This window comes from Afipia sp. MLSD5-FHT05B12, from assembly GCF_058793355.1.
In genome coordinates this window covers 467,158-524,828 of the sequence record NZ_JBXAFS010000001.1, presented here as the reverse complement: position 1 = coordinate 524,828, position 57,671 = coordinate 467,158, and the positions used below count along the sequence as shown (strand labels likewise).

Annotated in this window: 46 protein-coding genes (2 of these 46 only partly in view); 20 read left to right on the top strand and 26 right to left on the bottom strand. The window is 61.9% G+C overall.

Annotated elements, in window-relative coordinates:
- The 3 genes from ppc to AC1Q6J_RS02250 all read right to left on the bottom strand — a co-directional run.
- Positions 1-2,773, bottom strand: the 5' portion of a protein-coding gene (ppc, locus tag AC1Q6J_RS02260; RefSeq protein WP_492277695.1) for a phosphoenolpyruvate carboxylase. 41 nt of this gene lie to the left of the window's left edge; only the first 2,773 of its 2,814 coding nucleotides appear in the window; it begins with the start codon at positions 2,771-2,773; the stop codon falls past the left edge of the window.
- A gap of 165 nt (positions 2,774-2,938) precedes the next feature.
- On the bottom strand, positions 2,939-4,483 hold the full coding sequence (locus AC1Q6J_RS02255) for an acyl-CoA synthetase (RefSeq protein WP_492277694.1): 1,545 nt from the start codon (positions 4,481-4,483) through the stop codon (positions 2,939-2,941).
- An 11-nt stretch (positions 4,484-4,494) separates the two neighbouring features.
- A complete protein-coding gene (locus AC1Q6J_RS02250; RefSeq protein ID WP_492277693.1) occupies positions 4,495-5,307 on the bottom strand; it encodes a crotonase/enoyl-CoA hydratase family protein in 813 nt (270 codons plus the stop codon).
- A 106-nt stretch (positions 5,308-5,413) separates the two neighbouring features.
- On the opposite strand from AC1Q6J_RS02250, the gene AC1Q6J_RS02245 reads away from it, so the two are divergent.
- From AC1Q6J_RS02245 to AC1Q6J_RS02225, 5 genes are all read left to right on the top strand, one after another.
- Positions 5,414-6,286 carry an SDR family oxidoreductase gene (locus tag AC1Q6J_RS02245; RefSeq protein WP_492277692.1) on the top strand — a complete coding sequence of 291 codons (873 nt, stop codon included), beginning with the start codon at positions 5,414-5,416 and terminating at the stop codon, positions 6,284-6,286.
- Between the two features lie 45 nt (positions 6,287-6,331).
- A complete protein-coding gene (locus AC1Q6J_RS02240; RefSeq protein WP_492277691.1) occupies positions 6,332-7,558 on the top strand; it encodes an ABC transporter substrate-binding protein in 1,227 nt (408 codons plus the stop codon).
- Between the two features lie 137 nt (positions 7,559-7,695).
- Positions 7,696-9,117, top strand: a complete 1,422-nt coding sequence (locus AC1Q6J_RS02235) for an amidase (RefSeq protein WP_492277690.1) — start codon at positions 7,696-7,698, stop codon at positions 9,115-9,117.
- Positions 9,118-9,185: 68 nt separating this feature from the next.
- Entirely contained in the window at positions 9,186-10,481 is a 1,296-nt protein-coding gene (locus tag AC1Q6J_RS02230) for an O-acetylhomoserine aminocarboxypropyltransferase (RefSeq protein ID WP_492277689.1), read from the top strand.
- Positions 10,482-10,484: 3 nt separating this feature from the next.
- Complete coding sequence (locus tag AC1Q6J_RS02225; protein ID WP_492277688.1) at positions 10,485-11,276, top strand: alpha/beta fold hydrolase; 792 nt, start codon at positions 10,485-10,487, stop codon at positions 11,274-11,276.
- Here AC1Q6J_RS02225 and AC1Q6J_RS02220 read toward each other — a convergent pair.
- From AC1Q6J_RS02220 to AC1Q6J_RS02195, 6 genes are all read right to left on the bottom strand, one after another.
- Positions 11,265-11,972: an ABC transporter ATP-binding protein gene (locus AC1Q6J_RS02220; protein ID WP_492277687.1), complete on the bottom strand. Its 708-nt coding sequence runs from the start codon at positions 11,970-11,972 to the stop codon at positions 11,265-11,267. The two genes, AC1Q6J_RS02225 and AC1Q6J_RS02220, sit on opposite strands and share 12 nt — an antisense overlap.
- Positions 11,962-12,696, bottom strand: a complete 735-nt coding sequence (locus tag AC1Q6J_RS02215) for an ABC transporter ATP-binding protein (protein WP_492277686.1) — start codon at positions 12,694-12,696, stop codon at positions 11,962-11,964. The genes AC1Q6J_RS02220 and AC1Q6J_RS02215 overlap by 11 nt, the downstream gene beginning before the upstream one ends.
- Positions 12,693-13,700, bottom strand: a complete 1,008-nt coding sequence (locus AC1Q6J_RS02210; protein WP_492277685.1) for a branched-chain amino acid ABC transporter permease — start codon at positions 13,698-13,700, stop codon at positions 12,693-12,695. Before AC1Q6J_RS02210 ends, AC1Q6J_RS02215 begins: the two co-directional genes overlap by 4 nt.
- Positions 13,700-14,578, bottom strand: coding sequence for a branched-chain amino acid ABC transporter permease (locus tag AC1Q6J_RS02205; RefSeq protein WP_492277684.1), 879 nt, complete (start codon positions 14,576-14,578; stop codon positions 13,700-13,702). Before AC1Q6J_RS02205 ends, AC1Q6J_RS02210 begins: the two co-directional genes overlap by 1 nt.
- A gap of 109 nt (positions 14,579-14,687) precedes the next feature.
- The gene (locus AC1Q6J_RS02200) at positions 14,688-15,935 is read right to left on the bottom strand and encodes an ABC transporter substrate-binding protein (protein WP_492277683.1); all 1,248 of its coding nucleotides are present in this window, start codon (positions 15,933-15,935) and stop codon (positions 14,688-14,690) included.
- A 68-nt stretch (positions 15,936-16,003) separates the two neighbouring features.
- Entirely contained in the window at positions 16,004-16,828 is an 825-nt protein-coding gene (locus tag AC1Q6J_RS02195; protein ID WP_492277682.1) for a putative hydro-lyase, read from the bottom strand.
- 114 nt (positions 16,829-16,942) lie between these two features.
- Between AC1Q6J_RS02195 and AC1Q6J_RS02190 the strand changes: the two genes are divergently transcribed.
- Complete coding sequence (locus tag AC1Q6J_RS02190) at positions 16,943-17,899, top strand: LysR family transcriptional regulator (protein ID WP_492277681.1); 957 nt, start codon at positions 16,943-16,945, stop codon at positions 17,897-17,899.
- On the opposite strand, the gene AC1Q6J_RS02185 is transcribed toward AC1Q6J_RS02190, so the two are convergent.
- On the bottom strand, positions 17,853-18,107 hold the full coding sequence (locus AC1Q6J_RS02185) for a DUF6894 family protein (protein ID WP_492277680.1): 255 nt from the start codon (positions 18,105-18,107) through the stop codon (positions 17,853-17,855). The two genes, AC1Q6J_RS02190 and AC1Q6J_RS02185, sit on opposite strands and share 47 nt — an antisense overlap.
- Positions 18,108-18,230: 123 nt before the next feature.
- Between AC1Q6J_RS02185 and AC1Q6J_RS02180 the strand changes: the two genes are divergently transcribed.
- Complete coding sequence (locus AC1Q6J_RS02180; protein WP_492277679.1) at positions 18,231-18,989, top strand: sulfite exporter TauE/SafE family protein; 759 nt, start codon at positions 18,231-18,233, stop codon at positions 18,987-18,989.
- Here AC1Q6J_RS02180 and AC1Q6J_RS02175 read toward each other — a convergent pair.
- From AC1Q6J_RS02175 to AC1Q6J_RS02145, 7 genes are read right to left on the bottom strand one after another with little or no spacing between them, the layout of a single operon-like run.
- A complete protein-coding gene (locus AC1Q6J_RS02175; RefSeq protein ID WP_492277678.1) occupies positions 18,986-19,825 on the bottom strand; it encodes an aldo/keto reductase in 840 nt (279 codons plus the stop codon). The two genes, AC1Q6J_RS02180 and AC1Q6J_RS02175, sit on opposite strands and share 4 nt — an antisense overlap.
- Before the next feature lie 13 nt (positions 19,826-19,838).
- Entirely contained in the window at positions 19,839-20,927 is a 1,089-nt protein-coding gene (locus AC1Q6J_RS02170; protein ID WP_492277677.1) for a lipocalin-like domain-containing protein, read from the bottom strand.
- Positions 20,917-23,379: an ABC transporter permease gene (locus tag AC1Q6J_RS02165; RefSeq protein ID WP_492277676.1), complete on the bottom strand. Its 2,463-nt coding sequence runs from the start codon at positions 23,377-23,379 to the stop codon at positions 20,917-20,919. The genes AC1Q6J_RS02170 and AC1Q6J_RS02165 overlap by 11 nt, the downstream gene beginning before the upstream one ends.
- Positions 23,376-24,044 carry an ABC transporter ATP-binding protein gene (locus AC1Q6J_RS02160; protein ID WP_492277675.1) on the bottom strand — a complete coding sequence of 223 codons (669 nt, stop codon included), beginning with the start codon at positions 24,042-24,044 and terminating at the stop codon, positions 23,376-23,378. Before AC1Q6J_RS02160 ends, AC1Q6J_RS02165 begins: the two co-directional genes overlap by 4 nt.
- A 49-nt stretch (positions 24,045-24,093) precedes the next feature.
- Complete coding sequence (locus tag AC1Q6J_RS02155; RefSeq protein ID WP_492277674.1) at positions 24,094-27,177, bottom strand: MexW/MexI family multidrug efflux RND transporter permease subunit; 3,084 nt, start codon at positions 27,175-27,177, stop codon at positions 24,094-24,096.
- Positions 27,178-27,198: 21 nt separating this feature from the next.
- Positions 27,199-28,392, bottom strand: coding sequence for an efflux RND transporter periplasmic adaptor subunit (locus tag AC1Q6J_RS02150; protein ID WP_492277673.1), 1,194 nt, complete (start codon positions 28,390-28,392; stop codon positions 27,199-27,201).
- Positions 28,393-28,394: 2 nt separating this feature from the next.
- The gene (locus AC1Q6J_RS02145) at positions 28,395-29,096 is read right to left on the bottom strand and encodes a TetR/AcrR family transcriptional regulator (protein WP_492277672.1); all 702 of its coding nucleotides are present in this window, start codon (positions 29,094-29,096) and stop codon (positions 28,395-28,397) included.
- 369 nt (positions 29,097-29,465) lie between these two features.
- On the opposite strand from AC1Q6J_RS02145, the gene AC1Q6J_RS02140 reads away from it, so the two are divergent.
- Both AC1Q6J_RS02140 and AC1Q6J_RS02135 read left to right on the top strand, forming a co-directional pair.
- Positions 29,466-31,481 carry a TRAP transporter permease gene (locus AC1Q6J_RS02140; RefSeq protein WP_492277671.1) on the top strand — a complete coding sequence of 672 codons (2,016 nt, stop codon included), beginning with the start codon at positions 29,466-29,468 and terminating at the stop codon, positions 31,479-31,481.
- 26 nt (positions 31,482-31,507) lie between these two features.
- Positions 31,508-32,473, top strand: coding sequence for a TAXI family TRAP transporter solute-binding subunit (locus tag AC1Q6J_RS02135; RefSeq protein ID WP_492277670.1), 966 nt, complete (start codon positions 31,508-31,510; stop codon positions 32,471-32,473).
- Positions 32,474-32,528: 55 nt separating this feature from the next.
- Here the strand turns inward: AC1Q6J_RS02135 and AC1Q6J_RS02130 are convergent, their stop codons facing one another.
- The 4 genes from AC1Q6J_RS02130 to AC1Q6J_RS02115 form a co-directional block, all read right to left on the bottom strand.
- The gene (locus AC1Q6J_RS02130) at positions 32,529-33,779 is read right to left on the bottom strand and encodes an NAD(P)/FAD-dependent oxidoreductase (protein WP_492277669.1); all 1,251 of its coding nucleotides are present in this window, start codon (positions 33,777-33,779) and stop codon (positions 32,529-32,531) included.
- Positions 33,780-33,876: 97 nt separating this feature from the next.
- Entirely contained in the window at positions 33,877-35,385 is a 1,509-nt protein-coding gene (locus AC1Q6J_RS02125) for a tripartite tricarboxylate transporter permease (RefSeq protein ID WP_492277668.1), read from the bottom strand.
- Between the two features lie 12 nt (positions 35,386-35,397).
- Positions 35,398-35,883 (bottom strand): tripartite tricarboxylate transporter TctB family protein, encoded by a 486-nt coding sequence (locus AC1Q6J_RS02120; RefSeq protein WP_492277667.1) that lies wholly within the window; start codon positions 35,881-35,883, stop codon positions 35,398-35,400.
- Positions 35,884-35,948: 65 nt separating this feature from the next.
- Positions 35,949-36,923, bottom strand: a complete 975-nt coding sequence (locus AC1Q6J_RS02115) for a Bug family tripartite tricarboxylate transporter substrate binding protein (protein ID WP_492277666.1) — start codon at positions 36,921-36,923, stop codon at positions 35,949-35,951.
- 336 nt (positions 36,924-37,259) lie between these two features.
- On the opposite strand from AC1Q6J_RS02115, the gene nikR reads away from it, so the two are divergent.
- From nikR to AC1Q6J_RS02095, 4 genes are all read left to right on the top strand, one after another.
- Positions 37,260-37,715: a nickel-responsive transcriptional regulator NikR gene (gene nikR, locus AC1Q6J_RS02110; RefSeq protein WP_492277665.1), complete on the top strand. Its 456-nt coding sequence runs from the start codon at positions 37,260-37,262 to the stop codon at positions 37,713-37,715.
- Between the two features lie 52 nt (positions 37,716-37,767).
- Positions 37,768-39,036, top strand: a complete 1,269-nt coding sequence (locus AC1Q6J_RS02105; RefSeq protein ID WP_492277664.1) for a Zn-dependent hydrolase — start codon at positions 37,768-37,770, stop codon at positions 39,034-39,036.
- Positions 39,037-39,066: 30 nt separating this feature from the next.
- Complete coding sequence (locus AC1Q6J_RS02100; protein ID WP_492277663.1) at positions 39,067-41,172, top strand: S9 family peptidase; 2,106 nt, start codon at positions 39,067-39,069, stop codon at positions 41,170-41,172.
- A 312-nt stretch (positions 41,173-41,484) separates the two neighbouring features.
- Entirely contained in the window at positions 41,485-42,780 is a 1,296-nt protein-coding gene (locus AC1Q6J_RS02095; protein WP_492277662.1) for an MFS transporter, read from the top strand.
- Here the strand turns inward: AC1Q6J_RS02095 and AC1Q6J_RS02090 are convergent.
- Positions 42,777-43,382 carry a hypothetical protein gene (locus tag AC1Q6J_RS02090; protein ID WP_492277661.1) on the bottom strand — a complete coding sequence of 202 codons (606 nt, stop codon included), beginning with the start codon at positions 43,380-43,382 and terminating at the stop codon, positions 42,777-42,779. The two genes, AC1Q6J_RS02095 and AC1Q6J_RS02090, sit on opposite strands and share 4 nt — an antisense overlap.
- A 16-nt stretch (positions 43,383-43,398) precedes the next feature.
- Positions 43,399-44,388 (bottom strand): hydroxyacid dehydrogenase, encoded by a 990-nt coding sequence (locus tag AC1Q6J_RS02085; RefSeq protein ID WP_492277660.1) that lies wholly within the window; start codon positions 44,386-44,388, stop codon positions 43,399-43,401.
- A 351-nt stretch (positions 44,389-44,739) separates the two neighbouring features.
- On the opposite strand from AC1Q6J_RS02085, the gene AC1Q6J_RS02080 reads away from it, so the two are divergent.
- Together AC1Q6J_RS02080 and AC1Q6J_RS02075 are read left to right on the top strand one after the other, a co-directional pair.
- Entirely contained in the window at positions 44,740-45,453 is a 714-nt protein-coding gene (locus tag AC1Q6J_RS02080) for an RraA family protein (RefSeq protein ID WP_492277659.1), read from the top strand.
- Positions 45,454-45,624: 171 nt separating this feature from the next.
- Positions 45,625-47,043, top strand: a complete 1,419-nt coding sequence (locus AC1Q6J_RS02075; protein ID WP_492277658.1) for a protein adenylyltransferase SelO — start codon at positions 45,625-45,627, stop codon at positions 47,041-47,043.
- A 132-nt stretch (positions 47,044-47,175) separates the two neighbouring features.
- On the opposite strand, the gene AC1Q6J_RS02070 is transcribed toward AC1Q6J_RS02075, so the two are convergent.
- Positions 47,176-48,189 carry an NAD(P)H-dependent flavin oxidoreductase gene (locus tag AC1Q6J_RS02070; RefSeq protein ID WP_492277657.1) on the bottom strand — a complete coding sequence of 338 codons (1,014 nt, stop codon included), beginning with the start codon at positions 48,187-48,189 and terminating at the stop codon, positions 47,176-47,178.
- A 275-nt stretch (positions 48,190-48,464) separates the two neighbouring features.
- Here AC1Q6J_RS02070 and hemE point away from each other — a divergent pair, with 275 nt between their 5' ends.
- On the top strand, positions 48,465-49,511 hold the full coding sequence (hemE, locus tag AC1Q6J_RS02065; RefSeq protein WP_492277656.1) for a uroporphyrinogen decarboxylase: 1,047 nt from the start codon (positions 48,465-48,467) through the stop codon (positions 49,509-49,511).
- Positions 49,512-49,934: 423 nt separating this feature from the next.
- Here hemE and hemC read toward each other — a convergent pair whose 3' ends face one another.
- Positions 49,935-50,903, bottom strand: a complete 969-nt coding sequence (hemC, locus tag AC1Q6J_RS02060) for a hydroxymethylbilane synthase (protein WP_492277730.1) — start codon at positions 50,901-50,903, stop codon at positions 49,935-49,937.
- A 152-nt stretch (positions 50,904-51,055) separates the two neighbouring features.
- Here hemC and AC1Q6J_RS02055 point away from each other — a divergent pair, with 152 nt between their 5' ends.
- Positions 51,056-52,555, top strand: coding sequence for an FAD/NAD(P)-binding protein (locus AC1Q6J_RS02055; RefSeq protein WP_492277655.1), 1,500 nt, complete (start codon positions 51,056-51,058; stop codon positions 52,553-52,555).
- Positions 52,556-52,613: 58 nt separating this feature from the next.
- On the top strand, positions 52,614-53,429 hold the full coding sequence (locus AC1Q6J_RS02050; protein WP_492277654.1) for an HpcH/HpaI aldolase/citrate lyase family protein: 816 nt from the start codon (positions 52,614-52,616) through the stop codon (positions 53,427-53,429).
- 23 nt (positions 53,430-53,452) lie between these two features.
- Here the strand turns inward: AC1Q6J_RS02050 and AC1Q6J_RS02045 are convergent, their stop codons facing one another.
- Positions 53,453-54,049, bottom strand: coding sequence for a TetR/AcrR family transcriptional regulator (locus AC1Q6J_RS02045; protein WP_492277653.1), 597 nt, complete (start codon positions 54,047-54,049; stop codon positions 53,453-53,455).
- Between the two features lie 225 nt (positions 54,050-54,274).
- Between AC1Q6J_RS02045 and AC1Q6J_RS02040 the strand changes: the two genes are divergently transcribed.
- Positions 54,275-55,453, top strand: a complete 1,179-nt coding sequence (locus AC1Q6J_RS02040) for an efflux RND transporter periplasmic adaptor subunit (protein ID WP_492277652.1) — start codon at positions 54,275-54,277, stop codon at positions 55,451-55,453.
- Between the two features lie 185 nt (positions 55,454-55,638).
- Positions 55,639-57,671: the 5' portion of an efflux RND transporter permease subunit gene (locus AC1Q6J_RS02035; RefSeq protein WP_492277651.1), read on the top strand. The gene runs 1,183 nt beyond the window's last position; the window shows 2,033 of its 3,216 coding nt (coding positions 1-2,033); its start codon is at positions 55,639-55,641; the stop codon falls past the right edge of the window.

Below are 57,671 nucleotides of genomic sequence, written 5' to 3'. Positions count from 1 at the left end.
TCAGTTGAATGCCACGCAACACCTGCTCGTCCTTGCTTTGCGACCGGTGCGCCTGAAGCAATTCGACCTGCACATGGTTGAGCGGGTCTAGATAAGGAAAGCGATTGCGGATCGAGCGTTCGAGCAGGGGGTTCTCCTGCAGCAGCCGGTCGTGCCCCATGATGGTCAACAGCGTCTCGATCGAACCATGCCACTCGGTACGAATGCGGCCGAAAATGGTGGCGCGCAGCTTCTCGTCCGGCACCAGGTCAGCATAGCGAGATGCGATGGCGATGCTGCTCTTTGACAGCACCATGTCCATGTTGGACAGCAGCGTCTGGAAAAACGGCCACTCCCGGTACAGTTCCTGAAGAAACGCGATGCCCTTGTCGGGATGCTGCTTGACCCACGCATCGACCGCGCTGCCGAAGCCATACCAGCCAGGCAGCATCAGCCGGCATTGCGCCCAACTGAACACCCAGGGGATCGCGCGAAGGTCCTCGATCTTGCGCGTCTTGCTGCGCGAGGCCGGACGACTGCCGATGTTCAGCGTCGAGATTTCCGAGATCACCGTGGACGCCCAGAAGTAATCCTCGAAGCCTTCGGTTTCATAGACAAGATTGCGATAGGCCGCATAAGCGAGGTTGGAGAGTTCCTCCATCGCGGCGATGTATTCGTCGCGTGGCGCGGAGTGCTTCGGCTGCAAGAGACTTGCTTCCAGCGTCGCCGCGGCAAGGATTTCGAGATTGTGGCGTCCGACATCAGCGTTCGAGTACTTGCTCGAGATGATTTCGCCCTGCTCAGTGATGCGGATTTGTCCGTTCACCGCCCCGCCCGGCTGCGCCAAAATTGCATCGTAGCTCGGCCCGCCGCCGCGGCCGACCGAACCGCCGCGCCCGTGAAACAGCCGCAGGCGCACGCCATGACGCTCGAAGACTTCCACGAGACTGATCTCGGCCTTGTAGAGCTCCCAGCCCGAGGTGACGAAGCCACCGTCCTTGTTGCTGTCTGAATAGCCGAGCATAACTTCCTGAATACCGCCGCGGCTGTCGGCGAGGCGGCGATATTCCGGCAGCGAGAACAGGCTGTCCATGATCTGCGCGCACTGCCGCAGATCATCGATCGTCTCGAACAGCGGCACGATGTTAAGGCGACTGGCACCGGCCGGCGAAACCAGACCCGCTTCCTTCAGGAGAACGGCAACTTCAAGCAGGTCCGACACGCCCTCCGTCATCGAGATGATGCATTGGGGAATGACAGCAGCGCCAAACGTCGCATGCGCCTCCGCCGCCGCGCGCAGCACGGCCAGCTCCTTGACCGTCTCCTCGCCGTAAGCGACGAACGGCGAAGCCAGCGGACGTGCGGTGTTCAACTCGCGCGACAGCAAAGCGATGCGCGCCTCTTCCGGCATCTCCCGGTAGTTGGTGCCTGGTGCTGCTGCTTCAAACAGTTCAGCGATGGTTCGTTCATGCACGGCGGAATTCTGCCGCATGTCGAGCGCCGCGAGGTGAAAGCCGAAACAATCCACCGCGCGGCGCAGATGCCGCAAACGGCCCCGCGCGATCACCAGCGAATTGTTGGCGACCAGCGACGCATGCAGCACGTCAAGATCTCGCGCTAGTTCACCCGGATCGGCATAGGCCATCGCGGCGCCGACCGGCGGCCGGCTGGTTTCGATTTTCAGCTTCAGCGCGGTTGCCGCCAGCCGCGCGTAGATGCCGGAGACCGCAAGCCGGTAAGGTTCTCCGCTGCGGTGGGGCGACGGGTCCGGGGACTGTTCCGCCAGTGCGCGCAGTTCAGGCGACACATCCGCAAGATGGGCTGCGAGCGACAGCTCCGCACCCAATTCGTGAAGTTCGGCAAGATAAAAGCGGAGTATGCGCGTGGCGTGCAGATTAAGAGCGCCGCACATGACCTCCGCTGTGACGAACGGATTGCCATCCCGATCGCCGCCGATCCAGCTTCCCATTTTCAGGAATGTCGCAAGCTCCGGCACATCGTGCGCATCGGCGGCCATGCCGCCCTCCTCTGCTAACCGGTCTTCGAGGGAACAGTGCAGCCGAGGCACCTCACGCAGGAACGTATAATCGTAGAACGACAGACCATTGGAGACTTCGTCCAGCACCGTCAGCTTGGTGCGCCTCAAAAGATTGGTCTGCCACAGCGTTACCACGGCACGGCGCAACTGCTCGTCGCTCGCCGCGACCTCGTCCGCCGTCATCTGCGTGCGGTCGCGAATGTTGAGTACGGACGCGATCTCCATTTCGCGGTCGATCGTGCTCTTGCGGCGGACTTCTGTCGGATGCGCGGTGAGGACCGGGCTGACTTGCGCCTTGGCAAAGAACGCCCGCAACGCATCGGCATCGATGCCCGCATCTTGCGCGCGCATAAGTGCCCGCGTCAGCGTGCCAGGGCGCGCGGCGGTGCCCGCCATGTCCTGTGCGCGGCGCTGGCGAATGTTGTTTTGATCTTCGGCGATATTGGCCAGATGCGAGAAATAGCTGAACGCGCGAACGATGCGTACAGTGTCGGCGATCGACATGCCGTCCAGAATAGCCTCAAGCTCGCGGCGCGCCGGTTTGTCGTCGTCACGGTGGAAGCGGATCGAGGTCTGCCGGATACGCTCGACCAGATCGAAGACATCCGCCCCTTCCTGATCGCGGACGGTGTCGCCGAGAATGCGCCCCAGCCGCCGGATATCGGCGCGGAGCAGCGCATCGTCGTCGGAAACGGCCGGATCGCCGCCGCGAAACGTCACGTCCCGAGTGTCGGACTGTTTCGCTTCGTATGACATGACGCGGTCCTGTGAGCGGAATTCCCGGCTCTCTCAAGTCGCAATTTTTAGCCATGGACGCAAGCGCCGGATTGCTCATGTCCGGCGCATTCCGCGCAACGATTTTGCGCCGCGCCTATGATTTGTCGCGTTTGCTTCACGCGACCGGCACTCGCCTGAAAAGGCCTAGATCTTGCGCCCGGCCCGCTCCCAATACGGATCTCGCAGCAGCCGCTTGAAAATCTTGCCGGAATCCTCACGTGGAAGGTTCTGCTGAATTTCGATGTGCTTGGGCACCTTGTAACCTGCCAGCGAAATCTTGAGCTGGTCACGGATCGCCGCAACATCGAGCGCGGCACCCGGCTGCGGCTCGATCGCCGCCATCAGTGCCTCGCCGAACTCGATATCTGGAATGCCGAACACAGCGCAATCGTGAACGCCGGGAATTCCGTGCAGCACTGCTTCGATTTCCGCCGGATAGATGTTGACCCCGCCGGAAATCACCATGTCGCGTTTGCGGTCACAGATGAAAACGTAGCCATCCGCGTCGATATAGCCGACGTCGCCGCTTGTGATGAAGCCGTCGCGATCGATCTCGGATCGCTTCTCGGGCCGGTTGTGATAGGTGAAGTCCGGGTTCGCGGCAATGCGTGAGTAAATCTCGCCGATCTCGCCCTGCGGCAGGATCCGGCCATCCTCGCCGAGGAAGCGCAATTCGGTCCCGGGGGAAATCTTGCCCACCGTGCCCGGCTTCTTCAACGCGTCTTCCGAGCTTGCGAACGTCACCGCACCAGATTCCGTGCTGCCGTAGAACTCGTAGATCACCGGACCGAACCATTCGATCATCGCGCGTTTGACATCGGCCGGGCATGGCGCCGCGGCATGGATGACGTGACGCAGCGACGAGACATCATAGGATTTGCGGACCTGCTCGGGCAGCTTCAGCAGCCGGCTGAACATCGTCGGCACCATGAAGACGTTGTCGATCTTCTGCTCGTCGATGATCCGCAGAAACTCCTCGGCTTCAAACCGCGGCATCAGGATCGTCACATCGCCGAGCCGCCCGGCGCGCAGGCCGAATGCATTCGGTGCCGAATGATACAACGGCCCCGGCAGCAAGGCGCGCACGCCCGGCTTCAATCCGTAGATCAGCGCGCGCATTGCTTCCATCGATGCACTTTGCTCGGGCGTCGGGGCAAAGCGCTTGACACCCTTGGGATGTCCTGTGGTGCCGGACGTGTAAATCATGTTCTGTGGCTGCGGCAGCGCGGGACCATTGTAAGATGTCTGCTTCGCGAGCCAGGTGTCAAAATCGAGCGTTCCGCGCGCTGCCATGCACAACGCCGGATCGATCCGATAGGCCGCAATGATTTCCGGCGGCAGCGGCAGGCTGAGCATCGTAACGCCTGCGGGAACCACACCGGTGAGCCCGTGCAGCAGGTCGGCGTGGCCGATCAGAACGCACGCGCCGGAATCGCTCATGACGTAAGCGATCTCATCCGCCTTGAAATGCCAATTGATCGGTACGGCATAAGCACCGAGCGTCATCACCGCATAGGCTGTCTCAAGGAACGCGATGTCGTTGCGCATCAGGACGCCGACGCTGTCACCCTGCCTGACGCCAAGCCGCTCAAGCCCGCCCGCGATCAAGCGGGCTCGCTCATTAACCTCGTCACGGGACTTGCGGCGACCGCCGCTGACGATGCCCGTCGCTAATGCCGACGCTGACATGCCGCGCCCGTTCAGTTCGAGCCGTCGGCGAACTTCGGCGCGCGCTTTTCGATATTGGCCCGCACCGCCTCGGTCTGGTTGGGCGATCCCATCAGCTTCATCTGCTCGACGGACTCCGCGAGCAATGCCGGGCCGGGATTGGCGGTCGACAGATTGTTCAGCATCCGCTTGATGGCGCGGATGGCGTCAGGACTCTTGCCGGCAATCTCGCGCGCGACCTCAAGCGCGGCCGCACGCGGATCGTCACAAAGTCGCGTTGCGAGGCCATAGCTCATTGCCTCCTGCGCGGAGAAAATCCGGCCCGTGAAGGTCAGATCGCGCAGGATGTCGTCGCGCACCAGACTGGCGAGAATGGGCGTTCCTGCCATGTCGGGCACCAGTCCCCACTTGATTTCCATGACCGACATGCGTGCGTCAGGCGCGAGGAAGCGCATGTCGGCGCCAAGCGCGAGCTGGAAGCCGCCGCCGAATGCAACGCCATGCACGGCAGTGATCACCGGAACCGGCAATTGCCGCCAGCCCCACACCGCCTGCTGCGAGTGATTGGTCAGACCGTGTGTGCGCTTGGCGAGATCGCGCAGATCGCTGGTGCCTTCGCCCATTGCGGCAAAACGCCCCATATCGAGGCCGGCGCAGAACGCACGCCCCTCTCCGGACAGCACCACCGCGCGCAGACCCTTCTCGGTCTTGAGCCGGGCCGCCGTATCCACCAGCGCGTTGAACATCGCCGCATCGAGTGCATTCATCTTGTCCTCACGGACCAGACGGACGTCGGCGACGCCCTCCGACATCGAAACCGTAATGCGATCGTTCGCGGCAGTCATGGCGTTCTCCCTGAGTTTTTGATCTCTTCTCTTTACAGGGTTAGCCTACCCTGTTTTAATTAATCAACTAACTAATCAACAGATTCACTCAAGGCAGGATTGCGCCATGTTCACAGATCGACTTCTCGCGGGCCGCAAGATTCTGGTGACCGGCGGCGGCACCGGCCTCGGCAAAGCCATGGCTGCGAAGTTCCTCAGCCTTGGCGCGGAAATCCACATTTGCGGACGCCGCAAGGGCGTTTGCGAGGAAACCGCCGCCGAACTGATGAAACTTCATGGCGGCAAGGTCACCGCCCACGGGGTGGACATTCGCGACGCCGCCGCCGTCGATGCCATGATCGAAAGCGCGTTCAAGGACGGCCCCCTCACCGACTTGATCAACAATGCCGCCGGCAATTTCATCTCACGCACCCAGGATCTGACACCGCGCGGCTTCGACGCGGTCGCCAATATCGTGATGCACGGAACGTTCTATGTCACCCATGCGGTCGGCAAGCGCTGGATCGCGGGCGGCCATCGCGGCAACGTCGTGTCGATTACGGTGACATGGGTGCGCAACGGCAGCCCGTATGTTGTGCCCTCGGCCATGAGCAAGTCCGCGATCCACGCCATGACCATGTCGCTCGCCACCGAATGGGGACGTTACGGCATTCGTCTCAACACCATTGCACCGGGCGAAATCCCGACCGAAGGCATGAGCAAGCGCATCAAGCCTGGCGACGAGGCCGGCGCGCGCACAATCGCGATGAACCCGATGGGCCGCGTCGGAACCATGGAAGAGCTGCAAAACCTCGCGACATTCCTGATTTCCGGCGGCTGCGACTGGATCAACGGCGAAACCATCGCGATGGACGGCGCACAGGCGCTGGCGATGGGCGGCAATTTCTACCAATTGCGCGACTGGAAGGATTCCGACTGGAGCGCAGCACGCGACGCCATCATGGCGCAAAACGAGAAGGACAAGGCGAAGCGCGCGTAGCCTTCGCCTCGTCCACCAACAAAAATCAAAGCAGGGAGAAACTGGATGCGTTTGATGAAACCGCTATGCGCTGCTGTTACCACAGGATTTCTGGTCGCTGCGACCGGAAGCGCCATGGCCCAGAAAAAATACGATACCGGGGCAACCGATACCGAGATCAAGATCGGCAACATCATTCCCTACAGTGGCCCCGCCTCGGCCTATGGCGTCGTAGGCAAGGCGATGGAAGGCTACTTCAAGAAGGTCAACGACGACGGCGGCATCAATGGCCGGAAGGTCAACTTCATTTCCTATGACGACGCCTACAGCCCGCCGAAAGCGGTCGAGCAGACCCGCAAGCTGGTCGAGAGCGACGAAGTGCTGCTGGTGTTCGGCGCACTCGGCACGCCGTCGAACTCCGCGATTCAGAAATACATGAATGCGAAAAAGACACCACACCTGTTCCTAGCGACCGGCGCCACCAAGTGGAACGATCCGAAGCACTTCCCGTGGACGATGGGCTGGCTGCCGAGCTACCAGAGCGAAGGCCGTATCTATGCGAAATTTCTGCTGAAGGAGAAGCCCGACGCCAAGATCGCCGTGCTTTACCAGAACGACGATTTCGGCAAGGATTACCTGAAGGGCATTCAGGACGGTCTTGGAGCAAAGAAATCCATGATCGCCGCTGAAGAAAGCTACGAGCTTTCAGAGCCGACCATCGACTCACACATCGTCAAGCTGAAGTCACTGAATCCCGACGTCCTCGTGATTTTCACGACGCCGAAGTTTGGCGCGCAGACCATCAAGAAGGTCGGCGAGCTCGGCTGGAAGCCCACGATGATCATCGCCAACGTCAGCGCCTCGACGGCGACCGTGATGAAGCCGGCGGGATTTGACAATGCGCAGGGCATTATTTCCGCCGCCTACGCCAAGGATACATCGGACCCGCAATGGAATGACGATCCCGGCATGAAAGAATACAAAGCGTTTCTTGCCAAGTACGTGCCCGAAGCCAATGTCGCGGACAGCTCTGCCCTCACAGGTTACAACATGGCGCAGACCTTGGCCGCGCTGCTGAAGCAATGCGGCGACGATCTGACCCGCGCCAACGTCATGAAGCAGGCTGCCAATATCAAGAATCTTCAGCAAGGCGGCCTGCTGCCCGGCATCAAGATCAACACCAGCCCGACGGACTTCTCCCCCATCGAGCAGTTGCAACTGATGCGGTTCAAGGGCGAGCGCTGGGAGCTGTTCGGCGGCGTCGTTGACGGCGAAGCTGGAGGCGAGCGGTAAGCGGCGCCGTAACCATGCGCGCCGCGCTGGCGTGACCTGAATAGAGCGAGGCGAAGATTGACCAATTTCGCCTCGCCATTACGATGCCTCCCGTTATATTGGCCACCCAAGAAGCCAAATAAACGGGAGGCGATTTCGTGGCATCGAGTGAACTCGTGCGGGCAACGGCCTGCGACATTGTCGGCCGGCTGCGACGCGACGAGATCACGCCGCACGATCTGCTGGATGCCCTGGAAGCGCGCATTGCCGAAGTCGACGGCCAGGTGAACGCGCTGCCGACGCTCTGTTTCGACCGCGCCCGGAGCCATGCCGACCAGCTGATGAAGAAGCCGGCTGGCGAACGCGGGCTGCTCGCCGGCATGCCCGTTCCAATCAAGGACCTGACCGATGTCGCCGGCGTGCGGACCACGCAAGGCTCGCCAATCTTCAAGGACAGCATCGCTGCCAAATCCAATATCGTCGTCGAAAATCTCGAGACGAATGGCGCGGTGATCTACGCCAAATCCAACACGCCTGAGTTCGGCGCGGGCGCGCAGACCTTCAACGAGGTGTTCGGCGCGACGCTCAATCCGTGGAACCTGTCCCGCTCCGCTTCGGGCTCATCGGGAGGCGCGGCAGCCGCGCTCGCAAGCGGCACCGCGTGGCTGGCGCATGGCACCGACGTCGGCGGCTCGCTGCGCAATCCCGCCAGCTTCTGCGGCGTTGTCGGTATGCGCCCAAGTATCGGCCGGGTCGCCCATTCGCAGGCCGCGAAGATCGACCGCACGCTCAGCGCCGACGGCCCGATGGCCCGCAACGTCGAAGACCTCGCGCTGATGCTGGACGCCATGTCCGGCGAAAATCCGGGCGATCCGTTGTCGCTCCCCCGGTTACCAACCTCCTTTCTCGCAGCCGCTCGCTCGGGCGCGAAGCCGAAGCGCATCGCCTACTCTGCTGATCTTGGAATCTCGCCGGTCGATCCGGAAGTTGCCGAGATCACGCGCAAGGCCGCGCAGCGCTTCGCGGAAGCCGGTGTCATCGTCGAGGAAGCCCATCCGGATTTCAGCGAGGCGGTCGCCTGCGCTCATGTGCTGCGCGCCTACGATTATGTGCTGACCAAGGGCAAGCTTCTCAAGTCGCACCGCGACCAGTTGAAGCCGGAAGTGATCTGGAACATCGAGGAAGGCCTCAAGCTGACGCTGGCGGATATCGAACGTGCCGAAGCCCAGCGCGTCACGCTGACGAACCGCGCCCTCTCCTTCTTCGAGACCTACGACTTGCTGCTGTGCCCGACCACCATCGTCGCGCCATTTCCGGTCGAGCAGCGCTATCTCGCCGAATGCAATGGCATGAAATTCGACAATTATGTCGGCTGGCTCGCCATCGTGTCGGCCATCACCATTGCCTGCTGCCCGGGGCTATCGATTCCCTGCGGGTTCACCCGCGAGAATCTGCCGGTGGGATTGCAGATCGTCGCGCCGCCGCGCGGCGAGGCCCGCGCGCTGGCGGGCGGCAAGATTCTGGAAAATATCCTCGGACTTGGCGCCATCACCCCGATTGATCCCCGGCCGGGCAAGTGATCCCGAGTCGGCCTTGCAATCGGCCGCTCTGCGTGAAAGATACGGCACCCGGCAACCAGAGAAGATAAATGGCAGCGCCAAAACCTCCTGCGTTCGAAACGCTCAGTCTGCATGCGGGCCAACATCCTGATCCGGTCACCGGCTCGCGCGCCGTGCCCATCTATCAGACGACGTCCTATGTGTTCCAGGATGCCGATCATGCCGCTGCGCTGTTCAACCTCGAACGCGCGGGCCACATCTATACCCGCATTTCCAATCCCACCATCGCGGTGCTGGAGGAACGTCTCGCGGCGCTTGAAAACGGCGTCGGCGCGGTCTGCACCGCCAGCGGCATGGCCGCGCTGCATCTGGCCATCGCGACGCTTCTCAACGCCGGCGATCACATCGTGGCGTCCGCCTCGCTCTATGGCGGAACGATCAACCTTCTGACCCACACGCTTCCCCGCTTCGGCATCACCACGACGTTCGTCAAGCCGCGTGACCTCGACGGCATCAAGGCTGCCATCAAGCCGAATACCAAGCTCGTGATCGGCGAGACCATCGGCAATCCCGGTCTTGAAGTGCTCGACATTCCCGCCGTCGCAAAGATCGCGCACGACGCCGGCATTCCGCTATTGATCGACAACACATTCGCGACGCCTTACCTCTCGCGCCCGATTGAGCTTGGCGCGGACATCGTGATGAACTCGATCACCAAGTGGATCGGCGGACACGGCATCGCCATCGGCGGCGTCATCGTCGACGGCGGCCATTTCGACTGGGAAAAATCCGGCAAGTTCCCGACGCTGACCACGCCTTATGCCGGGTATCATGGCATCGTCTTCAGCGAGGAATTCGGGCCCGCCGCCTTCATCATGCGCGCTCGCGCCGAAGGTCTGCGCGATTTCGGCGCGTGTCTTTCGCCGACCAACGCGTTCCAGATTTTGCAGGGCGTCGAAACGCTGCATGTCCGCATGCAGCGCCATGTGGAGAACGCCGTCGCCGTTCTGGAATTCCTGAAATCGAACAAGGCCGTCGAGTGGGTGCTGCATCCCGCGCTCGACAATCACCCCGACCATGAACTCGCAAAAAAGCTGCTGCCACGCGGCGCGGGGTCGATCATCACCTTCGGAATCAAGGGTGGGCGCGACGCGGGCCGCAAATTCATCGAGTCGCTGAAACTCGCCAGCCACCTGGCAAACGTCGGCGACGCCAAGACGCTGGTCATCCATCCTGCCAGCACCACGCATCAGCAAATGAACACCGAACAGTTGAAGGTCGCGGGCATCGGCGAGGAACTGATCCGCCTGTCCATCGGCATCGAAGCCGCCGAAGACATCATTGGCGACCTCGGCCAGGCGCTTCGCTTTTCGCAGAAGGCTTGAGACATGATTCTGACGGTGGACGGCGCCAAGGTTTTCGCGACGACAGGCGGCAAACCTTTCAATCCGGAACTGCCCCTGGTGATTTTCCTGCACGGCGCGGGTTTCGATCATTCGATGTGGGCGCTGTTCAGCCGGTGGTTCTCCCATCACGGCTACAGCGTGCTGGCGCCGGATCTGCCGGGGCACGGACGCTCCGAGGGGCAGCTCATCACATCGATCCCGGGCATGGCGGACTGGACGATCCGTCTGATCGAGGCTGCCGGTGCGAAAAAAGCCGGACTGGTCGGCCATTCGATGGGGTCGCTGATCGCTCTTGACGCGGCGGCGCGCCACCAGGACAAGGTCTCCTCTCTCTCGCTGATCGGCGTCGGCGGCGCGATGCCGGTATCCCCCGACCTGCTCAACGCTGCGAAGGACAACAATCACGACGCCATCGACATGGTGTCGATCTGGGGTTTCGGGTTCGCGGCAGGCCTTGGCGGCTCGCAGGCGCCGGGCCTGTGGATGATGGGCGGTGGCCAGCGCGTGCTGGAGTGCGACGCGCCCGGCGTGCTCCATAACGATCTCGCCGCCTGCAACGACTACAAGACCGCGCTGGAGTCAGCGGCGAAGGTGAATGTACCGACCACGCTCATTCTCGGCGAACGCGATATGATGACGCCGCTCAAGTCAGGCAAACAACTTGCCGCCGCCATTGCGGGATCGAAGCCGGTTGTGCTTTCGGGTGCCGGTCACATGCTGACAGCGGAACGGCCGGACGCGGTTTTGAAGGCGCTGATCGCGTCACATGCCTAGGTAGATGCGCCGCACTTCCGGATTGGACTTGATGTCGGCCGCCGGCCCGCTCATCACCACCTTCCCGGTTTGCAGCACGTAGGCCCGGTCGGAGATTTCGAGACTTTCCGACAGCCGCTGCTCGACCAGCAGGATGGTCACGCCGTTGTCGCGGATCTGCTGCACCGCCTGGAAAATCTCATCGACCAGTTTCGGCATGATGCCCTGCGATGGTTCGTCCAGCATCAGCAGGCGCGGCCGCGTCATCAACGCGCGGGCAATCGCCAGCATCTGCTGCTCGCCCCCGGACAGCGTCGCCGCACGCTGCGACAACCGCTCTTCGAGACGCGGAAACAGCTTGAATACGAACTCCAGAGGACTGTCGCGATCCGGGCTGCCGCGGTGCAGGTAACTGCCGAGCCGCAGATTGTCCGCAACACTAAGTCGTGGAAACAGCCGCTTGTTCTCCGGCACGAAGGCCAGTCCCCGCGCGGTGATCAGATGCGCCGGAATGGTGTCGATCCGTTCGCCGACAAAATTGACCGATCCCGATTTCGGCTTCTCCATTCCGGCGATGGATTTCAGCAATGTCGATTTGCCCGCGCCGTTCGCTCCCGCGACAGTGACGATCTCGCCGGAATCGACGTTGATCGAAATGTCCGAGATCGCGATCAGGCCGCGATAGGCCGTGGTGAGGTTCGCGACATCAAGCAACACGATGACGATCCCCCAGATAGGCCGCGATCACCTTCTCGTCGCGCACGACTTCCTTCGGCAACCCTTCCGCCAGGACCTTGCCAAGATGCAGCACCACAGCGCGGTCCACCAGCGGCATCACCACCTCCATGACATGCTCGACCATCACCACGGTGACACCGGTCTCCCTCACCTTGCGGATCAGGTCGACGCCCGCCGCCGCTTCACTCGGCGTCAGCCCGGTCAGCACTTCATCCAGCAGCAAGAGCTTCGGTTCGGTCGCCAGCGCGCGCGCAACTTCAAGCCGGCGCTTCTGCGGCGGCGTGAGGTCCGCAGCGGACGCATCGGCATGAGCCGCGAGGCCGACATAGTCGAGTACATCGAGCGCCTTGGCGCGGGCCTGAATTACACCCGGATAACGCACGAAAGCACCGACGGTGACGTTCTCGACCACCGACATGGAATCGAATGACCGGGGCACCTGATATGTCCGCGCGATTCCAAGATCGCAGCGATCGGCGGCAGGCAGCAGTGTAATGTCCCGTCCGTCGAATTCAATGACGCCGAAGGAGACCGGAAACGCACCCGCGATCAGATTGAACAACGTCGACTTGCCCGCCCCGTTCGGGCCGATCAGTCCGAGAATTTCGCCGCGCCTGACGTCGAGATCGATGGAGTCATTGGCAACGAGCCCATCGAAACGGCGCGTTACGCTGCGGCAGGTGATCAGCGGAGCCTCGGTCATGCCGTGGCCTCGCGTTTCACCGGCTTGATAATGCTGAGAATACCCTCTGGCCGCGTGAGCGACACGATCATGATGAGCCCGCCGTAAATCACGAGATCGAGGCCGGACCCTGAACCGCCCAGATAGGAGCGTGTCAGTTCGGCCAGCGGAATCAGGATCAGTGCGCCGACCGCCGGCCCCCACAGCGAGCCGACGCCGCCAAGCACAGCAGGCAACGCCATCAGCAGCGAGAAGCGGAAATGCATCACGCTGTCCGGGTCGATGTAGGAGACGAATGCAGCATAGAAACCGCCGCCGACGGCCGTAAAGAACGCCGAGATCGCGGCCGCGGCCATCTTGGAGCGGAAGATCGTGACGCCGAGGCTTTCCGCCGCCTCCGCGTTGTCCTTCACAGCGCGCCACCAATAACCCCACTTCGATTCAACGATAGCGAACGTGACCAGCCATGTGACCGCAAACAGCGCGAGCGCGAAATAGAAGTAAGGCGCCTTGTCCCGCGCGAACTGCAAGGTCCACCACGAGTCCGGCGTGAACGGCCACTGGATGCCGAGCGCCGCACCTGCGTAGTCCCAGTTGTGGAACAGAAGCAGACCGATTTCAGCGATGACAATGGTGGCGATCGAGAAATAATGGCCCTTGAGACGGAAGCACGGATAGCCAAGCGCCAGCGCAATCAGCGCGGCGATGATCCCGCCCGCGAGAAGCCCGCCCCAGGGCGTGACGCCGAACTTCACATAGAGGATGCTTGTCGCGTAGGCGCCGATCCCGAAATACAGCGCGTGTCCGAGCGACACTTGCCCGCAATAGCCGCCGAGCAGATTCCAGCTCTGCGACAGCGCAGCGAACAACAGCGTCAGGATCAGCACGTTCATCAAATAGACATCGGTGACCAGACGCGGCACCAGCGCGATCACCGCGAACACTGCAACCGCTGTCAGAAGCTGCCGCCGCCGACTCGCAACGAACAACGACATCGAGGATGTGGTGACGTTGTTCTGGGTCATCACAATCTCCCGAACAGGCCGCTCGGCCTGACGAACAGAACCAGCAGATAGAGCGAATAGACGCCGACCGATTTTAGCGATGCCGGAAGGATCAACGTCGTCAGCGCCTCGACCAATCCGACGATCACGCCCGCCACCAATGCTCCGAAGATGCTGCCGAAGCCGCCGAGCGCTACGGTGACGTAGGCGATCAGCGCGAAGGTGCCGCCGACCTGCGGATGGATGTAGTAAAAAATCGCCAGCACGGCGCCCGCGATCCCGACCAGCGCGGCTCCAAGCCCCCAGCCGAGTGCGAACACGCGGTTGCGGTCGATGCCGACCAGCGCCACCGCGCCCTGGTCTTCGCGAGTCGCTTCAAGCGCCTTGCCGAAGTCCGTGCGCGTAATCAGCCAATACAGTCCGGCGAACACCGCCAATGAGACCGCCCCACCGAAAATCTGCGGCCAGGGCAGAAACACGCCGCCGAGATTGAGCGTCTTGCCGCCGAGCCAGGTGTTGGCGATGTTGCGGTAGTCCGGCGTGAAGAAATACTGCGCCAGCCCCTGGATCAGCAGCGCGAGGCCGAAAGTCGCGAAAATCTGCACCATGCCGGGGTTGGCCTTGGCGCGCATCGCGTAACGAATAATACCGGCATAGACCGACACGCCCAGCACGAACATCAGCGCCACCACCAGCGGCGCCAGTACGACGGGATCGAGCGCCGTCATGAACACCAGCCCGAAGGCCGCGTACATCGCGAGCATCAGGAATTCGCCATGGGCGAAGTTGACCACGTCCATCAGACCGAAGATCAGCGACAAGCCGACCGCGATTAACGCGTAGATCAGCCCCATCAGAAGGCCGCTCGCGATCACTTGAAGAAAAGCCTGTGTTGTCACCGGAAGCAATCCATCGCGGAACAAGGTGCAAGGCGGCCCCGCCGCCGGGAACTACGGTCGCAGCATTCATGAAAAAGGCGCTGGCTTGAAGCCAGCGCCTTGTCGCACCTCAGCCGTTCATCGGCCATTTCGGCTCGGCGATCGCCGCCTGCGCCGGATATACGGTGATGAATTTTCCACCGAGATACTGCAGCAGCACAGGGTCGGCGTCGTCATTCTGGCCTTCAGCGGTGAACTTGATGCGCTTCCACGGCATGATCGTCTTCTCGCCGGGCGTATCGGTCGCGGCCAGCGCCGCGCGGATTTTCTCACCGTCGGTGGACTTGGCCCGGTCGATCGCGTCAGCAACCACCAGCAGCGCCGTGAGCTGCCGTGACGTATTGTCGTTGAGATCGCGGTTGGCGCGGGCCTTGAACATCTCGTTGACCTTGCCGACCGACGGGCGCTTGGCCGCGAGATCGAGTGAGAAGCTGGCGCGCGAGATCATGCCGTTGAGCTTGTCGCCCACCGCGTCGAAGGTCGCCTTGTCGGAGAAACCTGCCGCCTGGGCCAGGATGTTGTTCGGCTTGTAACCGAGTTCATCCATGGTCTTCATCAGGAGGATGGTGTCGGTGGTGTAGCTCGACGGCAGCAGCACGTCAGGATTGGCGCTCTTGATCTGCTGCACTTCAGCGGTCAGCGACGGCGAAGAGGCGCGATACTTGATATCGACGGCGACCTTGTAGCCGCGGTCGGCGGCGAGCTTGCGCTGCACGTTCGAGGAGTCGGTGCCGAAGATGGTGTCCTCGTAAAACAGCCCGACGCTGTCGATCTTCTTGCCCTTCTTCTTCAGCGCATCCATGAACTCGAACATGGCGAGCGAGAACATTTCGTCGTGGGCGGCTGGACGGAAGAAAAACTTCAATCCCCGGCGGTGCAGGCTTGGCGATGATGAGTCGGCTGCGACATAGGGGATGCCGTAGCGCTCGCAGGACGCGCTGACCGTCGCTGATACCGACGAATGGAACGCGCCGCAGATGGCGACCACCTTGTCCTGCGTGATCAGGCGCTCGGCTTCGGCGCGGCCCTTCTGCGGATCGCCCTGATGGTCGGCGAAGATCAGTTTGATCTTGGCGCCGCCGAGGCCGGCAAGGCCTGCGTTCTTCGCCATCGGCAGATCGAGATCGTGCGAGCCGTTGACGATGTCCATCGCGGTTTCCAGCGCATGGCGGGCATCGGCGCCAATCTGGGCGGTCGGCCCGGTCAGCGGCCAGATGCAACCGATCAGGATTTCACCGCCCTGCGCGAAGGCCCGCGTTCCGACAACACCGGCCAGGGACATGGCAACACCGGACAACAATACTTCGCGACGATTCATCGACAATACTCCTGTGTGTGACGAAGCCTTACTGTCAGGCAAAGGCTTTGCGGCTGGTTGAGCAAATTTCACTGAATCGAAAATTCCGAATTCCGAACGTCCGTCACCAGCATATGGCCCGGTGCGTGAGTGATCGCGAAGTCAGGCCGCGATTGCAGAATGACCGATTGCGGTGTCACTCCGCACGCCCAAAATACCGGCACTTCATCGGGCTGAATGCTCACTGCGTCGCCATAGTCAGGCTTGGAAATATCCTTGATGCCGATCATCTCCGGCTTGTCGAAATGCACCGGCGCACCATGCACAGCCGGGAAACGTGTGGTGATCTGAATTGCACGGATCGCCTCCGCAGGCTTGAACGGCCGCATCGAAACAACCAGTTGCCCCGCGAATGGACCTGCGGACGCGCACGGAACGTTGGTGCGGTACATCGGAACGTTCCGCTTCTCCTCGATGTGGCGAATTTTCAGCCCGTCGGCGATCAATGCTTCCTCGAATGAAAACGAGCAGCCGAGGACGAAGGCGACGAGATCGTCGCGCCAGTGCGCCATGATGTCGGTCGGCTCTTCGGCCAGCTTCCCGTCGCGCCAGATGCGGTAGCGCGGCAGATCGGTACGCAGGTCGAGATCGATGCCGAGCGCCGGAATGCGCGGATCGCCGACTTCGGACATGCCGATGATGGGGCACGGCTTGGGATTGAGCTGACAGAAACGGTGAAACGACGAGGCCAGCTTTTCCGGAAGGATGGCGAGGTTGCCCTGAACGAAGCCCGGCGCCACGCCGGCCGTCACCCCCACCTTGCCGGACCGATAGGCCAGCCGCGCGTCCCGGCTCGGGAGATCAGCGCCAGAGCGCTGACCGGCTGGAGACATCTGCTGGGCCGCCGAAAGCATAAGACCACTCCATTTCTCGCAGAAAAGAGTGGATCATTGCCATTCGATAAAGTCTAGTCGTGTTTTCTTATAAGAAACGATAAGCTGGATTAATAGGCGGCTGGATAAACAGGCATGATCGATTTCAAGTCAATCGAGACATTTCTTTGGGTGGTGACTCTCGGAAGCTTCGGCGGCGCCGCACGAAAGCTCAACACGACCCAACCTGCAATCTCGCAACGCATTGCCCAGCTTGAAAGCGAGATTGGCGCGAAGCTTCTGCAACGCGACAGCCGCACCGTCATACCGACGCCGAGCGGACGGCAAATGATGCAGTATGCGGAGAAACTGATCGCGCTGCGCTCCGAAATGCTTGCCGCAGTGATGGATCGTTCCGCGATGCGCGGCATCCTGCGTCTCGGTGTCTCCGAGACAATCGTTCATACCTGGCTGCCGCAACTTATCGAACGCGTCGCAAGCACACATCCCAATCTGTCGCTCGAAGTCGAAGTCGACATCACGCCCAATCTTCGCGCAAGGCTGCTGGCGCAGGAGATCGACCTCGCCTTTTGTCTTGGGCCGTTGTCATTTTCAAACGTGCGCAACCGTGTGCTGTGCGATTATCCGATTTCGTTCGTTGCCAGCCCCTCGCTCGGTCTCGGCAACCGCGTGTTGACGGTGCATGATCTGGCGCGGTTCGCGATCATCACATTCGCACGCAAAACACAGCCCTATGAGATTGTACGGTCGTTGTTCAACCGGCCCGACATACCGCACACCCGGCTTCACGCCAGTGCGTCACTGGGAACGGTGATCCGGATGGCAACCGACGGTCTGGGGGTCGCGGTGATCCCGACAGCGATCGTCGAACGCGAACTGGCGGAGGGCCGGCTCTGTCTCCTGTCCACTGATCTGCAGGTGCCGACGCTGACATTTTCCGCAAGCTGGCTGGCATCGCCCGACACGCTGGCCGCTGAACTGGTCGCCGATCTTGCCGCCAAGCTGGCGCAGGGCGAAGACGATCCGGCGACAGCCCAGCGCGGCGTCAGTGCCGCGACTGCGGCTCGTCCGGAATCTCAAGCGCTTCGGTAAAGGGAAATTCGAGTACGATCTCACCGGCCTCATCCGTGACTTCCAGCGAGGCGGACAGCAGGCTTGGCTCCTTGCCTTCTTCCTGGAGAATTTGCCGGATGGTCGCGCGCGCCACCCGCCATGCGTGATCCGGGTCGCGCAACTCCTCGCCCTCTGGGTCCGGAATGAACGTTTCGCCAATACGGGTGTTGAAGAAGTAGCGCGGCATGACCGAAATCTATTGTCGCCCCGGCAAACCTACAAGGGCGGCCTGCATTTCTGCGCGTCGATAGCAGTTGATCTGGACGGGCCTTCTGAGGCCTAACTGGAGAATATCCTGCGGAATCATGACGTGCATACCATCATCACCGAACCGTTATTCTATTTCGTAGCGGTTCCGGCGGTGATCCTGCTGGGACTGGCCAAAGGCGGCTTTTCGGGACTCGGCATCGCATCGACGCCGCTGCTGGCGCTTTATCTTCCGCCGCTGGAAGCCGCGGCCCTGATCCTGCCGATTTTGATCACGCAGGATATGATCTCAATTTATGTCTACCGGCGCGATTGGGATTCATGGAACCTGAAAGTCATGCTGCCCGGCGCGATCGCCGGCATGGCGCTTGGCTGGCTGCTGGCATCGCATCTGTCCGATGCTCTGGTTCGCATTATCATCGGCATCATCGGGCTCGCCTTTGTCGCCAACACCTGGCTGCGCCGCGCCCGGATCGAGCCGCATCCAGCAACTGCGGTCAGCGGCGTATTTTGGGGCGGCGTCTCGGGTTTTACATCCTTCATGACCCAAGGCGGCGGCCCGCCGTTTCAGGTACACGTTCTGCCGCAGCGGCTGCCGAAGCTGACGCTGGTCGGGACCACCACGATCTTCTTCGCGGTCGTCAATGTCCTGAAGATCGGCCCCTACTTCATGCTCGACCAGTTCACCGCAAAGAATTTCGCGACATCGCTATTGCTGCTGCCAATCGCGGTACTCGCGAACTTCGCGGGCATCTGGCTGGTCCGCAAGACGCCGACCGGACTGTTCTACAACATCGCCTATGTGCTGCTGTTCATCATATCGCTGCTGCTGCTCTGGCAAGGCGCTGCCGCCGTGATCTAAAGCATCGGCAGGCTGCGGGGCTCGCGGCCCAGCGGAAACGCCTTACCCAACACCGCAATATCGCTCTCCGTCAAAGTGATGTTTCCAGCTCCGGCATTTTCCGCCGCATGGCTTGACGACGATGCCTTGGGAATTGCGAACACCGACGGCCATCGCGTCAGGAAACTCAGCGCCACCTGACGCGGCGCTGCGTTGTGATCTGCTGCAATCTGCTGCAAGACCTTGCCGCTGGCCGATTGCGGATCAGGAAAGTCATCATGGCCGAACGGCGAGTACGCCACCACCGCGACGCCATGAGCCTCGCACCACGGGATCACCGGATGCTCGATGGCGCGTTCGTTCAGATGATAGAGTACCTGATTACAGGCGATACGTCCCTCGCCCGCGACATCGACCAACTCTGCAAGATCACCGGCGTCGAAATTGCTGACGCCCCATGAGCGGATCTTTCCCGCGCTCACCAGTTCTTCAAGCGCAGCGACCGTATCTTCCAGCGGATATGATCCGCGCCAGTGCAACAGGTAGCAATCCAGACGGTCGGTCTTGAGCCGCTTCAACGAACGGTCGCAGGCCTGAATCGTCCCCTTGCGCGAGGCGTTGCCGGGCAGCACTTTTGAGACCAGAAACACCTCGTCGCGCCGGCTATTGATCGCCTCCGAGACCACAAGCTCCGCATCACCGTACATCTCGGCTGTGTCGACATGCGTCATGCCAAGATCGAGGCCCTTGCACAGCGCGGCCACCGCCGACGCTCGATCACCATGATCGATATACCAGGTGCCCTGCCCGATGATGGAAGTCCGCTGTCCCGTCTGGCCGAATGGCTTTTGCTTCATTCCGTGTTCTTTCTCAGTAACCCGTCATTTCAAGATAGCCGACGCCCCCATGGCTGCCCTTGAAATTGATAGGCCCTTCCCAATAGGCGAAGCCCGTTCCCATCCAGCTTTTGGCATTGAGCGGCACGCTGTCGATCTTCAATCCGCGATCCGCGATCGCAACAGTCCATGACGTCGGCAACTTCCGGTTCTCGATAGCGGTGAAGCCGGCCGGTGTCATAGTGATCGAATCCGGCGCGAGCGGCACCGACCGTCCATCGCGCTCAATCCAGTTGCCGGCGAAATAATTCCGTCCGTCTTTCTGGCGCAGGCGAAACAGCATGACTTTCTCGCCTGAATCGAGATGCAGCGAGAACCAGTCCCAACCGGTCTGGTCGGACGCCAGCGGCTGGCTGCTCCATTCGCGGTCCATCCACGCGGCGCCGGTGACGGCGATCTGCTTTCCGCCAAGCGTGATCGCGCCGGATACATTGAAATACGGCTGGCTGAAATAATACGAGGCCTGCCCGCGTTCGGATTTTCTGCTGTAACCGTCGTCGCCCTGAAGCACCAGCGGACGATCGGCGGTGAGATTCAGGGCGTAGCTGAAATCCGCACCTGATGCCGAGACCGCAAGCGACGCTACGTTCTGCGCGTTGAAGCCATCAAGCCCGCGCATCTCCCATGAATCGATCCAGGCATGAAACGGCGATGCTTCCGCACTCGCCTGCCCGACGCCACCGCGTGCGAATTTCTCGGCATAGCGATGGATACCCGCACTGGTGACCGCCGCGTGTCCCATCCATATCTGCTGGTTGGCCCAGCCATCCTGCTGCGCACCCGGCGCCGTCGCCTGCCGGAACAACGTCCATTGCGCGCCCCACTGCGCGCCATTGGCGGCCTTCAGGTTTGCCGTGAGATACCACCACTCGATGCGGTAATCCGGATGCGGGCCGTGGTCGCGCGGAAACTCCAGCACCTTGCCGGGCACAACGGCTGCAAAGCCTTCGCTCTCGCCGCCCAGTCCGGCAAAGCCCTGCGCGCGCGCAAGCGTGCCGCCGAAGGTGGCGAGCAGGCCGCCGCCAAGGAAGGCGCGGCGGCTGGTGCGGGGATCAGCGCTCATTAGCGAATATCTTCGCAAGAGTTGCAGGTTGCAAGCGCATCAAACGCAGGATCGGCAGACACGTTGCGAGCAGCGCAGCCAGCATGGCGATGATGAGCAGTTGCGCCAGCTGCGCCGGGAAGACATGGAACGGCAATCGCCATCCGAATGCCTTGACGTTCACCACCGCGACCAGACACCACGCCACCAGCAAACCGAGCGGCAAAGCCAGGAGCGCCGTGATGAATGCGACCGACATGGTTTTCAGGAGTTCTATCCCCGCGAGCCGCCGCCGCGTCAGCCCGAGCGCCCACAGCGGCGCCAATTGAGGGAGCCGGCTGTTGCTCAACGTCAGCAAACTCGTCAGCAGCGCGACCCCGGCGACGCCGAGGGTGAACGCGTTCAGTGCGGTTGTAACCGAAAATGTTCGGTTGAAGATGCGGGTCGATTCGGCCTTGAGCGTCGTCTGATCCAGCAGCCGGCTGGTATCGAGACCGAATTCCTTGCGCAATGCCGCGACGAGTTCAGGCACTTTCGCGGGCATCACGCGCAGGCCGAACCGTGTCCGCGCGATGTCCGGCCAATGCGCCGCCAGCGCATCGATATCGATGCCGATTTGCCCTTTGGGATTGCCATAGTCGGGATAAATCCCTGCAATGACGACAGACCATGGTCCGGTTACTGCTGGAAGAATGATGTGATCGCCGAGACCGGCTTTCAGCCGCCGCGCGAGTTGCTCGCTGACCAGCGCGCCCCTGCCTGCCCGCACCTTGTCCCAAACACCTGGCATCGATTCCAGCAAAGGCCAGCGTTCGCGATAGGTCGCGTGGTCGGCAAAGCCAAGAACCTCCACCGGCAATGTGTCCAGTATCACATCGGCGCGCCAGGCCGGCAAAATCGCCTCGACCTCGGGCCTCTGGCGCAGCCACGTCACGATCTCCAATGCCTGCGCGTCGCTGTTTGCGTTCAGATAGACTTCCGCCGCAAGCCGGTTATCGAGCCAGTTGGTGAAGGTCCGCGAGAAGCTCTGCACCATGGTGCCGACCCCGACGTTGACCGCGAGTGCGAGTAGCAAGGCCATCAGCGCCAGCGACAGTCCGGGCAATTGCTGCCGGCTGTCGGCCCAGAACCATTTCACGACAGGCTGAACGGTGCCGCGCTGACCAAAGCTTAATACCGCCCCGAGCAACACTGGCAATGCCAGCGCCGCGGACAGCAATATCCCCGCAAGCACCAGAAATCCCGACGTGAGCGAGTCTCCAAAATAAAGACAGGCCGCCGCGAGAACCGCGACCGCGACCGCCATTGCGCCCTGCCGCATCAGCCATCGCTGCTGTGCCTGTTGCCAGGCATAGGGCTGGGCCGCGGCGAGAACCGGCAGACGATAAACACGATAGAGTCCGGCCGCGGCTGCAAGCAGTGCGCCAAGCACGCTCATGCCAAGGCCTGAAAGCCACCAGCTTGGGCGGAGTGACAAATGTCCGGGAATTTGCGCACCATAAAGCCCGCGCAGGCTGACGGCGACATCCGGCAGCAGAAACGCTGCAACGACATACCCGCAGATCAATCCGATAACACCGGACAGCAGCGCGAGCGACACCAGTTCGGCAATCAGTACAATGGTGAGCGCTCTCGCCGAGACGCCGCAGGCGCGCATGGTGCGCAGCATCGGCAGCCGCTGTTCGAACGCGAGCCCGATCGCGGAATGAACGATGAAAAGACCGACCACGAACGACAGCAATCCGAACGCGGTGAGATTCAGATGGAAGCTGCTGGTGAGGCGTTCGAGATCGCTTGGAGCACCCACCTCCACCAGCAACAATTTGTTGCCAACAACCTGTTCAAGTGGCGGACGTTTGCCGCTGCGCATGTCGCCGACCAGAAGCCGCGATATCTGGTCCGGCCTTTTGAGAACGCGCTGTGCAACACCGATGTCGACCACCAGTACGCCCGGCGCGAGGCTATCCTGCACTGCGAGGGGCGGCAACGAGACGCCGCTCATCTGCGGCGATGCGCCCTCGGGCAGTTTCAAGTCCGCCAAAGTTTCCGGCGCGGCCAGCGTTTGCCCGGGAGGCGCGATAAATCTCTGCAAGTGCGCCTGTCCGATATCCGGCGCCGAGCCTGCACCCGGAGGCAACGAGAGAGGCTCGATACCGAGCAGCCGGAACGAGTGTCCGCCGATTTGCACGCGGCCCTCGACAACCGGCGAAACCGGCCAGTTGGCGCGGCGCAGATCGACAAAGAGTTGCTGCGGAAAAACCGGGCTGTCGCGCCCGACCAGCATCGCGGTATTGCCGCCGCCGAACGTCGCCGCCGCGCGGTCATAACTGTTGCGCGCCTGCTGATTGAGCGCCTGCACGCCGCTCCAGAGCGCCGTGGCGGAGATCAATCCGACCAGCAAGGTCGCAAGCTGCATCCGGTGCCGTTTCCAGTGGCTCAACAGACCCACAAGAATCCAGAACGGACGCGTCATGTGATCCGTCCCGCGCTAAGATGCACCCGCCGGTCAAGCGTCGCGGCGAGCCGCTCGCTGTGCGTCACCATCAGAAAGCCGCAGCCGGTGCGCGCGACCAGATCGCGCGCCAGCGCAAGCACATCGTCGGCGGTGGCTTCGTCGAGATTTCCGGTCGGCTCATCGGCCAGCAGCACGAGCGGCTTGATCGCCAGCGCGCGCCCGATCGCGACGCGCTGTTGCTGCCCGCCGGACAGTTGCTCGGGATAGCGGTCGAGCAGCGTGCTCAAACCAAGCCGCTGCACCAGTTCATCCTGCCACGCGGCATCATGCCGGCCCGCGATACGCGCCTGAAACGCGAGGTTATCGCTGACCTGAAGGCTCGGAATGAGATTGAATTGCTGGAATACGAGGCCGAGCCTGTCGCGCCGCATGGCGGCCCGGTCGCTGTCGGACAGATCGGACACCAGCGCGCCGTCGAGCCAGACCTCGCCACTGTCCGCCCTGTCGAGGCCTGCGATCAGATGAAGAAGGGTGCTCTTGCCGCTGCCGGATTCTCCGGTGAGCGCCACGCTCTCGCCAGCCGCCAGCGCAAGGTCGACACCTCGCAAAACCGCAAGCTGCTCCTCCGAAGTCCGATAGGATTTTGTGAGATTGCGAACGGTCAACATGGTTGCGGCGATCATACACTCCCGCGAAGGGAGCGTACAATCGCCGCGACATCCATATCGGCGCTTACGTCAGACTGAGTTCGTACTTCTCAATGTCCTTGGCACGCTCGGAATCCGCCGCCGCCCGGTGATCGGTTGCGATCATGGTATAGACCGCGGGCAGCACGAACAGCGTGAACAGCGTGCCGATCGACATGCCGGCCACGACGACCAGGCCGATGGAGAAGCGGCTCGCAGCACCGGCGCCGCTGGCGGTAAGCAACGGCAGCAGGCCGGCGACCATCGCCGCGGTGGTCATCAGGATCGGCCGCAGCCGGACCCGCGCGGCGTGTTCGATCGCGGTCCTGCGATCCAGGCCTTCCTTCAACTGAAGCTCGTTGGCGAACTCCACCATCAGGATGCCGTGCTTGCTGATCAGTCCGATCAGCGTCACCAGACCGACCTGCGTGTAGATGTTGATCGTCGCAAGACCGAAGTATAGCGGGATCAACGCACCCGAGATCGCCATCGGCACCGAGATCAGGATGACCAGCGGGTCACGAAGGCTCTCGAATTGCGCCGCCAGCACCAGGAAGATGATGATGAGCGCGAACACGAAGGTCACCGCGAGCTGGTTGCCTTCCTGCACGTACTGCCGGGAGTCCGCGAGATAGTCGCGGCTGAAGCCTGCCGGTAATTGCTTGGCCTGCTCTTCGAGGAATTCAACCGCCCGGCCAACCGTGACACCCGGCATCGGCACCGCCTGGAAGGTTGCAGAGTTCAACTGGTTGAAATGCGTCAGCGCGTTCGGATTGGTCTTGGTTTCGATGCTGACAATGGTCGAGAGCGGAACCTGCCGGCCGCCGTTCGTCGCGACGTAGTACTTCTCCAGCGATTCCGGCGATATCCGCAGATCACGCGGCACCTGCGGGATCACCTGATAGGAACGCCCTTCCAGGTTGAACCGGTTGACGTAATTGCCGCCAAGCAGCGTCGCCAGCGTGGTGCCGACCGCGGCCATATTGATGCCAAGGTCGTTGGCTTTCGACCGGTCGATATTGACGCGCACCACCGGCTGGTTGAACGCCAGATCACTGTCGGCCACGATAAACAGACCGCTCTCGCGTGCCGCCTTCTTGAGCTTGTCCATCTGCTCGAACACCGCCTGGAATCCGCTGGTGGTGCTGATGACCATCTGGATCGGCAAGCCGCCCGGTCCGCCCGGCAGCGGCGGCAGGTTGAACGCGAACGCATTGACGCCTTCGATCTTGCTCAACTCATTCTGAACCAGCGGCTTCAGCGCAAGCGATGAACGTTTACGCTCGTCCCACGGCTTCAGGATCATGCCGGCAATGCCGTTGGCGGGGCCTGCCGTACCGTTGATAATGAAACGCAGGTCGGTTTCGGGGAAGCTTGCGAACGCCTTGTCGAGCTTTTTGCCGTAATAATTGCTGTAGTCGATATTGGCGTATTGCGGCGCCTTGGTCACCGAGAAAAGAATGCCTTGATCTTCTTCAGGCGCCAGTTCCTTGCTGGTGTTCATGTACATGAAGCCGACAAGGAACAGGATGGTCGCGGCGAAAAGCGCCGTGATCGGCCGGTAATCGAGCGAGCGGTCGAGCTTGCGTCCGTACCAGCGCGTCACCTTCCCGAACACGTTGTCGACAATGCTGGCGAAGCGGCCGTGATCGCCGCCGCTCTTCAGCAGCACCGAGCACATCATCGGCGACAGCGTCAAAGCCACGACGCCGGAAACGATCACCGAGCCGGCGAGTGTGAACGCGAATTCGCGGAACAACGCGCCGGTCAGGCCGCCAAGGAATCCGATCGGAGCATACACGGCGGCCAGCGTGATGGTCATGGAAATGACCGGGCCGACGATCTCGCGCGCGCCTATCAGCGATGCCTCAACGGGCGATTTGCCCTCCTCCAGATGCCGGTGGATGTTTTCGACCACCACAATCGCGTCGTCGACCACAAGTCCGATGGCGAGCACCATCGCCAGCAGCGTCAACAGATTGAGCGTGAAGCCCATCGACAGCATCAGGATGCAGGCGCCGACCAGCGACAGCGGAATCGTGACGACCGGAATGATGACCGAGCGCAACGAGGCCAAAAACAGGAAAATCACGACGACCACGATGATGACCGCCTCGACCAGGGTGTTGCGCACCTCATCGATCGACGACTGAATGAACTTGGTCGAGTCGTAAGCCACACGCATTTTTAGAGACGGCGGCAGGTTGCGCTCGATCTCCGGAAACAGCCCACGCACGCCCTTGACGATGTTCAGCGGGTTGCCCTGCGGCGTCGACTGAACGCCGATGAAGATCGCCTGCTGACCGCTGAGCGACACGCTGGAATCCGTGCTCTGTGCGCCAAGCTCGACGGTTGCGATATCCTCGAGCCGGACGAAACCGCCGTCCTTCGCCTTCACAGTCATCCGCTTGAACTGGTCGATACTTTGCAGGTCGGTATTTGTCGTCACGTTGGAGACGATAAAATACCCCTTGGACTGACCGGCGGCGGCCTGGAAGTTGTTCGCCCTGATTGCTGCTGCGACGTCGTCCGGCGACACATTGCGGCCGGCCATACGCGCCGGATCGAGCCAGATCCGGGTGGCGAGCGTCTGCGCGCCGAGAATATCGGCCGAGGCGACACCATCGACCGTTGACAGGATCGGCTGCACCACGCGGGCGAGATAGTCGGAAATCTGCGGCCCGCTCAACTCGTCACTGGCGAAGCCGAGATACATCACGGCCGTGGTCTGGCCAGTCGACTTTGTGATCACCGGGTCGTTGGATTCCCTCGGGATCAAATACCTGACCGAACTGACTTTCGAACTGACTTCCGTCAGCGCCGCATTCGGATCGACGTTGAGCTTGATGTAGACCGAGATCGTGCTGGTGCCCTGCACCGACGACGACGTGATGTAATCGACGCCTTCTGCCGACGCCACCGCCTGCTCGATCGGCTGCGTGATGAAGCCCTGCATCAAGTCAGGTGACGCACCCGGATAGGACGTCGTCACTGTGACAACCGTATTCGACAGCTTGGGATACTGACGAATTCCCAGATGTGTCGCAGCCTGGAATCCGATCAGCAGGATCAGAAGGCTGACGACGAGCGACAATACCGGCCGCTTGATGAAGATGTCTGTGAAGGCCATGAACGGCGCTCCGATCTGAGGTCAGTTACGCGGCGCTTGTGCCGGGATTGGCGGAGGCGGATCGGCCGAAATCGTGACGGCCGAACCGGACTGCAGCTTGAGCTGTCCAACGGCGACAACGCGGTCGCCCGGCTTTACGCCGCTTGCGATGACGACGCGCCCGTGAACGCGAGCCCCCGTCTTCACGAACGTCCGGTCCGTCTTCAGCGAGGACTTGCCATCCGCATCCTTGGTTTCCGTGATCAGCCAGACGGAATCGCCGTACAGCGTGTAATCCACTGCGGTCTCAGGCACGGTGACCACGGCCGGCTTCGGCGGCAGTTCGACCGTTGTGGTCGCGAACATGCCGGGTTGCAGGATGCGGTCCGGGTTCGCCAGCGTCGCCTGGATCCTGACGTTGCGAGTGTCGGCGCTGATCTGCGGCTCGATCGTGGTGATCTTGCCCTCGAAGGTACGGCCCGGATAAGCGTCCACGACAATACGGACAGTCTGGCCGACATTGAGAACCGCGCGATCTTTTTCAGTCGCCGTGAAGTTCAGGAACAGCTGCGACAGATCGGTCAACGAAACGATCTGCGTTCCGGCGCTCAGATACTGGCCAAGTTCAACCATACGCACACCGAGCACGCCGTCGAACGGCGCCTTGATCCGCTTTTGCGAGATGATCGCCTCGGTTTTCGCCACCGCGGCAGCACCCTGATCGTAAGTCGCCTGCGCCTGATCGACGGTCGCCTGCGGGCCGAAAGATCTGGCGAGCAGTGCCTTGGCGCGGTCGAGCGCGAGCGAGGCGGCCAGCGTCTGCGCCTTGAAGCTGGCAAGGTCACTCTGATCCGGCGCATCGAAGATTTGAAGCAACGGATCGCCCGCCTTCACTTCGGAGCCCGGCTTGAACAGAATTTCGGTGACGCGGCCGTTGACGTCGGTCGTGACATTCACCTGATGGACAGCGGCGAGATCGCCGACGCCGGTCAGCAGGTTCGGCAACACTTCCGACTTCGCTTCAACCGCGGAGACGTTGGTCGGCGGCGGCTTCATACCGGCGAAGAATTTCTTGATGCCTTCGCTGCGCAGGTGGTTGAAACCGACAATGACCACGAGCAACAGCGCGAGCGCGCCGCCGATGATGATCATCCAGCGCACCATGCGCACGGGCTTGTGCTGTGTCTTTTCGCCCGATGCAGGGGCTTGATGGGAAGGTGAGCTCTTGGCGTCCATGTTTATGCACTTTCCACAATCCGGACCGCCGCATGAGATGACGGTGGAACGGTATCCAAATAAGAAGCGATAGCCCGGCCGCTCATTCCGATCCCTCGAAGAATGAACTGGCAGATATGCCGCTCGAAGTCCGGCGCGCTTGGATAGTCCAGCGAGGGAGTCGCGGGAAGCCTTGTAAGGGCGATCATGTGAACAACTTGATGCGCGAACCAGAAAAGATTGAGCGGTTCACCTTCCACTCGCTCCGCGTCACCCGCCGCGATGGCGCTTTCGAGCGATGCATTGAAGATGGGACCGATCAGATCTCCGATTTTGTCATAGAGCAGTCTAGCGAATTCGCCGTCAGTGAGCTGGCTGGAGATCAGAAGTCTGACCCGCTGCGCATCTTCCTGATCCGGTTCGTCGGTCGCGCGCATGAAGTGCATGACCATTTCGCGGATAAGAATGACCAGCGTCTCCGTCGATGGCTTCAGTTCGCGCAACCGAAGCAATTCCGGATCAGCCTCGCAGGCTTCTGCGAGTATTTCTGCATAGAGTGCGGCTTTAGTAGGGAAATGCTTGAACAACAGTCCTTCTGAGATACCCGCAGCCTGCGCAACACTTCGCGTCGTTGTCCCCGCAAAACCGTAAAGGGCGAAACAACGTTTAGCCGCCTCCAGGATCCGCTCCCGGCGGAGATCGCTCGTGAGTCTGAGGGTACTCATGCGGTGTGAGTAAGCACTCACTTAACCCAAAGTCAACCGGGATTTGCTGCTTTGCAGCACGCAATTCAGCCACAATCACAGCATCCGACGCCGTCTCCTGCCGGCATGGGCCGGGACCCTGCCGCGCCCAGTATCGCGCGGCGGATGCAAGCTGACCGAGCGGATCGCATTACCGCTTCCGATTACGCGAGCTGTTCCGCACGCGCCCAAGGCGATGTTCACTCCGCCGGCTGTTGATCTCGCTTCCTGCCCAGAACGAAGTCTTGCCTAAATCAAGCAAACCCGCCTCAATGTGCAGCAACGAATGGCCCCCGCCTCAGCGGGAAGGCCGCTAAGGCCCGGAATAAATCAGGGTCAGGGGGAGGCAGCATGACGACGGTAAATACACCGCCGGGCAATGACCCGACGGTCATTTCCGACGAGGCTTTGCGCAAGGCCGAGGAATTCATCGAAGCGGAGGAAGGTGCGACCAACAGGCTTGGCGGGCTGGTCGGCCAGGCCGTCACCTACATCGCCATCGCGATGAGCTTGTTTCATCTCTATGCGGCCTACGCGATCGTCCCGACGCAGGAGCTTCGCTACACCCACGTCGCATTCACGCTGGTGCTGAGCTTCCTGCTGTTTCCGCTCGCCGCGCGTTTTCGCAACCGTGTGCGCTGGTGGGACGTGATCCCCGGTATCCTTGCCGTCGCGACCATCACCTATGCGCTGTGGGGCGGCGACGATTTCACCGACCGAGCCACAACCCCCGACCGCTGGGACGTCATCGTCGGCGTGATCTTCATTGTCCTCGTGCTTGAAGCAACGCGCCGCTCCACCGGAGCTATCATGCCAGTGGTCGCGGTCCTCTTCATTGCCTACGCGATGCTTGGCCCGTACTTCCCCGCGCCGTGGACTCATCGCGCCTACGATCTGCCGCGGCTGGTCGGCCACCTCTTCATCACGCTCGAAGGCATTTTCGGCGTCGCGGTCGATGTGTCGGCGACGCTGATTATCCTGTTCACCATCTTCGGGGCGTTTCTCCAGCAATCGGGTGCCGGAAAATTCTTTATCGATTTCTCGCTCGCAATGATGGGCGGCAAGCCCAACAGCGCAGGACGCACCGTGGTGCTGTCGTCGTTCCTGCTTGGTGGGCCGTCAGGATCGGGGGTCGCCACGACAGTGATGATCGGCACCGTCGCCTATCCGATGATGAAAAAGGCGGGGTTCGAGAAAAACGCTGCCGGCGGCCTCCTCGCCGCGGGCGGACTTGGCGCCATCCTGTCACCGCCAGTGCTGGGCGCCGCGGCGTTCCTGATCGCCGAGTTTCTCAAGATCAGCTATCTCGACGTGATCTGGATGGCCACCATCCCGACCTGTCTTTATTATCTCTCGCTGCTGATCATGGTCGAACTCGACGCTAAGCGTTTCGGCGCCCGTGACGTCAACTTCAAGCCGGAGATGTCGCTCGGCGCAATGACCATGCGCTATGGCTTCCACTTCATTTCGCTCGTCGCCGTCGTGGTCTTCATGGTGATCGGCTATTCGCCGGCGTTGTCGGTGTTCTATGCCATCGTGACCACGTTTGCCTTGAGCTTCCTGCGGAAGGACACCGCGCTGATGCCGCCGAAGCTGAAGCGCGCTCTGGCTGACGGCTCGATCGGCGCACTGAATGCCGCAACCACTTGCGCGTGCGCCGGTATCGTCGTTGGCATTGTGACGTTGACCGGCCTTGGCCTGAAGTTCTCGTCGATCGTGATCGCCTATGCCGGCGGCAGCCTGCTGTTGACGGCAATCTACACGTCACTGATCGTCTGGATCATCGGCCTCGCCGTCCCCGTCACCGCGTCCTACATCATTTGCGCGGTGATCGCGGCCCCTGCCCTGATCAAACTCGGCGTGCCCGACTACGCCGCGCACATGTTCATCTTCTATTACGCGGTACTTTCGGAAGTATCGCCGCCGACAGCGCTCTCGCCGTTCGCGGCAGCCGCCATCACCGGCGGCGATCCTTACAAAACCACGCTGCAATCGTGGAAATACACGCTGCCCGCCTTCCTGGTGCCATTCGTATTCGTACTCGATCCGCAGGGCGTCGGCTTGCTGCTCAACATCCCCAAGGGCGGTTCGTGGGTCGATGTCTTCGAAATCACCCTCAAGACCACCCTCGGACTGATGGCGCTGGCGGCGGCCGCGCAGGGTTGGGTTCTTCGGCACACCACGCTGATCGAACGCGGGCTGCTGATGCTGTCGGGGCTTCTGCTGGTCTTTCCAAGCCTGATCGAGGCGCTGATCGAAGCGGCGATTGGTCGCGACATTTCTTATACTTATGTACCCGGCGTCCTGATCGGATTGGGGGTACTGTTATGGCAGGCAAAGGGGCCGGCGGTTCAACGACCGGCCTGACAACTCAAATGGGAGGACGATTGATAATGAAGAGAACGACGAAAATGGCCGCGGTGCTGGCCCTCGCGTTATCCGCCGGCTTGATAACGGCCCATGCCCAGCAGAAGACCATGGCGATCGGAACAGGCGGCACCGGCGGCGTGTATTACCCGCTTGGCGGAGCCGTCGCGAACGTGCTGTCGAAGAACCTGCCGAACGTGCAGGCCACCGCCGAAGTCACCGGCGGTTCGGTCGACAACCTCAAGTTGATCGGCACAGGCCAGAGCGAGATGGGCTTTACCATGGCCGACGCCGCGCTCGATGCCTACAAAGGCGAAGACAAATTCAAGAGCGGAAAGATTCCACTGCAAGCGCTTCTCGTGGTTTATCCGAACCGCATGCATGTGGTGACTGTCGAAGGCTCCGGCATCGATAAAATGTCCGACATGAAGGGCAAGCGTATCTCGACAGGATCGCCGGGCAGCGCGACCGAAGTGATGGCTTTCCGCGTGATCGAGGCCGCGGGCCTCGACAAGGACAAGGACATGAAGCGCGAGCGTCTCGGCGTCGCTGAATCGGTCAACGCGATCAAGGACGGCAAGATCGACGCCTTCTTCTGGGTCGGCGGCATCCCGACCGCGGCCGTCACCGATCTCGCCGCCACTCCGGGCGTGAAAATGAAATTGGTCGATCACGGCGATGTCGTCGAAAAGATGAACGCGAAGTACGGCAAGCTCTACACGTCCAGCATCATCAAGGCAGGATCTTATCCAAACTACAACAAGGACAACAGCATCGCGGAAGTCTGGAACCTCATCGTCACCGGCAACAAGATGAGCGACGACGACGCCTACACCATCGTGAAGACATTGGTGGAAAGAAAAGCCGACATCGTGGCGGTCCACAAGGAAGCCTTGAGCTTCTCGCTGGACAATCAGGTTCAGGCGCGCTCGCCCATCCCCTTCCATCCTGGTGCATTGAAGTACTTCAAGGAAAAGGGCATCGGCGGCTGATCCGGCCCCTAACTTACCTGCAACGAAGCCCCGGCCGATGCGCCGGGGTTTTTTGTTATGACTGTGTCGCCTTCGGCACGTCTCGATCGATGGCGAAATCGTCGAACCACGGCTGATGATTCCCTGCAATCGACGCCGCGATAATCCGTGACGCGAGATAGCTGTAGGTGATGCCGTTGCCGCCATAGCCATAAGCCGCGTGAATGCGCGGATAACCGGGCACGCGCCCGATCAGCGGCAGGCCGTCGGTGGTCGTTCCGAATGCGCCCGACCAGACAAATTCCGCGACAGGTTCCGCATGCGACCAAAGCCCGTTGAGCCTGTGCAGCAGAGCCTCCGCCTTCGCCGGCATCAGCCGGTCTCGCGCTTCAGGTTCGATCGCCCGATCGTCGTCCTCGCCGCCCATGATGATCCGGTTGTCGTTCGTCGTTCGTGCGTAACTGTAATTCTCCGAGGCTTCCCAGATCAGCGCCCCATCGCGCCACAAACCGCCCGCCGGCTGCGGAGTCGTCGCAATGGCCCAGCTCGACGAAATCTTGTGCAGACTTGAGCTGACAAAATCCGGCATCACATAACCAGTCGCAAGAACGACCTGCTTTGCCTCGATGATATGACCGTTGTCGAGTTCGACAATGACTGCCTGCCCGCTGCTGTCGTAGTTTTCCGCGCTCGAATCGAAGATCTTGGCACCTTGCGTTGCTGCCGCAGCCAGCAACGCCTGACACAGCAATAACGGGTCGGCGTCCGCCGAACCGATCGAATGGAGCGCCGCCTCCCGGTAAAGACCGAACTCCTCCAGCAATGTCAGGTGATCCAGATACTCGCCGGGCAACCCGGCGCGCATGCGAAGATCGTGCTCTGCCTTCAATTCGCGTGCGCCGGTCTTTCCCGCCGCCAAATAGAGCGAGCGCTTGTGGCGCATGCCGCATACCAGCCTGTGCGCATTCACCAGTTCTGCCAATCCGCTGACCGCGCCGAAGCTGCGGCGATAGATGCCGGCGGCCCGCTCGAATCCGTACATCGCCGTGAGATCGTTCAGCGAGCGGTCGACCTCCCACAACAGCATCGCGGTGCTTGCCGCCGTGCTGCCGAAGCCGGGACGCTGCCGGTCGATAACACAAACCTCATGGCCCTGCGCAGCGAGATGTTCGGCCGCCAGCGAGCCGGTAACGCCCGCACCGACAACCAGAATCTCGCAGCGAAGATCCTGATCGACAGACGGCCTGCCAGGCAGCACGAGTCGTTGACTCCACGGCGATATGCCTCCGCGCAAGTCGTTTTGCCGGACTCTTTCAGGATCGAACATTATTGGCTTCTATCATGGCTGGGAACGGCCCCCGTACCGCAACCATGATGACGCCCGAGCGCCGCAAAAGTTCCCTGCGCTGGTGTCCCGAGCCTGGTCAGGCCCCCTCGTCCAGCGCGACCAGTTCGCGTTTCTTGCGCAGCGATGGGAGCAGCGGCCCGATCAACAGGATCGCGGCAATCACGAGACAAATCGCGGAGATCGGTCGCTGCACGAACGTCATCAGGTCGCCCTGCGACAGGATCAGCGACTTACGCAGATTGTTCTCGAGCAGAGGCCCGAGTACGAAGGCGAGCACCAGCGGCGCCGGCTCATACCCGAACTTGCGCATCAGATAGCCGATCACGCCGAACCCGACCATGACGTAGACGTCGAAGACGTTGTTGCTGCTGCAATAGACGCCGACGATGGTGAACAACAGGATCATCGGGAACAGCACGTTGTAGGGCAGCTTCAGCAACTGCACCCACATGCCGATCAGCGGCAGGTTCAGGATCAGCAGCATGATGTTGCCGATATACATGCTGGCGATGATGCCCCAGAATAATCCGGGATTCTGCGTGATCATCAGCGGCCCCGGCTGAAGACCGTGAATAACAAACGCGCCGAGCAGCAGCGCCATCACCACGTTCGGCGGAATGCCGAGCGTCATCAGCGGAATGAACGCACCGCCCGCAGCTGCGTTGTTGGCCGCTTCCGGTCCCGCGACACCTTCAATGGCGCCCTTGCCGAAACGCTCCGGCGTCTTCGACAGCCGCTTCTCCAGCGCGTAGGACGCAAAGGACGCGACCACGGCGCCACCGCCCGGCAGAATGCCTAAAAAGAATCCCAGCAGCGTGCCGCGTCCGACAGGTCCGGCGCTGGCTTTCCAGTCTTCCTTGTTGGGCAGAAGCTGTGTGATCTTGGCTTCGATCACGTCGCGCTTGATGACCTGCTCGATATTGATAAGCACTTCAGCGACACCGAACAGGCCCATCACCACCGGCACCAGACCAATGCCGTCGATCAGTTCGAGACGGCCGAACGTCAACCGCGGCTGCGCGGTGATGCTGTCGAGGCCGATCAGCCCAAGTACGACGCCGATACAGGCCATCAGCAGTGCCTTCGCCATCGAGCCCTGCGTCAGGAACGTCAACACCACAAGGCCGAGCACCATCAGGCTGAAATATTCCGCGGGGCCGAAAGCCACAGCAACACCCGCCAGCGATGGCGCGATCAGCATCAGCGCGACCAGCGCGAATGTACCCGCGATGAACGAGCCGAGCGCGGAGATGCCGAGCGCCGGGCCTGCACGTCCCTGCTTCGCCATCTGGTGACCGTCGAGACATGTCACCACCGACGCCGCCTCGCCCGGAATGTTGACAAGGATCGACGTGGTCGAGCCGCCGTACATCGATCCATAGTAGATGCCCGCCATCATGATAATGCCGGACTCCGGCGTGCCCGACAGCGTTACCGGCAGCAACAGCGACATCGCCGAGATCGGACCGATGCCGGGCAGAACGCCGACCAGCGTGCCGATAAATACGCCGATGAAACAGTACAGCAGGTTGACCGGCTGAAGAGCCACGCCGAGACCGTGCGAGACGTTGACGAGAACATCCATGAGCTTGTCCGATCAGCCGATGTTGAACATGCCCGTGGGCAACTGGATCAGCAGTGCGCGTTTCAGCACCCACCAGACGCCGATCGGTGCCAGCACCGCGAGCGGGATGGCCAGCGTCCAGCGCACCGGATCGATCACCCGCAGCAGCAGCAGCAACAGCGGAATCGACGCCAGCAGAAAGCCGAGCGGTTGAAGCAGGAGGGAAAATGCCGCGAGGCACGCAATGACAACCAGCGGCTTGATCCAGCGCGTTCCCGCCCATAGCGACGCAACGCTCGGGCCGCCTTCGGTGATCGCAGCAAAGATGATCGTGCAGGCGAACAGGCACATCAGAATGCCCGCATAGAACAGCACGAAGCCAGAACCTGGATCGTTGATGTTTCCGATCTTGAGCTTCTGGCCCGCCCAGATCACGAAGATGCCAAGCGCAAGGCCGACGAGTCCGCCCCACAGTTCGGAATTGCCCAGCAGGCTTCTTGAACTTTTCTCAACCGCCATCGCGCCCTCCCTCTTCAGGCCGGGGCCCGCGATAGGACGCGAGCCCTGCACGTACTGCGCAGATGTCAGTTGGTCTTCTTCGCCAGCCCGAGCGTATCGATCACCTTGCGTTCGGACTCGGTAACCTCGGTGACGAACTTCTTGTAGTCCTCGGTGTTCTTGTAGTTCGCCACCATATCGAACTTCGCCAGCGTCGCGGTCACAGCCGGATCCTCAAGCGCCTTCTTGAATGCGTCGTGAAGTTTGGCAACGACCTTCGGGTCCATGCCCTTCGGGCCGGCGATGCCGAACGGCGAATCATACACCATCGAATAGCCGAGCTCGTTGAGCGTCGGCACGTCGGGGAAATTCGGCGAACGCTTCGAGGTCCAGACCATCAGCAGGCGCAGCTTGCCTGCATCCACCAGCGGCCGCCATCCGGTGGAATCCGCCTGAAGCATGGTGTGGTTGCCGAGCACGGCGGCATTGGTTTCCGCGCCGCCCTTGAACGGCACCTGCGTCAGCTTGATGCCGGCTTTCCCCGCGATCTGCTCCATGCCGATATGCAGCGAGGTTCCGGCGCCCGGCGTCGCGTAGGTCACCTTGCCGGGATTGGCCTTGGCAAAATCAACCACGTCCTTCCAGGTCTTGAACTGCGACTCGGCATTGGTCGTTACGCCGAAAGTGTAGCCGGTCAGATGAACGATGTAGGTGAAATCCTTGTCGGCGTTCCACGACACGTCCTGCATCAGCGGCAAACGAAATACCGTGATGGGGATCTGTGAAATCGTATAGCCATCGGGCTTGGCCGTCGCAGCCATGGTTGCAGGTCCGACCGTGCCGGCGCCGCCGGCCTTGTTGTCCACAACAATCGGCTGGCCGAGAACCTTCGACGCGCTTTCAGCCATCGCGCGCATCGATATATCGGTCGAACCGCCAGCGGGCCACGGCACAATCAGCGTGATCGGTTTGGTCGGATAATCCTGAGCCATAGCGACACTGGACAACACGGCCAGCGTGGCCGCGGCCAAAACGGTTTTGAATCCGGATCGATAAGCCATTGAACATCTCTCCCCTTGGCAGCTCGTGACGATGTCCGAGCCTGTTTTGTTTATGACGCGATGATCCCCGAAATCGGCGCGAAAGAAAAGCAAGGAGACATGTGCGGGACCCAGTTATTGCGACGCATCGGGCCGATGCGTCATTAGGTCTCAAAATATGCAGCCTCGCGGTGGTCTTGCGTTCGCCCTGCGAAACAGCGAGTTGTAAGCGATCAGGCCCTGCCTGCACCCACCGGGAAATCTGCCTGTTTTGAACGCATCAAATCCGGCCCAACAGTCCAGACGGATCGGTTATGCTCGGGAACCATCAGCCGTTGCCGGACCGGAGCCCCCTCAATGCAGCGCGTGACCATCACCCTCGACGACGATCTCATGGCCGAACTGGATCGCATGATCGAGGAGCACGGCTACCAGAACCGCTCCGAGGCGATCCGGGATTTCGCCCGCGCCGGCATGCAGCAGGCGGCGCAGGATGCCGGAAAAAGCGGTGGCGATTGCGTCGCAGCACTGGTCTACGTCTACGACCACGCGGCGCGCGATCTCTCCAGCCGCCTTGTCAACAATTTCCACGATCACCACGACCTGTCGCTGGCGACGCTGCACGTCCATCTCGACAACGACAACTGCATGGAGATCACGGCGTTGAAGGGCCGCACGGCGGACGTGCAGCATCTGGCGGACCATGTGATCGCCGAGCGCGGCGTCCGTTACGGCCGCGTGGTGATGATCCCGACGGAAACCGGCGCCAAGCCCTCGAGCGCGCGCAAACGGCACGTCCACCGGCACACCTGATCCTCCATTTTACGGGGGTGCCCCGGATGCAATCCTGCGGTATCGGTCCATCATGACAAAAGCCAGATCCAATCTTCAGATCGATTCCACGCGCCTCTGGGGCGACATCCACGAAACCGCGAAATTCGGTGCGACGCCCAAGGGCGGCGTAAAGCGTCTCACCCTCGGTGCCGAGGACAAGCAGGTGCGCGACTGGTTCCGCACCGCCTGCGAAGCCGCAGGCTGCGAAGTGAGCGTCGATGCGCTGGGCACCATGTTCGCGATCCGCCGCGGCCGCGACATGTCGAAGCCGCCGATCGGCATCGGCTCCCATCTCGACACCCAGCCGACCGGTGGAAAGTACGACGGCATCCTCGGCACGCTCGCCGCGCTCGAAGTCGTCCGCGCCATGAACGACGCCGGGATCGAAACCGAGTTTCCCGTCTGTGTCTGTAACTGGACCAACGAGGAAGGCTCGCGCTACGCGCCGGCGATGATGGCGTCCGCAGCTTACGCCGGCGACTACACCACCGACGATATTCTGGGCCGCAAGGACGCCGACGGAATTACGGTCGCCGAAGCGCTCGACACCATCGGCTATCGCGGCGCGGATGCTGTCGGGAAGCAGAAGTTCAGCGCCTTCGTCGAACTGCACATTGAACAGGGTCCCCTGCTCGAGGCCGAGAACAAGACCATCGGCGTGGTCGATCGGGGCCAGGGTATTATGTGGTATAATGGTTCGATCGCCGGTTTCGCCAGCCATGCCGGGACCACGCCGATGCCGCTGCGCAAGGATGCCCTCGCAGCATTCTCCGAAGTTGTGCTTGCGGTGGAAAAGATCGCGCGAGATCTCGGGCCGAATGCGGTCGGCACCATCGGCGAAATCAGGATCGACAATCCCTCGCGCAATGTCATCCCCGGCGACCTCACCTTCACCGTGGATATTCGCAGTTCAGAGTCGGCCACGCTCGACAAGCTGCACGATGCGCTGCAACGCGCGGTCGCGGAGATCATCGCCCGCCGCAACGTCAAGGTCACGGTCGAACAGATCTGGCGCAAGGAGCCGACGGTGTTCGACACAAAGCTTGTCGACGCGGTTGAGGCCGCCGCCAGGGAGATGGGCTACAGCCATCGCCGCATCACGTCCGGTGCCGGCCACGATGCTTGTAATCTCGCAGCCGTGGTTCCGGCAGCGATGATCTTCGTGCCCTGCAAGGACGGCGTCAGCCATAACGAACTGGAAGATGCAACGCAGGCCGACTGCACCGCGGGCGCTAACGTGTTGCTGCATACAGTTCTCGCCCTCGCGGGCATTGCATCGGCGCCGAATACCAATAACTAACCTCTACGTTCTCACCGGAAGAAAATCTCCATGACCACTCGTCCTTCCGCGGCTGCGCCCGTCGCAGCGCGCCGTCCTCACAGCTTCACGCACCATGGCATCACCGTCACCGACGACTATGCGTGGCTGAAGGACGAGAACTGGCAGGAAGTGCTGCGCGCGCCGTCGATGCTCAAGCCGGACATCCGCGCCTATCTCGAAGCCGAGAATACCTACGCCGACGCCGTGCTGGGCCACACCGAACCGCTGCAGAAGAAGCTGGTCGCGGAAATGCGCGGCCGCATCAAGGAGGACGATTCCAGCGTCCCGTCGCCCGACGGGCCGTTCGCTTATTTCCAGAAATACAATGACGGCGGCCAGCACGAGCAGATCGGACGAACGGCGCGCGACGGCAGCGGCGAAGCCCGTTTCATCATCGACGGCGATGAACTGGCGAAGCAGACCGAATACTTCCGGTTCGGCGGCGCGCGTCACTCGCCCGATCACAAGCTGGAGGCATGGAGCGCGGACGTTCGCGGCTCGGAATATTTCACCATCCGCGTGCGCGACTGGGAAACGGCCACGGATTCCGCCGACCTCGTCGAAGAGACCGATGGCAGCATCGTCTGGTCGGCTGATTCGAAATCGTTCTTCTACGTCAAGCTCGACGACAACCACCGCCCGATGCAGGTTTATCGCCATATTCTCGGCACCCCGCAATCGGACGACGCGCTGGTCTACGAGGAGCAGGACTCCGGCTGGTTCACGCACATCCATGAAAGCGCGAGCGGGCGCTTCTGCGTCATCGCGGGCGGCGATCATGAAACGTCAGAACAGCGCCTGATCGATCTGAGCGCGCCCGAGGCCCAGCCTCGCCTGATCGCGAAGCGTGAGGAAGGCTTGCAGTATTCGATTGCCGATCGCGGCGACCAGCTTTTCATCCTGACCAACGCCGATGACGCCATCGACTTCAAGATCGTCACCGCGCCGCTGGCCTCGCCCGCGCGCAAGAACTGGCGCGATCTCATTCCGCATAGTCCCGGTACCTACATTATCGATATCGAGCTTTACTCCGGACATCTGGTGCGGATGGAGCGCACCAACGCGCTGCCCTCCATTGTCATCCGCGACCTCGCGACCTTGCAGGAACACGCCATCGCCTTCGATGAAGCGGCCTATTCGCTCGGCACCCTCGGCGGCTACGAGTTCGATACCACGCAGATCCGGTTTTCGTATTCGTCGATGACCACGCCGTCGGAAGTCTTCGATTACGATATGGTCAGCCGCGAGCGCATTCTGCGCAAACGCCAGGAAATACCCTCCGGCCACAATCCTGCCGACTACGTCACCACGCGCATCATGGCGACGTCCCATGACGGCGCGCAGGTGCCGGTGTCGATTGTTCATCGCAAGGACCTCAAGCGCGACGGCAGCCCGCCGCTGCTGCTCTACGGCTATGGCTCCTACGGCAGTTCGATGCCGGCGTCGTTCTCGGCCAACCGGCTGTCATTGGTCGATCGCGGCTTCGTGTACGCCATCGCGCATATCCGCGGCGGTGCGGACAAAGGCTGGGGCTGGTATCTCGACGGCAAGCGCGAGAAGAAGACCAACACCTTCGACGATTTCGCTGCCGCCGGCCGTGCGCTGATCGACGCGAAATACACATCGGTAAAGAAGATTGTCGGTCACGGCGGCAGCGCGGGCGGTATGCTGATGGGTGCGGTCGCGAACCGCTCGGGCGAACTGTTCGCGGGCATCGTCGCTGAAGTGCCGTTCGTCGATGTGCTGAACACCATGCTCGACGACACGTTGCCGCTGACGCCGCCGGAGTGGCCCGAATGGGGCAACCCGATCGAAAGCGCGGCGGACTTCAGGACCATCCTGTCGTATTCGCCGTATGACAATGTCGCGGCGAAAGACTATCCCGCGATTTTGGCGATGGGCGGCCTTGCCGATCCGCGCGTCACCTATTGGGAGCCGGCGAAATGGATCGCGCGGCTGCGGCCGGTGATGACCGGCGGCGGGCCGGTGCTGTTGCGCACCAATATGGGCGCAGGCCATGGCGGCGCATCGGGCCGCTTCAACCGGCTCGATGAAATCGCAATTGTTTACGCGTTTGCGCTATGGGCGGTGGGACTGGCTGACGGCGAAAGGTGACTTCAGTTCAATTTGGATTGCGCTCAATGGAGCAACCCCAGCTGTCGTCGTCACCGGGCTTGACCCGGTAATCCACGCCTTTCTTGAAATCCGGAAGTCTTAAGACGTGGATGGCCGGGTCAGGCCGGGCCATGACATTTTCTATAAAGTCACGTCTTCTATAAAGGCACGTCCCTTACCTCGCAGGTAGTTTTATAGCCGCTATCAGCCGTGCATGATGTGCGGCGGATTGCGTTGCAGCGCGTCATGACGCGCTGCCGTTCTCCGCCCATACTCCAATGCTTCTGACTCGCCCCTGCCCGGAAATCCCGCATGCGCCGCCTGCCATTTTATTACGGCTGGATCATTGTCGCCGTAACCTTCATCACCATGGGCATCGGCGTGAACGCCCGCACCTCGTTCTCGCTGTTCTTCTCGCCGATCGTCGATGAGTTCGGCTGGGATCGAGGTGTCACGGCAGGCGCGTTCTCCGTCGGCTTTCTGGTCTCGGCGCTGCTCAGTCCTTTGATGGGCAAGCTGATGGACCGCACCGGCCCGCGCACGGTGATGGAACTCGGCGTGCTGCTGATGGGCGCGGGCCTCCTGCTTGCGCCGCTGACGACACACCCCTGGCATCTCTACGTCACCATCGGATGCCTCGTCGGTGCCGGCAGCATTTGCCTGGGCTATTCCGGCCAGTCGCTGTTTCTGCCGAACTGGTTCGTCAAGCGCCGCGGCCTCGCGGTCGGCATCGCCTTCGCAGGTGTCGGCATCGGCTCCATCATCATCCTGCCGTGGGTGCAACTCCTGATTGACAGGAGCGGCTGGCGCGCCGCGAGCTGGGCGATGGGCGTTCTGGTGCTGGTCGCACTGATCCCGCTCAATCTGCTGCTGCGCAAGCGCCCCGAGGATATCGGACTTCAGCCGGACGGGGATGCCGCACCAACTGCAACGACCGTCGCACCTCCATCCAACATCGTTGATCCCGCATGGGCCGCGACCGACTGGACGCTCGGTCTCGCCCTCCGCACCGCGCGGTTCTGGTGGATTTCGCTCGGCTATTTCTGTGGTCTCTATGTCTGGTACGCCGTGCAGGTGCATCAGACCAAGTATCTCGTCGAGATCGGATTCAGTTCGACGTCAGCCGCATGGGCGCTGGGCATGGTCAGCCTGATCGGCATTCCGGGGCAGATCGCGCTCGGCTATCTTTCGGACCGCATCGGCCGCGAATGGATCTGGACGATTTCGTCGCTCGGCTTTGCGATCTGCTTCGCCATGCTGATCGCGCTGCAATACACGCCGACGCTGCTGCTGGTTTATGTCATGGTCGTCGCGCAAGGCGCGCTTGGCTATGGCTTTACCTCGATCATGGGCGCAGTGGTCGCCGAGATCTTCCAGGGCAAGCATTTTGGAACGATCTTCGGCACGATTGGATTTACGGCACTGGCCGGCGGCGCTGCCGGTCCATGGATGACCGGCATCTTGCACGACATCTATGGCGACTACACGCTCGCCTTCATCATCGGCATTCTCGTGAGCGCACTGTCCGCCGCCGCTATCTGGCTCGCATCTCCCGGCAAGATCCGCGCCGTCGCGGGCCGCATGGACCGGATCGTGAAGGCAGCCTAAAGCCCGATCTGCACCGGATAGCCTTCGCGCAACGCATTGACGATCGACGGCGGTGTTACGAGCCTTGCATTGGCGAGACTCGTCGAGGCGCGGCTATAACCGGCAAACGACCAGCGCCATGCCTCGCCGTTTGCGATCAGATAACTCTCGCCACCGCTCGTCACCATTGCCCCGTTCGGCAACTTGAGCGCGGCGGCGCGCAACGGATGTAGCCGCTTTTCGCGGCCATCGAGCCGCTCACTGTGAAGAACGGCATCCACCTCGGTCGCGTAAGGTTTTGTGTAGCCATTGCCCCTGGCCCATGCGTCGCGAAATGCTGTGGCATCGTCCCGGCGGCAGTAGAAGCATGGGCGATGCCCCGCCGCGAACGACGTCGCTTCATCGAGGAAGAACAACTCGGTCCAGCTTCGTCGGCTCATGACCTTGCGCCTGCGGCCGCGAAATTCGCAGACGCAGGTGATCCATGCTTTCGACGACCAGCGCCGGTTCAGCAGCGTCCTGGTCGCCGGATCGTGGATGATGCCGCGATTGCCGGTGAAGCGGCCGCGATGCGCGGTCGCAACGATCTCGCCGAACGGCGACACGCGGTTTTGCAGGGGCACGGAATTTTCCGTCGGGTTAGCTCAGCACATCCTGATTGATGACATTCTCGCGGATCGGCTTGCCATCGAGCGCGCTGATGATGTTTTTCGCGGTTTGCAGCCCCATGCGATCCAGCGCCTCACGCGTTACGCCCGCCACGTGCGGCGCGGTGATGACATTGTCGAGCTTGAACAGCGGATGATCCGGCCGCGGCGGCTCCTGCGCGAACACGTCAACACCGGCTCCCGCGATCTTGCCCGACGTGAGCGCCGCATAAAGAGCGTTCTCGTCGACGATACCGCCGCGCGCGGTGTTGATGAGATAGGCCGTCGGCTTCATCAACTGCAATTGAGCGGCACCGAACATGTTGACCGTCTCCGGCGATTTCGGACAGTGGATCGTGACAAAATCAGCGCGCGGCAACGCCGCATTGAGGTCGGTCACATATTCCGCGCCCGCCGCCTCGACCTCGGCGGCCGACTTGAACGGGTCATAGACCAGAACGTTCATCTCCATTGCCACCAGCCGCTTCACCGTCCGCGTACCGATGCGGCCGAAGCCGACCACCAGCGCGGTCTTGCCCAGCAGGTCGAACGGGATCGCGCCCAGCCGCTTGGTCCAGTTTCCGCTCTTGACGATGTTGTCGAGTTCGGACGAGCGCTTCGCCAGCCACAGCATCATGAACAGAGCGCATTCGGCGACCGATGGCGAATTGGCGATGCCGGTCGTCATCAGGGGAATTTTCTTGCCGCTCAGGGCTTTCACGTCCACCGCGTCGTAGCCGACGCCGATCCGTGCGACCACCATCATTTCGCCGGAGGAGACGATCTCGTTGGCTCCGAAACCGGTGCCACCCAGCGCCACGCCATTCACCGGCGCATGCTGCCGCAGCATTTCATTGAAATCCGGAGCGGAAATCGTGTTGGGAAACTCAATGGCCTCGATGTCGCTGCGCTCCCGAAACAGCGCCCAGCCACCGGGCGACATGGTTTCCACGATCAGCAGTTTCTTCTTGTTGGTCGCCATTTCATCCCCTGAGGTTTGTTGATTTTCGTTCAGCGCGAGGCGCAAGCTGCCCATCATCGCCTTGTTTCGCCTCTTCCCGCAAGCCGGGAAGACCGCGAGCCGCGCACTTGCCGCCTGCAATTTGCGCAGGCAAACTAGTGTGGTGGTTCGCAAGTCCGCATCATTTCTACACCACGTTCATTTGCGGACTTGCGAACCAAAACCACACTAGAATCACGATCCTCTAGTGTCCTTCCGAATCCGAAGTTCGCTACGGAAAGCGCTGTAGAACGAGGCGAACTTCGGATTCAGGACACTAGGCCGGCACCGTCCATCCGGTTCTGGCCGCAAACAACAACAGGAGATCAACCCGTGACCCAGTCCGCGCCCCACCCCGCGTCCCTGCTCGAAACACTGACTCGCTGGGACACGCCGACAATCTGCAACGCCCTGGAGGTGGTCGCGCCCGAGCGCCGCCTGATCGGTTTCACCACCAAGCCGCTGGTCTGCCCGTTTCCGGACCTGCCGCCAATGGTCGGCTACGCCCGCACCGCAACAATCCGGGCGACCTCACCATCGAACCTGTCGGCGGCGGATCAGCGCGCCCAGCGCGTCGCCTATTACGAGTACTGCGGCACCGGTCACGGCCCGCGCATCAGCGTCATTCAGGATCTCGACGGGATCAACATCGGCTTCGGCGCGTTCTGGGGCGAGGTCAACAGCTCGGTTCACAAGGCGCTCGGCTGTCTCGGCGTCGTCACCGACGGATCGATCCGCGATATTCCCGCATGGGCGCCGGGATTCCAGGCGCTGGCCGGCAGCATCGGCCCGTCGCACGCCTTCGTTCATCTCGCTGGCTTCGGTGAAACAGTGTGCGTTGCCGGCATGACGGTGAGTTCAGACGATCTGATTCACGCGGATCGTCACGGCGCTGTCGTGATTCCGGCCAATGTCGCAGCGAAACTCCCGGATGCAGCGAGGCTGTGCGAACGCCGCGAAGAGCCTATCCTCGGCATCGCGCGCGATCCCGGCTTCACCGTGGCGAAGCTCAAGGAAGCGCTGGCCAAGGCCGCGGAAATTCACTAACGCGAGGCAATGGCGCAAGCCTTCTCGCAACACGCAATCAACGGAAGGTTTGTACCATGAAAGTCGCGCTCGGCGTCATTGTTGGACTGGTGATCGGATTCCTCGCCATGACCTGGTTCAAGACGGGGCATCTGCCGTTCTGAAGACGTCACAAGGCAATCCGGATTTCTGATGCCCCTCTCGTCCGCTTACCGCGCCTCGACCAGCCATGCCGCGCTCGGTCCCGAGTTCTACGACGTCGTCGCGGCCGCTACGTTTCCCGATCACATCCTGCGTTATCGCAACCAGCGCGCGGCGAAGACCGTCGGGCTCGATACACTCAGCGACGAGGAATGGATCGCGCATTTCGGACGCTTCGCGCCGCTGAGCGCGAATCTCGAACAGCCTCTGGCGCTGCGCTATCACGGCCATCAATTTCGCGTCTACAACCCGGAGCTTGGCGACGGACGCGGCTTTCTGTTCGCACAACTGTACGACGACAAGGGCCGCCTGCTCGATCTCGCCACCAAGGGCAGCGGCAAGACGCCGTGGTCGCGCACCGCCGACGGTCGCCTGACGCTCAAGGGCGGCGTGCGCGAGGTGCTCGCGACCTCGATGCTGGAAGCACTCGGCGTCGATACGTCGAAAACCTTCAGCCTGATCGAGACCGGCGAAGCGCTGGTCCGCGGCGACGAACCCTCTCCGACGCGATCCTCCGTGATGGTGCGGCTGAGCCACTCGCACATCAGGATCGGCACGTTCCAGCGCCAGGCATTTCACCGCAACACCGAGAACATCCAGAAGCTGCTCGACTACACGATCAGGACGTACATGCCTGAGGTGTGGCGCGACGATGTGCCGGCGCGCGCCGTTGCCTTTCTTGAAGAAGTGTGCTGCCGCGTCGCGCGTGTCGGCGCGCAATGGATGGCCGCCGGATTTGTCCACGGTGTACTCAATACCGACAACATCAACGTCACCGGCGAGAGTTTCGATTACGGTCCGTGGCGGTTTCTTCCCGTTCTGGAACCCGCATTCACCGCGGCATATTTCGACGAGACCGGGCTTTATGCCTATGGCCGCCAGCCGGATGCGTTGTTCTGGAACGTCACGCGGCTGGCGGAATGCCTGCTCGGTCTCTCTGACCAGCCCAGCCTCGAGAAAGCGCTGGGGGTGTTTGAACCTGCCATTCGCAGGGACTTCACCGATGCGATGCTGAGACGGCTCGGCGTCCAGCCGCGCGATGCCGTGAGCGACAACGAACTGGTGCGCGCACTATGGATCTTCCTGTCGGAAACCAAAGCCCCGTTCGAGCAGACCTTCTTCGACTGGTTCGGCGGCCTCGCCAGCACGGAGCGCGCGGCGAATAGCCCGTCGAAGGATCACTATGCAAATCCGGCGTTCGCTGCCGTCCGCGACGCATTGAAAGATTTCGTTCCGCGCGAGGGCCTCGATCTCAACCACGCGTATTTCAGCAAGCCGGTCGCATGTTCCATGCTGATCGAGGAGGTCGAGGCGATCTGGAAGCCGATCGCGGACAGCGACGACTGGTCGGTGTTTCACACTAAACTTCAAGCCATCGACGAGATGCGCGAAGCGTATGGGCTGGGATAAGATCCATCCCACCATGTCATTCCGGACAGCCCGCACAGCGGGCTGATCCGGAATCCAGATGAGTTCATCGGAAAACACTTCGAGATTCCGGGTTCGCTCGCAACTGCTCGCGCCCCGGAATGACGTGTTCGCTTACGCCACCTTCTTGCGCGGCGTGGCGGCAACGTAATTGCCGTCGAGGAACCCGGCCAGCCGCTTACGGATAAGATATTCGGCATCGGCCATGATGCGATCGATCAATTCCTTCACCGTCGGAATGTCGTGGATCAGGCCGACCATCATGCCGCAGCTCCACGCGCCTGCGTCCATGTCGCCGTCGATCATGACCTTCGGATAGACACCTGCAACCTGATCGAGAATGTCTTCGATCTTGATGCTCTTGCCCTTTTCCTTCTCGATCTCGATCAGTTCTTCGACGCCCTTGTTGGTGAGAACGCGCTCGGTGTTGCGCAGATTGCGCATCACAAGCCGGGTGTCGAACTCGGTGGCCTTGAGCAGCGCCTGCTTCACATTCTCATGCACCGGCGCTTCCTTGGTGGCGATGAAGCGCGTGCCCATGTTCATGCCCTGCGCGCCCATCGCAAGTGCCGCGACAAGGCTGCGTGCATCGGCCATGCCGCCGGAAGCGACGAACGGAATCGTCAGCTCTTCTTCCGCGCGCGGCAGCAGGATCATGTTCGGCATATCGTCTTCGCCGGGGTGACCGCCGCACTCGAAACCGTCCACGCTGACCGCGTCGCAGCCGATGGCTTCAGCCTTCAGCGAATGACGGACCGAGGTGCATTTGTGAATGACCTTGATGCCTGCCGCCTTCAGCGCGGGCATGTACTGCTCGGGGCTGCGGCCGGCGGTCTCGACCGCCTTGATGCCGGCTTCCTTGATGGCCGCGATGTATTCGGGATACGGAGGCGCGGAGAAGGTCGGCAGGAAGGTGAGATTCACACCGAACGGCTTGTCGGTCATGTCCTTGCACTTGGCGATTTCCTTCGCCAGCAATTCCGGCGTCTTCTGCGTCAGGCCGGTGATGATGCCAAGGCCGCCGGCGTTCGACACCGCCGCCGCCAGCTCCGCGAAGCCGACGTAGTGCATACCGCCCTGAATGATCGGATGCTGGATGCCGAACAGTTCCGTAATTGCCGTTTTCATGTGTTCCCTCTCCTTAGGTTTCTGCCCACACCGTTACCGCAGGTGTTCGCGCCGCGACAATGGTTCGGCTGGGCAAGTCTGCCATGCCATCAGTTCTAAAAAGGAACGTATCATGATGAGCCGGGCCGTCAACCAGTGATCCTTCGTATCCGGCGTTCGCTCGGAAATCGCCGCAAAGCTAACCGAACGCCGGATACAGGACACTGGTGGTCAAAGGCTCATACAGCGTGTATCAGGGCGGCGATAAACCCATTATCCCGCAATGGAATTTCCGCTTGAGCCAGCCCCAGCCCGCTAAACCCTTTCTCGAAGTTCTCGCCGGAAGCCGCCAAGCCGTGCCGCCGGTCTGGATGATGCGGCAGGCTGGCCGTTATCTGCCCGAGTACCGCGAACTGCGCGCCAAGGCCGGCAGTTTCCTTGACCTCTGCTTCAATCCCGAATGGGCGGCCGAGGTCACGCTACAGCCGATCCGGCGCTTCGGGTTCGATGCCGCGATCATCTTCTCGGATATTCTGGTGATCCCGCACGCGCTCGGACGCTCGGTGCAGTTCGAGGCTGGCGAAGGCCCTCGCCTCGACCCGCTCGATACCTCGGAGAAGATCGCGACGCTGGCGACGGCTGCCGACTTCACCAAACTCGAACCTGTGTTCGAGGCGCTGCGCCGTGTCCGCGCCGAACTCGATCCGAAAGTCGCGCTGATCGGATTCTGTGGCGCGCCGTGGACGGTTGCGACCTACATGGTCGCCGGGCAAGGCACGCCGGATCAGGCGCCAGCCCGGATGCTGGCCTACCGCGAGCCCGATGCGTTCGCGAAAATCATCGACGTGCTGGTGGAAAATTCAATTCAGTATCTGCTGGGACAGCTCAAGGCTGGCGCCAACGCGCTGCAGATCTTCGACACATGGGCGGGCGTGCTGCCGCCGCGCGAATTCCTGCGCTGGTCGGTTGAGCCGACGCGGCGGATTGTCGAAGGTGTGCGCGCAAAAGTACCGAACGCGAAAATCATCGGCTTTCCACGCGGCGCGGGCGCGCAACTGCCGATGTATGTCGGGCGCACCGGAGTCGACGGCGTCAGCATCGACTGGACGGCGGATCCGTCACTGATCCGCGAGCGGGTGCAGAACCATGTCGCCGTCCAGGGCAATCTCGATCCGTTGGCTTTGATCGCCGGCGGTGCAGCGCTGGATCGCGCGGTCGATGATGCGCTGGCGAATTACGCTGGCTGCCGATACATCTTCAATCTCGGCCACGGCATCCAGCCGGAAACGCCCATCGCGCATGTCGAGCAGATGCTGAAGCGCGTGCGGGATTATAAGGGGTAATTGCGCTTTAGAGAGAGCCGTCACCCTGAGGTGCGCAGCGGCGCAGCCGCAAGCCTCGAAGGGCGACGGCGATGTTGCGGATCGTCATCCTTCGAGGCTCGCCGAAGACGGCTCGCACCTCAGGATGACGGATCAACACTTCGTCGTCCCGGCGCATGCCGAGACCCATAACCACCGCACTTTCAGTAAAGCACGATCGAGCGACATCGATACCCAAACACACTGACAGGGGTGATGGGTCCCGGCATTCGCCGGGACGACCGGGAAATATTGCGGCTAGAATATCTTCATCCTGAGGAGCGGCCACGCAGCCAAGTTTACGCAGGCTGCGCCTGCTATGGCCGCGCCTCGAAGGATGAGGATATGTGTTGCGCCTTATGGTTCGAGACGGCGCAATCGCGCCTCCTCACATGAGGCTCTCTCTCACACCGGCCTCGACCGCTCGATAATTGCCGCAGCCCCCTTTGCCAAAAGATCGAACGCCACCGCGCGGCCAAGCTCGCGCGGTTTGTCGGCAGGCCCGGTGCGCGTCGCTTCAAGCAACTGATCGCCTTCCAGATCGAGCACCGATGCGGACAGCGACATCTCGCGGCCGTTGATCGTCGAGAATCCGGCGATCGGCGAATTGCAGTGACCGTTGAGTACCCAGAGCACTTCGCGCTCGGCGTCGGCGCACAGATGCGCGGCGGGATCGTCGATCAGCGCGAGATACTGCCGCGTGCGCCAGTCACCCGCTGCGCATTCCACCGCGACGATGCCCTGCCCCGCGGCCGGCAGCATTTCCTGCGCGGTGAACTCGCGGGCAATGCGACTTGCAAGCCCGACGCGTTCCAGTCCCGACCGCGCCATGATCAGCGCATCGGCAGGTCCGACTTCGCCGCCGCCCGCGAGCCGCTGCATTTCACCGTTGTCGAGCTTGCGCACCCGCGTATCGGCGGCGCCGCGAAAGTGAATCACTTCGATCTCGGGAAACAGCCGCCGCGCATACGCCGCGCGCCGCACGGCATTGGTGCCGATCTTGAAACCCTTGCCCTTGGTGCGCTTCAAATCGTCGAACGTTACCCCCGCGCGCAGCACCAGCGCGTCGGTCGGCGGATCGCGCGACAGCGTCGCGCCGATCACAAGACCCGGCGTGTCTTCATTGCCCGGCATGTCCTTGAGCGAATGCATCGCAGCGTGCAGTTTTCCGGCGATCACGGCCTCGCGGATTTCGGCGACGAATGCCCCGCCCTTGCCGCCGTGCGGCAGCAGCAGTCCGGTCTGATCCTGATCGCCGCGCGTCTCGAACTTGACGATCTCGACGTTCAGATCCGGCGCGGCAGCGGTGAGCTGACGTGCGATTTCCTCGGTCTGCGCAAGCGCCATGGTACTTTTGCGCGTTCCGATACGCATGGAAATTGCTGCCACGTCTGCTCCATCCGGGGGCGATTTTTTCGAGCATGATCCGGAAAAACGGAAACTGTTTCCGGCCGGATCATGGTCAAATACAGGATGGCGCACAATACGGCGAGCGGTCCCCCGAATGCAACGCATAGGGCCCGAAAATGACGGGCAGCGATGCTTCCAGGGTCTGGACGCCGGGCGCTCCATACGATCTTGATGCGGGCATGATCCAGCGTGCCCCGTCATCCGCCGGCGAGAAGCCGCGCGTCGTCATTATCGGCGGCGGATTTTCCGGCGCCGCGCTGGCGTGGCATCTGCACCGCACCGCGCCCCATCGCCACTACATCATTATCGTCGAGCCGCGCGATGAGATTGGCCGTGGTCTCGCCTACGACAGCAGCGATCCGGCGCACCGGATCAACGTGCCCGCGCTGAAGATGAACCTCGACTTCGACGAGGAAGGCCACTTCGAGCAATGGCTGGTCGCATCGGGATATCCCGCACGCGATCCCAAGTCGGTGATTGCCGACGTCCATTTGTTCCCGACCCGCGCAGCTTTCGGCGATTACGTCAACGCCCACGTCCGTGAACTAGGCGAAGCCGTCACGCACAGAAAGACAAAAGCCAATGCTGTCGTCCCACAACAGAGCGGCTACCGCGTGGTGTGTGAGGACGGCAAAGACATTCACGCCGATACCGTGGTGCTGGCCGTGTGCCACACCCCGCCGCAAGTGCCGTCGCCGATCGCGGCACTGCGCAATCATCCGCGATGTGTCGCCAATCCGTGGCAGCCGGAGGCCTTGCGCAACGTCGCGACGAACGATCGTGTGCTGATTGTCGGCACCGGGCTGACCATGGCCGATATCGTCGCCTCGCTTGACCGGCAGGGTCATCGCGGCAAAATTACCGCGATCTCGCGGCGCGGCCTGCGCTCGCAAGCCCATGCCGCGCAGTTTACCGAGCCGTTCGGCGATTTCGCCAGCAATCCCTCACGCACCACGCTGTCGCTGCTGCGGCATGTTCGCCGTGCCATCGCGGATGCCGCGCGCGAAGGACTGTCATGGCATCCGGTGCTCGATCAGTTGCGGTTGCAGGGCTTTGACATCTGGCGCGCGCTGCCGCTGCGCGAACGCGCCAGGCTGATCCGCCATTTGCGCCCGTTCTGGGACACCTCTCGCTTCCGCATCGCGCCGCAGGTCGACGATGTGATCGTGCGACGGATCGCGGACGGCACGCTGACAATTCAGGCGGCGGCGGTCCGCTCGGGCAAAAACGCCGGCCATGATATCGCCGTCGATCTGCGCGCGCGGCGCAGCCGAACGTGGGAGCCGGCATCGTTCGACGCCATCGTGATCGCGACCGGCCCTGCCCATGGAACGGTGTTCGAGAGCAATCCGCTGCTTGGACAGATCGGCCACGACGGCCTCGCACGCCCCGATCCGCTCGGCCTCGGCATCGATGTCGATCTCCTGGGCCGTGCCATCGGCCGAGACGGACAGAGCGCCGAGGCCCTGTACGTCGCAGGCCCGCTGGCGCGCGGCACATTCGGCGAATTGATGGGTGCGCCGGATCTGGCGCGGCATGCCCGCAATATCGCCGAATCCATCGCGCACACGGATATGAGCGCGGCGCGGTTGCCTCCGCATCCCGTCCGAGCTTAAAACAGGGCTCATCATGCGCAGGCCTCTCGCGGCCGCGCATCAGTCCGCCGGAGATGCAATGACGTCCGCCCTCGCGCGCATCGGTTTTCTCGCGCCCCTGTTCGTTCCGGCCACCCGGCCCGACCGCTATTTCAAGGCAGCCGCATCCGGCGCCGACGGCGTCATCATCGATCTTGAGGATGCGGTTGCGGCGAACGACAAGGACGCCGCGCGCGCGACGCTGACTGGTGCATCCCTGCCGCCCAATTCCATCGTCCGCGTCAACGCGTTCGGGACACGCTGGCACGAGGCCGATGTGGTGGCGATGAAGGGCCTCGCCATCGCCGGGATCATGCTGCCGAAAGCGGAAACCGCCGGACATCTGGAGAGCGTGCGTGCCGTGCTCGGCGACCTGCCGGTGATCTCACTGATCGAATCTGCGCAGGGCGTCGCGAGCGTCCGCGAGGTCGCCGCTCATTCCGACCGGCTTGCGTTCGGCTATATCGACTTCAGCGCCGACGTCGGCTGCAGCATGGAGCGCGATGCGTTGCTGATGGCGCGCGCGGAGATCGTACTCGCATCGCGGCTGGCGGAGTTGCCGCCTCCGCTCGAAGGCGTGACGCCGTCATTCGACGATCCGGCGCTGGTGGAAGATGACGCGCGTTATGCAGCGATGATGGGTTTCGGCGGCAAGCTTTGCATTCATCCCCAGCAGATCGCGCCGACGCTGGCGGGATTCCGGCCGCCGCAAAAAGACATCGACTGGGCGACGAAAATCGCGAACTCGGGAGATGGCGCGGTGTCGGTCGACGGCATGATGGTCGATGCGCCGGTGCGCCTGCGCGCGCAGCGTATCCTCGCCGCGGCAAGGGCCTGCGACGTAGCAAAGGGATAGTTCCCGAAGCTGTACCGGATTTATCAGGCCGCGACCGGAGGCCAGGTCATCAGAACCATCTCGACGATCTTCTTGAGTTCGCCGCGCTTGGCTCCGCCGACGGCCTGCACCGCGATGCCCTGGGCAATGGTCGAAATGTACCGCGCCAAAACGGCTGCATCCGCCGATTCGGGCAGATCGCCTTCGGCTTTCGCGCGCTCGAAACGCTGGCGCAGATCGTCCTCGCCCTGGGCACGGCGAGCCATCAGTTCGTGCTTGATCGATTCGGCCGCATCGCCGCCGGTCAACGCACCGTTGATCGACAGACATCCCGCCGGACAATCAGGATCTGTCACCGCATCCACTTCACCATAGAGAAGGCGTTCGATCACGGCCCGCGCCGTCGGCTGCTGAAGCGCAAGCTTGGCGTAACCGGCCGGGCCGTCGACGTAGGAATCCAATGCTTTGCGGAAAAGTTCTTCCTTGTTGCCGAACGCGGCGTAGAGCGACGGTTTGGTGATACCCATCGCCTCGGTCAGGTCCGCCATCGACGCGCCCTCGTATCCCTTCTCCCAAAACACGTGCAACGCGTTTTCCAGAGCTTGGTCGAGATCGAATTCACGGGGGCGTCCCACGGCCACGGTAAGAACCTTTCTGAATTTGTACCTTTCGTTAGATATGTCCCTTGACGTCGAAAGTCCAAGTCCCATTTATACCGAGCGTTACAGTTGCGGTGCAGCAATAAAACACTGCGACGCAGGGCAAATCGGAATTTTTATTCTCCCGTCAAAAGACGATTCCCGACAACGCATTGAAATAACAAGAGATCCGCGCTTGGAGCGCGAACGCAAAAGTAGGGACCGGTGATGAAAAGCCTTTCAAAAAGAATGAGCCTGATTGGAGCCAGCGTCGGCCTGGCAGTTCTGGCAGCCGCAGCAACCTTGATTTCAACCACCTCGAACGATCGCGCCAAAGCCGATGCCGCCGCTGCGCCGGTGCCGGCAATTCCGGTCTCGGTCGCCGACGTCAAGGAGCGGGAAACCGCGATCTGGGACGAATTCTCCGGCCGCCTCGAAGCCATCGAGCAAGTTGAAGTCCGCTCGCGTGTGGCTGGAGCCATCCAGGAGATCCGGTTCCGCGAAGGTGCGCTGGTTCAAAAGGACGACGTTCTCATCGTGATCGATCCGGCGCTCTATGCCGCCGAGGTCGCCCGCGCTGAAGCACAGGTCGCCGCCGCACAAGCGAAACTGGTGTTCACCAAAAGCGACTACGAACGCGGCCAGCAACTGAGCGGATCGCAGACCATCTCGCAGCGCGACCAGGACAACCGCATCAATGCCTATCGCGAGGCCGAAGCAAACCTCAAGGCGGCACAGGCCACCCTCAAGACCGCGCAGCTCAATCTCGGCTACACCGAAGTTCGCGCGCCGGTGACGGGGCGCGTCGGCAAGCGCGAGATCACCGTCGGCAACCTGATCGCCGCCGGTCCCGGTTCACCGCTGCTGACCACCATCGTCTCGACGTCGCCGATCTATGCCAGCTTCAACGCCGACGAGCAGGTCGTGCTGCGTGCGCTCGGCGCGCTGGGTGACGACGCCGCAGCCTCGAAGACCGGCCGTATTCCCGTCAAGATGGGCACCGCGACCAGCAACGGACTCCCTTTTGAAGGCCAGATGCAACTGATCGACAACCAGATCGATCCCCGCACCGGCACGGCTCGCGTCCGCGCCATCTTCGACAACAAGGACGGCCACCTGATCCCCGGCCAGTTCGTGCGCCTCCAGATGGGCCAGCCCAAGACCGAACGCGCGATGATGATCAACGAACGCGCCGTCGGCACCGACCAGAACAAGAAGTACGTGATGGTCGTGAACAAGGAGAACAAGGCCGAATATCGCGAAGTCTCGCTCGGCGTCTCCGTCGATGGCCTGCGCATGGTCACGTCCGGCCTGAAACCGGGCGAGCAGATCGTGGTCAAGGGAATGCAGCGCATTCGTCCCGGCGCACCCGTCGCACCGGAAGTCGTCGCGATGGACGCGAACTGAAATCTTCCGCCGCCGCCCCGAGGCGCCACCGCGAAGTGGAGACCTCGAAGGCGACGGCGTTTCTTAAGCCGCCATCCTTCGAGGCTCGCAAGAACTCGTTCCTCAGGATGACGGGAATGTTGTAGCCGGCACCAACGGCAGCAATGCCGACGATAGCTCGATCACACACTGAATGAGATGACGTCATGAATATCTCGAGATTTTTCATCGACCGGCCGATTTTCGCCGGTGTGCTGTCGGCACTGATTTTCCTCGCGGGCCTGCTATCGCTGCCTGCACTCCCCATTTCCGAATATCCGGAAGTCGCGCCGCCGATCGTTACGGTGCGCGCGATGTATCCCGGCGCCAATCCGAAGGTGATCGCCGAGTCGGTCGCGACCCCGATCGAGGAGCAGATCAACGGTGTCGAGAACATGCTCTACATGAGCAGCCAGGCGACGACGGACGGCGTCATGACGCTGAACGTGACGTTCCGCCTCGGCACAGATCCCGACAAGGCCCAGCAGATGGTGCAGAACCGGGTATCGCAGGCCGAACCGCGGCTGCCGGAAGTGACGCGCCAGCTCGGCATCACCACGGTCAAAAGTTCGCCCGACATCACGCTGGTCGTGCATCTGCTCTCGCCAAACGACCGTTACGACATGACGTATCTGCGCAACTACGGCGTGCTCAACGTCAAGGATCGCCTCGCGCGCATCCAGGGCGTCGGACAGGTCGTGATCTGGGGCGCGGGCGATTACTCGATGCGCGTCTGGCTCGATCCGCAGAAGGTCGCCGAGCGCGGTCTGTCTCCGGGCGACGTGGTGCGCGAAATCCGCGCGCAGAACGTCGAGGCCGCCACCGGCACCGTCGGCGCATCGCCCAGCGTTCCGGATCTCGATCTTCAGCTTCCGGTGAATGCGCAGGGCCGCCTCACCACGGAAGAAGAATTCGGCGACATCGTCGTTAAAACCGGCCAGAACGGCGAAATCACCCGCCTGCGGGATATCGCCCGCATCGAACTCGGCGCGTCGGAATACGCGCTGCGGTCGCTGCTCGATAACAAATCCGCGGTCGGCATCGGCATATTCCAGTCTCCGGGCTCGAACGCACTGAACATCGCGCGCGACGTTCACGCCGCGATGGCCGACATCAAGCAGAACATGCCGGAGGGCGTGGACTATCGCATCGCCTACGATCCGACGCGGTTTGTCCGCGCCTCGATCGAGGCTGTCGTGCATACGCTGCTCGAAGCCATCGCGCTGGTCGTACTCGTCGTCATCCTTTTCCTGCAAACCTGGCGCGCCTCGATCATTCCGCTGGTCGCAGTGCCGGTTTCCGTTGTCGGCACCTTCGCGGTCATGTTCCTGCTGGGCTCCTCGATCAACGCGCTCAGCCTGTTCGGGCTCGTGCTGGCCATCGGCATCGTGGTCGACGACGCCATCGTCGTGGTCGAGAACGTCGAACGCAACATCGAGCAGGGGCTGACCCCGCGCGAAGCGACCTATCGCGCGATGCGAGAAGTCTCCGGGCCGATCATCGCGATCGCGCTGGTGCTGCTGGCGGTGTTCGTGCCGCTGGCGTTCATCAGCGGCCTCACCGGCCAGTTCTACAAGCAGTTCGCGATGACGATTGCGATCTCGACCGTGATCTCCGCCATCAACTCGCTGACACTGTCGCCGGCGCTCGCCGCGCTCCTGCTGAAGGGGCATGGCGAACCGAAAGACGCGCTCAGCCGCGGGATGGACAAGGCCTTCGGCTGGTTCTTCAGGCGGTTCAACAAGGCCTTCAATCGCGGCTCGGACGCCTACAGCGGCGGCGTCAGGAACGTGATCTCGCGCAAGGCCGTTGTGATGGGCGTCTATGCCGCGCTTCTCGCGATCACATTCGGGCTGTTCAAGACCGTGCCCGGCGGCTTCGTGCCGGGCCAGGATAAACAATACCTGATCGGCTTCGCCCAGCTTCAGGACGGCGCAACGCTGGACCGCACCGAAGATGTGATCCGGCGCATGACCGAGATCGCGAAGAAGCAGCCCGGTGTCGAGAATGCCGTGGCGTTCCCCGGTCTCTCGATCAACGGCTTCACCAACTCGTCGAGCGCCGGCATCGTGTTCTCGGTGCTGAAGCCGTTCGAGGAGCGCAAGGATCCGTCGCTGAGTGCCGTCGCCATCGCGGCCGAGCTGAACAAGAAGTATGCGGGTATTCAGGACGCCTTTATCGCCATGCTGCCGCCTCCACC

Bases quoted from the DNA above. Each gene is read 5' to 3' on its own strand.
- AC1Q6J_RS02255 (WP_492277694.1), bottom strand. From the start codon at position 4,483: ATGTCAGCGTCGGCATTAGCGACGGGCATCGTCAGCGGCGGTCGCCGC.
- AC1Q6J_RS02250 (WP_492277693.1), bottom strand. From the start codon at position 5,307: ATGACTGCCGCGAACGATCGCATTACGGTTTCGATGTCGGAGGGCGTC.
- AC1Q6J_RS02245 (WP_492277692.1), top strand. From the start codon at position 5,414: ATGTTCACAGATCGACTTCTCGCGGGCCGCAAGATTCTGGTGACCGGC.
- AC1Q6J_RS02240 (WP_492277691.1), top strand. From the start codon at position 6,332: ATGCGTTTGATGAAACCGCTATGCGCTGCTGTTACCACAGGATTTCTG.
- AC1Q6J_RS02230 (WP_492277689.1), top strand. From the start codon at position 9,186: ATGGCAGCGCCAAAACCTCCTGCGTTCGAAACGCTCAGTCTGCATGCG.
- AC1Q6J_RS02225 (WP_492277688.1), top strand. From the start codon at position 10,485: ATGATTCTGACGGTGGACGGCGCCAAGGTTTTCGCGACGACAGGCGGC.
- AC1Q6J_RS02215 (WP_492277686.1), bottom strand. From the start codon at position 12,696: ATGACCGAGGCTCCGCTGATCACCTGCCGCAGCGTAACGCGCCGTTTC.
- AC1Q6J_RS02210 (WP_492277685.1), bottom strand. From the start codon at position 13,700: ATGACCCAGAACAACGTCACCACATCCTCGATGTCGTTGTTCGTTGCG.
- AC1Q6J_RS02200 (WP_492277683.1), bottom strand. From the start codon at position 15,935: ATGAATCGTCGCGAAGTATTGTTGTCCGGTGTTGCCATGTCCCTGGCC.
- AC1Q6J_RS02195 (WP_492277682.1), bottom strand. From the start codon at position 16,828: ATGCTTTCGGCGGCCCAGCAGATGTCTCCAGCCGGTCAGCGCTCTGGC.
- AC1Q6J_RS02190 (WP_492277681.1), top strand. From the start codon at position 16,943: ATGATCGATTTCAAGTCAATCGAGACATTTCTTTGGGTGGTGACTCTC.
- AC1Q6J_RS02185 (WP_492277680.1), bottom strand. From the start codon at position 18,107: ATGCCGCGCTACTTCTTCAACACCCGTATTGGCGAAACGTTCATTCCG.
- AC1Q6J_RS02175 (WP_492277678.1), bottom strand. From the start codon at position 19,825: ATGAAGCAAAAGCCATTCGGCCAGACGGGACAGCGGACTTCCATCATC.
- AC1Q6J_RS02170 (WP_492277677.1), bottom strand. From the start codon at position 20,927: ATGAGCGCTGATCCCCGCACCAGCCGCCGCGCCTTCCTTGGCGGCGGC.
- AC1Q6J_RS02165 (WP_492277676.1), bottom strand. From the start codon at position 23,379: ATGACGCGTCCGTTCTGGATTCTTGTGGGTCTGTTGAGCCACTGGAAA.
- AC1Q6J_RS02160 (WP_492277675.1), bottom strand. From the start codon at position 24,044: ATGATCGCCGCAACCATGTTGACCGTTCGCAATCTCACAAAATCCTAT.
- AC1Q6J_RS02155 (WP_492277674.1), bottom strand. From the start codon at position 27,177: ATGGCCTTCACAGACATCTTCATCAAGCGGCCGGTATTGTCGCTCGTC.
- AC1Q6J_RS02150 (WP_492277673.1), bottom strand. From the start codon at position 28,392: ATGGACGCCAAGAGCTCACCTTCCCATCAAGCCCCTGCATCGGGCGAA.
- AC1Q6J_RS02145 (WP_492277672.1), bottom strand. From the start codon at position 29,096: ATGAGTACCCTCAGACTCACGAGCGATCTCCGCCGGGAGCGGATCCTG.
- AC1Q6J_RS02140 (WP_492277671.1), top strand. From the start codon at position 29,466: ATGACGACGGTAAATACACCGCCGGGCAATGACCCGACGGTCATTTCC.
- AC1Q6J_RS02135 (WP_492277670.1), top strand. From the start codon at position 31,508: ATGAAGAGAACGACGAAAATGGCCGCGGTGCTGGCCCTCGCGTTATCC.
- AC1Q6J_RS02130 (WP_492277669.1), bottom strand. From the start codon at position 33,779: ATGTTCGATCCTGAAAGAGTCCGGCAAAACGACTTGCGCGGAGGCATA.
- AC1Q6J_RS02125 (WP_492277668.1), bottom strand. From the start codon at position 35,385: ATGGATGTTCTCGTCAACGTCTCGCACGGTCTCGGCGTGGCTCTTCAG.
- AC1Q6J_RS02120 (WP_492277667.1), bottom strand. From the start codon at position 35,883: ATGGCGGTTGAGAAAAGTTCAAGAAGCCTGCTGGGCAATTCCGAACTG.
- AC1Q6J_RS02115 (WP_492277666.1), bottom strand. From the start codon at position 36,923: ATGGCTTATCGATCCGGATTCAAAACCGTTTTGGCCGCGGCCACGCTG.
- nikR (WP_492277665.1), top strand. From the start codon at position 37,260: ATGCAGCGCGTGACCATCACCCTCGACGACGATCTCATGGCCGAACTG.
- AC1Q6J_RS02105 (WP_492277664.1), top strand. From the start codon at position 37,768: ATGACAAAAGCCAGATCCAATCTTCAGATCGATTCCACGCGCCTCTGG.
- AC1Q6J_RS02100 (WP_492277663.1), top strand. From the start codon at position 39,067: ATGACCACTCGTCCTTCCGCGGCTGCGCCCGTCGCAGCGCGCCGTCCT.
- AC1Q6J_RS02095 (WP_492277662.1), top strand. From the start codon at position 41,485: ATGCGCCGCCTGCCATTTTATTACGGCTGGATCATTGTCGCCGTAACC.
- AC1Q6J_RS02085 (WP_492277660.1), bottom strand. From the start codon at position 44,388: ATGGCGACCAACAAGAAGAAACTGCTGATCGTGGAAACCATGTCGCCC.
- AC1Q6J_RS02075 (WP_492277658.1), top strand. From the start codon at position 45,625: ATGCCCCTCTCGTCCGCTTACCGCGCCTCGACCAGCCATGCCGCGCTC.
- AC1Q6J_RS02070 (WP_492277657.1), bottom strand. From the start codon at position 48,189: ATGAAAACGGCAATTACGGAACTGTTCGGCATCCAGCATCCGATCATT.
- hemC (WP_492277730.1), bottom strand. From the start codon at position 50,903: ATGCGTATCGGAACGCGCAAAAGTACCATGGCGCTTGCGCAGACCGAG.
- AC1Q6J_RS02055 (WP_492277655.1), top strand. From the start codon at position 51,056: ATGACGGGCAGCGATGCTTCCAGGGTCTGGACGCCGGGCGCTCCATAC.
- AC1Q6J_RS02050 (WP_492277654.1), top strand. From the start codon at position 52,614: ATGACGTCCGCCCTCGCGCGCATCGGTTTTCTCGCGCCCCTGTTCGTT.
- AC1Q6J_RS02040 (WP_492277652.1), top strand. From the start codon at position 54,275: ATGAAAAGCCTTTCAAAAAGAATGAGCCTGATTGGAGCCAGCGTCGGC.